Annotated in this window: 55 protein-coding genes (2 of these 55 only partly in view); 21 read left to right on the plus strand and 34 right to left on the minus strand. The window is 45.0% G+C overall.

The features are described from left to right. A protein-coding gene (locus LDX50_RS25500; protein ID WP_225699105.1) for a GAF domain-containing protein crosses the window boundary here: on the minus strand, positions 1–327 show its 5' portion. Its footprint begins 147 nt before the window's first position; 327 of the gene's 474 nt are visible here — the first part of the coding sequence; it begins with the start codon at positions 325–327; its stop codon lies off the left edge, out of view. A gap of 1 nt (position 328) precedes the next feature. Next, on the minus strand, positions 329–1,357 hold the full coding sequence (ribD, locus tag LDX50_RS25505) for a bifunctional diaminohydroxyphosphoribosylaminopyrimidine deaminase/5-amino-6-(5-phosphoribosylamino)uracil reductase RibD (protein WP_225699106.1): 1,029 nt from the start codon (positions 1,355–1,357) through the stop codon (positions 329–331). 52 nt (positions 1,358–1,409) lie between these two features. On the opposite strand from ribD, the gene prmC reads away from it, so the two are divergent. After that, positions 1,410–2,276 carry a peptide chain release factor N(5)-glutamine methyltransferase gene (prmC, locus tag LDX50_RS25510; protein WP_225699107.1) on the plus strand — a complete coding sequence of 289 codons (867 nt, stop codon included), beginning with the start codon at positions 1,410–1,412 and terminating at the stop codon, positions 2,274–2,276. Here the strand turns inward: prmC and LDX50_RS25515 are convergent. From LDX50_RS25515 to LDX50_RS25545, 7 genes are read right to left on the minus strand one after another with little or no spacing between them, the layout of a single operon-like run. Beyond that, on the minus strand, positions 2,268–2,843 hold the full coding sequence (locus LDX50_RS25515; protein WP_225699108.1) for a hypothetical protein: 576 nt from the start codon (positions 2,841–2,843) through the stop codon (positions 2,268–2,270). The genes prmC and LDX50_RS25515 overlap by 9 nt on opposite strands. Continuing rightward, positions 2,843–3,637, minus strand: coding sequence for a Rossmann-like and DUF2520 domain-containing protein (locus LDX50_RS25520; protein WP_225699109.1), 795 nt, complete (start codon positions 3,635–3,637; stop codon positions 2,843–2,845). Before LDX50_RS25520 ends, LDX50_RS25515 begins: the two co-directional genes overlap by 1 nt. A gap of 13 nt (positions 3,638–3,650) precedes the next feature. Then, positions 3,651–6,170, minus strand: a complete 2,520-nt coding sequence (gene ccsA, locus LDX50_RS25525) for a cytochrome c biogenesis protein CcsA (RefSeq protein WP_225699110.1) — start codon at positions 6,168–6,170, stop codon at positions 3,651–3,653. Between the two features lie 19 nt (positions 6,171–6,189). Further along, positions 6,190–6,603 carry a cytochrome c maturation protein CcmE domain-containing protein gene (locus LDX50_RS25530; protein ID WP_225699111.1) on the minus strand — a complete coding sequence of 138 codons (414 nt, stop codon included), beginning with the start codon at positions 6,601–6,603 and terminating at the stop codon, positions 6,190–6,192. A 51-nt stretch (positions 6,604–6,654) separates the two neighbouring features. Then, positions 6,655–6,909, minus strand: a complete 255-nt coding sequence (locus LDX50_RS25535) for a CcmD family protein (protein ID WP_225699112.1) — start codon at positions 6,907–6,909, stop codon at positions 6,655–6,657. Beyond that, complete coding sequence (gene ccsA / locus LDX50_RS25540; protein ID WP_225699113.1) at positions 6,906–7,562, minus strand: cytochrome c biogenesis protein CcsA; 657 nt, start codon at positions 7,560–7,562, stop codon at positions 6,906–6,908. Before ccsA (LDX50_RS25540) ends, LDX50_RS25535 begins: the two co-directional genes overlap by 4 nt. Positions 7,563–7,571: 9 nt before the next feature. After that, positions 7,572–8,255 carry a heme exporter protein CcmB gene (locus LDX50_RS25545; protein WP_225699114.1) on the minus strand — a complete coding sequence of 228 codons (684 nt, stop codon included), beginning with the start codon at positions 8,253–8,255 and terminating at the stop codon, positions 7,572–7,574. 85 nt (positions 8,256–8,340) lie between these two features. Here LDX50_RS25545 and LDX50_RS25550 point away from each other — a divergent pair, with 85 nt between their 5' ends. From LDX50_RS25550 to LDX50_RS25575, 6 genes are read left to right on the plus strand one after another with little or no spacing between them, the layout of a single operon-like run. Then, positions 8,341–9,351, plus strand: a complete 1,011-nt coding sequence (locus tag LDX50_RS25550) for an NAD-dependent epimerase (protein ID WP_225699115.1) — start codon at positions 8,341–8,343, stop codon at positions 9,349–9,351. Positions 9,352–9,369: 18 nt separating this feature from the next. Next, positions 9,370–10,623 carry a Vi polysaccharide biosynthesis UDP-N-acetylglucosamine C-6 dehydrogenase TviB gene (gene tviB / locus LDX50_RS25555; protein ID WP_225699116.1) on the plus strand — a complete coding sequence of 418 codons (1,254 nt, stop codon included), beginning with the start codon at positions 9,370–9,372 and terminating at the stop codon, positions 10,621–10,623. A 26-nt stretch (positions 10,624–10,649) separates the two neighbouring features. Continuing rightward, entirely contained in the window at positions 10,650–11,681 is a 1,032-nt protein-coding gene (gene galE, locus LDX50_RS25560; RefSeq protein ID WP_225699117.1) for a UDP-glucose 4-epimerase GalE, read from the plus strand. After that, a complete protein-coding gene (rfbA, locus tag LDX50_RS25565; protein WP_225699118.1) occupies positions 11,678–12,556 on the plus strand; it encodes a glucose-1-phosphate thymidylyltransferase RfbA in 879 nt (292 codons plus the stop codon). The genes galE and rfbA overlap by 4 nt, the downstream gene beginning before the upstream one ends. Continuing rightward, positions 12,553–13,563, plus strand: a complete 1,011-nt coding sequence (gene rfbB / locus LDX50_RS25570) for a dTDP-glucose 4,6-dehydratase (protein WP_225699119.1) — start codon at positions 12,553–12,555, stop codon at positions 13,561–13,563. Before rfbA ends, rfbB begins: the two co-directional genes overlap by 4 nt. 38 nt (positions 13,564–13,601) lie before the next feature. Next, the gene (locus LDX50_RS25575; RefSeq protein WP_225699120.1) at positions 13,602–14,663 is read left to right on the plus strand and encodes a glycosyltransferase family 4 protein; all 1,062 of its coding nucleotides are present in this window, start codon (positions 13,602–13,604) and stop codon (positions 14,661–14,663) included. Here LDX50_RS25575 and cysQ read toward each other — a convergent pair. Further along, positions 14,628–15,386, minus strand: a complete 759-nt coding sequence (gene cysQ, locus LDX50_RS25580) for a 3'(2'),5'-bisphosphate nucleotidase CysQ (protein WP_225699121.1) — start codon at positions 15,384–15,386, stop codon at positions 14,628–14,630. The genes LDX50_RS25575 and cysQ overlap by 36 nt on opposite strands. A 90-nt stretch (positions 15,387–15,476) precedes the next feature. Between cysQ and cysC the strand changes: the two genes are divergently transcribed. Genes cysC through LDX50_RS25610 form a run of 6 tightly spaced genes read left to right on the plus strand, consistent with a single transcriptional unit; the run spans position 15,477 to position 20,616 of the window. After that, on the plus strand, positions 15,477–16,076 hold the full coding sequence (cysC, locus tag LDX50_RS25585; protein WP_225699122.1) for an adenylyl-sulfate kinase: 600 nt from the start codon (positions 15,477–15,479) through the stop codon (positions 16,074–16,076). Between the two features lie 3 nt (positions 16,077–16,079). Next, a complete protein-coding gene (cysD, locus tag LDX50_RS25590) occupies positions 16,080–16,985 on the plus strand; it encodes a sulfate adenylyltransferase subunit CysD (protein ID WP_225699123.1) in 906 nt (301 codons plus the stop codon). 30 nt (positions 16,986–17,015) lie between these two features. After that, positions 17,016–18,296, plus strand: coding sequence for a sulfate adenylyltransferase subunit CysN (gene cysN, locus LDX50_RS25595; RefSeq protein ID WP_225699124.1), 1,281 nt, complete (start codon positions 17,016–17,018; stop codon positions 18,294–18,296). Positions 18,297–18,309: 13 nt separating this feature from the next. Next, positions 18,310–19,335, plus strand: coding sequence for a phenylalanine--tRNA ligase subunit alpha (gene pheS / locus LDX50_RS25600; RefSeq protein WP_225699125.1), 1,026 nt, complete (start codon positions 18,310–18,312; stop codon positions 19,333–19,335). Next, on the plus strand, positions 19,335–20,177 hold the full coding sequence (locus LDX50_RS25605; RefSeq protein WP_225699126.1) for a 3-hydroxyacyl-CoA dehydrogenase family protein: 843 nt from the start codon (positions 19,335–19,337) through the stop codon (positions 20,175–20,177). Before pheS ends, LDX50_RS25605 begins: the two co-directional genes overlap by 1 nt. Continuing rightward, on the plus strand, positions 20,164–20,616 hold the full coding sequence (locus tag LDX50_RS25610; protein WP_225699127.1) for a Rieske (2Fe-2S) protein: 453 nt from the start codon (positions 20,164–20,166) through the stop codon (positions 20,614–20,616). The genes LDX50_RS25605 and LDX50_RS25610 overlap by 14 nt, the downstream gene beginning before the upstream one ends. On the opposite strand, the gene LDX50_RS25615 is transcribed toward LDX50_RS25610, so the two are convergent. The 8 genes from LDX50_RS25615 to guaB all read right to left on the minus strand — a co-directional run bounded on the left by LDX50_RS25615 (position 20,609) and on the right by guaB (position 30,219). Continuing rightward, entirely contained in the window at positions 20,609–21,586 is a 978-nt protein-coding gene (locus tag LDX50_RS25615; RefSeq protein ID WP_225699128.1) for an AAA family ATPase, read from the minus strand. The two genes, LDX50_RS25610 and LDX50_RS25615, sit on opposite strands and share 8 nt — an antisense overlap. Positions 21,587–21,614: 28 nt before the next feature. Then, entirely contained in the window at positions 21,615–22,958 is a 1,344-nt protein-coding gene (locus tag LDX50_RS25620) for a peptidylprolyl isomerase (RefSeq protein ID WP_225699129.1), read from the minus strand. Beyond that, positions 22,933–23,805 carry a peptidyl-prolyl cis-trans isomerase gene (locus tag LDX50_RS25625; RefSeq protein WP_225699130.1) on the minus strand — a complete coding sequence of 291 codons (873 nt, stop codon included), beginning with the start codon at positions 23,803–23,805 and terminating at the stop codon, positions 22,933–22,935. The genes LDX50_RS25620 and LDX50_RS25625 overlap by 26 nt, the downstream gene beginning before the upstream one ends. After that, positions 23,786–25,741, minus strand: coding sequence for a peptidylprolyl isomerase (locus LDX50_RS25630; RefSeq protein ID WP_225699131.1), 1,956 nt, complete (start codon positions 25,739–25,741; stop codon positions 23,786–23,788). Before LDX50_RS25630 ends, LDX50_RS25625 begins: the two co-directional genes overlap by 20 nt. A 63-nt stretch (positions 25,742–25,804) precedes the next feature. Continuing rightward, the gene (locus tag LDX50_RS25635; protein ID WP_225699132.1) at positions 25,805–26,215 is read right to left on the minus strand and encodes an ATP-binding protein; all 411 of its coding nucleotides are present in this window, start codon (positions 26,213–26,215) and stop codon (positions 25,805–25,807) included. Then, positions 26,212–26,550 carry an STAS domain-containing protein gene (locus LDX50_RS25640; protein ID WP_225699133.1) on the minus strand — a complete coding sequence of 113 codons (339 nt, stop codon included), beginning with the start codon at positions 26,548–26,550 and terminating at the stop codon, positions 26,212–26,214. The genes LDX50_RS25635 and LDX50_RS25640 overlap by 4 nt, the downstream gene beginning before the upstream one ends. A 47-nt stretch (positions 26,551–26,597) precedes the next feature. After that, positions 26,598–28,658: a GAF domain-containing SpoIIE family protein phosphatase gene (locus tag LDX50_RS25645; RefSeq protein ID WP_225699134.1), complete on the minus strand. Its 2,061-nt coding sequence runs from the start codon at positions 28,656–28,658 to the stop codon at positions 26,598–26,600. An 88-nt stretch (positions 28,659–28,746) separates the two neighbouring features. Beyond that, positions 28,747–30,219 (minus strand): IMP dehydrogenase, encoded by a 1,473-nt coding sequence (gene guaB / locus LDX50_RS25650; RefSeq protein WP_225699135.1) that lies wholly within the window; start codon positions 30,217–30,219, stop codon positions 28,747–28,749. A 107-nt stretch (positions 30,220–30,326) separates the two neighbouring features. On the opposite strand from guaB, the gene LDX50_RS25655 reads away from it, so the two are divergent. Beyond that, complete coding sequence (locus LDX50_RS25655; protein WP_225699136.1) at positions 30,327–30,974, plus strand: septal ring lytic transglycosylase RlpA family protein; 648 nt, start codon at positions 30,327–30,329, stop codon at positions 30,972–30,974. Positions 30,975–30,981: 7 nt separating this feature from the next. Here LDX50_RS25655 and LDX50_RS25660 read toward each other — a convergent pair whose 3' ends face one another. Then, entirely contained in the window at positions 30,982–31,722 is a 741-nt protein-coding gene (locus LDX50_RS25660; protein ID WP_225699137.1) for a toxin-antitoxin system YwqK family antitoxin, read from the minus strand. A 41-nt stretch (positions 31,723–31,763) separates the two neighbouring features. On the opposite strand from LDX50_RS25660, the gene pnuC reads away from it, so the two are divergent. Continuing rightward, entirely contained in the window at positions 31,764–32,393 is a 630-nt protein-coding gene (gene pnuC / locus LDX50_RS25665) for a nicotinamide riboside transporter PnuC (protein WP_225699138.1), read from the plus strand. Further along, on the plus strand, positions 32,348–32,899 hold the full coding sequence (locus tag LDX50_RS25670) for an AAA family ATPase (protein ID WP_225699139.1): 552 nt from the start codon (positions 32,348–32,350) through the stop codon (positions 32,897–32,899). The genes pnuC and LDX50_RS25670 overlap by 46 nt, the downstream gene beginning before the upstream one ends. A gap of 19 nt (positions 32,900–32,918) precedes the next feature. Here the strand turns inward: LDX50_RS25670 and LDX50_RS25675 are convergent, their stop codons facing one another. From LDX50_RS25675 to mazG, 9 genes are all read right to left on the minus strand, one after another. Beyond that, a complete protein-coding gene (locus tag LDX50_RS25675; protein WP_225699140.1) occupies positions 32,919–33,494 on the minus strand; it encodes a collagen-like triple helix repeat-containing protein in 576 nt (191 codons plus the stop codon). Between the two features lie 115 nt (positions 33,495–33,609). Next, entirely contained in the window at positions 33,610–36,423 is a 2,814-nt protein-coding gene (locus LDX50_RS25680; RefSeq protein ID WP_225699141.1) for a M16 family metallopeptidase, read from the minus strand. A gap of 93 nt (positions 36,424–36,516) precedes the next feature. Next, a complete protein-coding gene (locus LDX50_RS25685; RefSeq protein WP_225699142.1) occupies positions 36,517–37,161 on the minus strand; it encodes a lipoprotein signal peptidase in 645 nt (214 codons plus the stop codon). Beyond that, positions 37,162–40,461: an isoleucine--tRNA ligase gene (ileS, locus tag LDX50_RS25690; RefSeq protein WP_225699143.1), complete on the minus strand. Its 3,300-nt coding sequence runs from the start codon at positions 40,459–40,461 to the stop codon at positions 37,162–37,164. It abuts the gene before it with no gap. A 7-nt stretch (positions 40,462–40,468) separates the two neighbouring features. Further along, the gene (locus LDX50_RS25695; protein ID WP_225699144.1) at positions 40,469–42,862 is read right to left on the minus strand and encodes an efflux RND transporter permease subunit; all 2,394 of its coding nucleotides are present in this window, start codon (positions 42,860–42,862) and stop codon (positions 40,469–40,471) included. A gap of 84 nt (positions 42,863–42,946) precedes the next feature. Further along, entirely contained in the window at positions 42,947–44,269 is a 1,323-nt protein-coding gene (locus LDX50_RS25700) for a deoxyguanosinetriphosphate triphosphohydrolase (protein ID WP_225699145.1), read from the minus strand. After that, entirely contained in the window at positions 44,269–45,813 is a 1,545-nt protein-coding gene (locus tag LDX50_RS25705) for a glycine--tRNA ligase (RefSeq protein ID WP_225699146.1), read from the minus strand. Before LDX50_RS25705 ends, LDX50_RS25700 begins: the two co-directional genes overlap by 1 nt. Before the next feature lie 23 nt (positions 45,814–45,836). Continuing rightward, entirely contained in the window at positions 45,837–47,588 is a 1,752-nt protein-coding gene (locus tag LDX50_RS25710; RefSeq protein ID WP_225699147.1) for a sensor histidine kinase, read from the minus strand. Then, positions 47,585–48,403, minus strand: a complete 819-nt coding sequence (gene mazG, locus LDX50_RS25715; protein ID WP_225699148.1) for a nucleoside triphosphate pyrophosphohydrolase — start codon at positions 48,401–48,403, stop codon at positions 47,585–47,587. Before mazG ends, LDX50_RS25710 begins: the two co-directional genes overlap by 4 nt. A gap of 91 nt (positions 48,404–48,494) precedes the next feature. On the opposite strand from mazG, the gene LDX50_RS25720 reads away from it, so the two are divergent. The 3 genes from LDX50_RS25720 (at position 48,495) to LDX50_RS25730 (ending at position 51,347) form a co-directional block, all read left to right on the plus strand. Then, the gene (locus tag LDX50_RS25720) at positions 48,495–48,719 is read left to right on the plus strand and encodes a hypothetical protein (protein WP_225699149.1); all 225 of its coding nucleotides are present in this window, start codon (positions 48,495–48,497) and stop codon (positions 48,717–48,719) included. Positions 48,720–48,813: 94 nt separating this feature from the next. Then, on the plus strand, positions 48,814–50,217 hold the full coding sequence (glmM, locus tag LDX50_RS25725; RefSeq protein ID WP_225699150.1) for a phosphoglucosamine mutase: 1,404 nt from the start codon (positions 48,814–48,816) through the stop codon (positions 50,215–50,217). Then, positions 50,214–51,347, plus strand: a complete 1,134-nt coding sequence (locus LDX50_RS25730; protein ID WP_225699151.1) for a cysteine desulfurase family protein — start codon at positions 50,214–50,216, stop codon at positions 51,345–51,347. The genes glmM and LDX50_RS25730 overlap by 4 nt, the downstream gene beginning before the upstream one ends. Here the strand turns inward: LDX50_RS25730 and hemH are convergent. Genes hemH through LDX50_RS25745 form a run of 3 tightly spaced genes read right to left on the minus strand, consistent with a single transcriptional unit; the run spans position 51,344 to position 54,111 of the window. Then, on the minus strand, positions 51,344–52,369 hold the full coding sequence (gene hemH, locus LDX50_RS25735) for a ferrochelatase (protein WP_225699152.1): 1,026 nt from the start codon (positions 52,367–52,369) through the stop codon (positions 51,344–51,346). The genes LDX50_RS25730 and hemH overlap by 4 nt on opposite strands. 10 nt (positions 52,370–52,379) lie before the next feature. Beyond that, entirely contained in the window at positions 52,380–52,943 is a 564-nt protein-coding gene (locus LDX50_RS25740; RefSeq protein ID WP_225699153.1) for a YqaA family protein, read from the minus strand. A 1-nt stretch (position 52,944) separates the two neighbouring features. Beyond that, entirely contained in the window at positions 52,945–54,111 is a 1,167-nt protein-coding gene (locus LDX50_RS25745) for a hypothetical protein (protein WP_225699154.1), read from the minus strand. Between the two features lie 101 nt (positions 54,112–54,212). On the opposite strand from LDX50_RS25745, the gene LDX50_RS25750 reads away from it, so the two are divergent. Next, positions 54,213–55,436: a bifunctional alpha/beta hydrolase/OsmC family protein gene (locus LDX50_RS25750; protein ID WP_225699155.1), complete on the plus strand. Its 1,224-nt coding sequence runs from the start codon at positions 54,213–54,215 to the stop codon at positions 55,434–55,436. Here the strand turns inward: LDX50_RS25750 and LDX50_RS25755 are convergent. Next, the gene (locus tag LDX50_RS25755) at positions 55,418–56,143 is read right to left on the minus strand and encodes a DJ-1/PfpI family protein (RefSeq protein WP_225699156.1); all 726 of its coding nucleotides are present in this window, start codon (positions 56,141–56,143) and stop codon (positions 55,418–55,420) included. The two genes, LDX50_RS25750 and LDX50_RS25755, sit on opposite strands and share 19 nt — an antisense overlap. A gap of 54 nt (positions 56,144–56,197) precedes the next feature. Between LDX50_RS25755 and LDX50_RS25760 the strand changes: the two genes are divergently transcribed. Continuing rightward, the gene (locus LDX50_RS25760) at positions 56,198–56,776 is read left to right on the plus strand and encodes a YdeI/OmpD-associated family protein (RefSeq protein ID WP_225699157.1); all 579 of its coding nucleotides are present in this window, start codon (positions 56,198–56,200) and stop codon (positions 56,774–56,776) included. Here the strand turns inward: LDX50_RS25760 and LDX50_RS25765 are convergent. Both LDX50_RS25765 and LDX50_RS25770 read right to left on the minus strand, forming a co-directional pair. Then, positions 56,771–57,388, minus strand: coding sequence for a class I SAM-dependent methyltransferase (locus LDX50_RS25765; protein ID WP_225699158.1), 618 nt, complete (start codon positions 57,386–57,388; stop codon positions 56,771–56,773). The two genes, LDX50_RS25760 and LDX50_RS25765, sit on opposite strands and share 6 nt — an antisense overlap. Beyond that, positions 57,385–57,671: the 3' end of a UbiA prenyltransferase family protein gene (locus LDX50_RS25770; protein ID WP_225699159.1), read on the minus strand. Its footprint extends 532 nt past the window's final position; only the last 287 of its 819 coding nucleotides appear in the window; the start codon falls outside the window, past its right edge; it ends in the stop codon at positions 57,385–57,387. Before LDX50_RS25770 ends, LDX50_RS25765 begins: the two co-directional genes overlap by 4 nt.

The following is a 57,671-nucleotide window of genomic DNA, read 5'->3' on the forward strand; positions in this document are numbered from 1 at the left end:
TGCAATATGCCCCGGGAATTCATCCACATCATCCACAATGATGGTTTCCTGTGTTTCCCAGGCTTTGCCACAGACACCTTTGCCGAAACCGATTCGGGTACAGGCAACCGGCCCCTGAAACGGACCCAGCACCAGTTGATTTTTTGATGTATCAACAATGTAAAAACCAACCCAAAAAAAACCCATAGCTTCTTTCAATGCCGCCGCGATGTTCGCAAGGTTGGCGATCATGTTATCTTCATCACCCACGAGTGCTTTAATCTGCGGCAGCAATTCTTCATATCGCTCCGACTTTTCAGTTTTTGTAAGGATCAGGTCTTCCGCCATCTCATTGAATATTTTCGTAGTATAAAAGTCTGTCTGTAAAGTTAATCTCTTCTTTCAGTGCATTTGCGGGCAAACGAGGTGCCTTGGTCCCGTCGCCAAAGGTCTGCCTTGAGACAAAGATACGTGCCTCATCCCAGACATCCTTACGAATAAACTGATTCAGGGTCTTTGATCCTCCTTCCACAAGAAGTGAACCTATTTTTCTCGAGAAAAGATCCTTCAAAATACCCTGAACTGAATATTCATTACCCAGGGCAATCCATTCACATGAAGCTTTCTGGCCCGAAAATTCACGGGTATAACATAAGGTTGGTCCACCATCCTGAAATAACTTCAAATTACCCGGTAGGGAATGGTCCGGATCGAGAACAACCCGTACAGGATCAGGTCCCTGCCAATCCCTGACATTCAATGAAGGGTCATCGGTTATGGCCGTATTGGCTCCAACCAATATACTGTCTTCCTCGGCGCGCCATTTATGTACAAGGACCCTGCTTTCCGGCGAACTTATCCACTTCGATGAGCCATCGGTCCGAGCCAAATAGCCATCTGATGTCTCAGCCCATTTCAATATCACATAGGGGCGCGACTTCAACTGGTTCACGAAAAAACGTCGGTTAATTCGCTTTCCCTCCTCCTCCAGAACATTCGTTACAACTTCAATTCCAGCATCACGAAGCCGTTTGATGCCTCGCCCGGAAACTTCCGGATTAGGATCCTCCACACAGACAACAACCCTTTTTATCTCGTGTTTAATCAGCAGATCTGCACAAGGGGGAGTTTTACCGTAATGAGAACACGGCTCCAGGGTTACGTATACTGTACTTTCCGAAAGAATTTCAGGATTTGATACCGATGCCAGTGCATTAACTTCGGCATGCGGTCCACCATATTCCCTGTGCCAGCCTTCTCCTACAATCTTATCCTTATAAACCACTACTGCACCAACCATCGGGTTCGGACTTACGCTTCCGAATCCATTTTTAGCAAGGTCAATGGCCCGCTGCATATAGAGTTCATCTTTATTCATTACATTTAAGACCTGATACAATGATACAAACAACTTTTTATTAGAAAGGTATATGGCACAAGGTATACCGGACTCATCGAAGAAACTTTTTGAATTTGTCCGAGATAATATAAATACGGATGGTAATCAACGTGAAGCAGAGGCTAAATCATATCTGATTCTGGAACATCTTCTTAAGGTCGACCGAAACGACATCATACTGGACAGATCTGTAACACTTCTGGCTGAAAAATCGAAGACCCTGCTGAAATACATAGACCGGATCAATCAGGGCGAACCGGTGCAATATATTTTGGGTGAGGGATATTTTTACGGACGCCCATTCATCGTAAATTCAAACGTGCTGATTCCACGCAGTGAAACAGAAGAGCTGATTGAACTCATATTGAACGAAAATCCGGACAAACGTCTGCGGGTATTTGATGTTGGAACCGGGACAGGATGCATTCCTATTACTCTTGCCAAGGAACGTCCGGGTCTTAAATGTTTTGCGCTCGATTTCAGTCCGCGTGCATTAAAAGTTGCCAGACAGAATGCCGAGCGCTATAATGTGTCCATTGAATTTTTTCTGATTGACATCTTGAAAGAGGGCATCCCGGTAGATCATCTGGACGTCGTGGTTAGTAACCCGCCCTATATTACGCGGAAAGAAATGGAGCATCTTGAGCGTACGGTTAAGGACTTTGAGCCTCATACCGCGTTATTCATTCCGGATGAAGACCCCATACTTTTTTACAGGCATATTGCTGCCAGGGCTGCTGCCAGATTAAAGCCAAAAGGAAGGATCTATTTCGAAATCAATGAGGAGTATGGTGCCGACGTGAGTAAGTGTCTGGTGGAGAACCGATTTCAAAATATCAAAATAATCAAGGACATACACGGTAAGGATCGTTTTGTTCGGGGTGAAAAATCAATATAGAGGTTCCCCAACCCAGAATTGATCCTTTGAAGATATTTCAATGATACCGTCAGCGGATACCTGATATTCAGCAATTCCCGTTTTACCCTCAATCCGGATATCACCATAAAATTCCAACTGCTTTCCTTTCGGATACCACGCCCTGAAGGTTCCTGGCGCAATGTGCCTCCACATATGGGAGGGTGTGAATACGGTAATACCAAGATCACTGGCAATGGTATTCCATCGTTCAAAATTATTATTCTCGTCTGTTATCAACTGAATATGCTTACAATCTGCATTTTTCAGGATCGCGTTTACCGTTCCCCCTATACTGCCGTCTGAATGAACCTGCAAATGTGGCAATTCTGAGCGGTATTCATCATCACTTTTACCCGCTGATTTATCCATCAGCAAATGATCAACGTTAACATTTGCATGGATCAATTCAGAGATTGCCTCTTCTGTTGCAATAATGATGGGATTCCACCCGGCCAGTTGTTCAAAAAAAGGATGCGCCAGGGGCTTTTTCGTCTCGATCAGCAAAGCAGGCTCCTGCCCTTCGATCACAAAATGATGGGATGACATTATTCCTCTTCTTCGGTATAGGTATCAACAATATGCTGGGAAATGAGCCTATAAATCTCTGAAAGCTCCTCATTTTCCTTAAGTAGTTCCAGGTGCTTATCAAGGATCGCATAATCTCTTCGCCTTGCCGGGCCTGTCTGGGCTGCTTCCGGGCCAATTTCCATCATTTTCTCAACAGTTTCGCGAATCAACGGAAACAGGACCTTAAAATCGACCTGGTGATAGTCTGTTATATCACGTGCAACTTTAAACATATGATTTGTGAAATTGCTGGCGAATACGGCAGAAAGATGTACCGCTCTTCTTGTTTTGCCATCCAGTTCAACAACATTCCTTGAAAGCGATGACGCGATTTTTCTTAGCAATTTTAAGGTATTCGCATCCATTGACTCAATCAGAATAGGAATATCCCTGAAGTCTACCCGCTTTGATTTACTAAAAGTCTGAAGGGGATAAAAAACACCGAATTTCTCAGTCATGGCATTCGCCAGGATGCCGGCGGATTGCGAGGCGGAGGTGTGAACGATACTCGCTGATTCTGCAAGCTCAATTTCCATGGCTACATCCTCAATTGCCTCATCTGAAACTGCGAGAATGATCAGGTCGGAGCTGCTTCTGGAAAAATCCAGGTCGGTCTTTACACGTGCCTGGTACAGCCTGTCTGCAAGGGACTTTGCATCCCCTTTCTTTCGGGCGTAAACCTCACGTATCACCACCCCGGCATTATCAAGGGCCGGTGCAAGATGCCAGGCCAGGTTTCCTGCGCCCACGATCGATGCAGACAAATTCATCATGTTGAACTAACTATTATTCAAGTCCCTTGGACCGCATTTTACGGAACTCATCATATCGGCGAACCGTAGCGATACTGAATCCCGCCATGAGCACAAGAGTGCCCAGCCATAAAATATTGATCAAAGGCTTTTCCATCGCTTTCAATATGATCCAGTCTTTCTGCCGGGTCTCAGCTGAGAGCAGGAAGTTATTCGTTTGCGGATAAATATTCAACAGTGTCAGACGAATTCCCAGGTCACTTATCTCATCTGGAATCCGTGCAGCCATATTATCTTTGATGATAAAGAGTGGTTCAGCGCGATATGTGCCATTTTCACCCTCTGCCGTGATAATGGCTTTTACAGCAACATCACGAGGCCCCAAATCAATCCCCTCGACTTTTTCAAGTCGTTCGAGTTGCTCAACCCGGGCTACATAGTCATTCAAAAAGAATTGTTCACCGGGTCCAACTTCAAACTCTTCGGGTTCATTCCATTCCACATCTTCGCGTGAAAGGCGGTTTACCACATGGGCATACAGGTCCTTGCTCACATCTCGTTTTATGGATGGAGAGGCTGCAAGACCCATAGAAGGGTTATCCTGAATGCGAGGGAACAATCGGTAAATATCCCCATCATCATCCTCGAGCTGGACCTCATAGTAGGTGTTTTCAGGATGGATCTCAATCGTATCAGACTCGTTGAATAATAATTTTTCACCATCCATTATATCCACCTTCGCCACCACACGATTAGCATCGAGTCTGATAATATCATTAATATTGATATAACCCGGGCCGGATTTAGGTTCCAGGCGCTCCCCTTTGTAGACAATTTTATAGCCAGCCATCTGGCGGGTTTCATTGATAAAGAGAAGGAGATTCTCACGGTTGAATTCCTCGCTTAGTTCACGTGAAATCAATAGTCCGGAATTATTCAATGAAACAACACGTGAATACCCCGAAGAGAATAGGATTCCGATCAACATCAGGCCCACTCCAATGTGGGTAACAGCTCCGCCGGACAGGCGTGGATTTGATTTCCAGATATCCACCAGTATTTTGCCATTGGCAACAATGGTGAGTAATCCGGCCAACAGCAAGAACAGATAATCGATCCTGTCGATGTTTCCTGCAATGGAAATAATAATAGTAAGAAACAGGGCTATGATTGCCGGAACTGAAAGTTCCTGGAACAGTTTCTTCCGGTCTATCTTTTTCCAGTAAAAGTACTGGCCGACAGCAGATAAGAATGCCACACCAATGGAAAACCACAGCTGGGCAGTCGAGTATTTTTCCGGTGCGAGCGGAGCAAGGTTTGATGCACCGCCAAAGGCCTCAACAATTCGGTTGATAACCGGAAAAGAGGTCGAAAAGATAACCTGAAACCCCATCAGACACAGCGTAAGTGCCCCAATAAAAAGCCAGAATTCTCTGGAATAAACAGATGCTTCACGGTCTGAAGTAGGTAATTCCTTCCATCGTGAGATCATAAGGTACAGTGAAACTGCCATGAAGAAGAGCAGGTACAGCAATAGCTGACCAGACATCCCAAGATCTGTGAAAGAGTGTACCGAAGCTGTACCCAGTATCCCACTCCTGGTCAGGAATGTCGAGTACAGTACCAGGACGTACATGATTACCGTGAGAATTACCGATGCTTTCAGCGCGGTATTGCTCTTCCGGAAAGAGATCATAGTATGTATTGCGGCTATCAAAAAGAGCCAGGGAACATAAACTGCGTTTTCAACCGGATCCCAGTTCCAGTAACCACCGAAATTTAGCGTCTCGTAAGCCCAGTAGCCACCCATAAGAATGCCCAATCCAAGCACAGCACCTGCAAAAAGCGACCAGGGAAGAGCAGGACGTACCCAGTCACGGTACTTCCGAAGCCACAAGCCTGCAAGACAATATGCAAAGGGGACAACGGTTAATGCAAAGCCAAGGAACAACGTCGGTGGATGGATTACCATCCAGTAATTCTGAAGCAGCGGATTTAATCCCGTGCCGTCCTGGGGAACAAAATCAGGATTTTGCTGAAAGATAGGTGCATCCAGTGCATCACGGAGAAGTATGAAGGGAGAACTGCCAATTTTGAATTCCAGCGCTGGGATTACAACCCCCAGGATCATGGACGCAAGGAACGCCTGAACCGCTGTAAAAATGGCCATTACAGGAGCTTCCCAGAATTTATTCGTAGCTATAATTACGATTCCAAGTACCGCATGCCAGAACATCCAGAGCAGGAAACTTCCTTCCTGTCCTTCCCAAAAGGCAGACACCATGTAGTACGCAGGAAGCTGGGTGGATGAATGCGACCAGGCATAATGATATTCGAAATAGTTGTTTGATATGATGGTGAAGAGACAGGCTACAATGCCAAAAACAGAAAAAGCATGGATGTAATAGAAAATCCGGCCATTCTTGAGCCATTCGAGTTTCTGTTCAGCATCGGCATTCGTTGCCTTGAAGAAGCTAAATGCCGACAGAATTGCCATTACAAATGAAATAATGACAAACAGGTGTCCCAGGTTACCAATAAAGGTATGTATCATATCCGCAGTCCGATCTCAGTTAAATGCTTGCTTCAACGGTTTCCTCCTGATATTTCGACGGGCATTTCAACAGGATCTTGTCGGCGACAAAGACATCGTTTTCTTTATATCCCCCTATGACAACCACCTGTTCAGATCGCATAAAATCCGGGGGCATGGGCTCATTATAATAAACCATTTGCTGATTCGACTTCTCATCAACCATGACAAATGTGAAAGACATATTATCGGCCGATGAACGGATCCCTGTAATATGTCCTGCGTCATCTTTTAAAAGCTGACCTACCACATGGATGTCATTCGATTTCCCGCTGGCAGCCATTTCTTTTGCCTGATCAAACGTTACGTACGTGCCCGCGTCACCCGTTGAAGAAATAATGATCGCTGCGGCAATGGCAATAACTACAATCGCAATAATGTGTGATCTTTTCATATCAGTATATAACTCCGTACTTCTTACAAAGTTACAGTATAAAAGGTTCTTCTACTGCTGGTTTCCTATTTGATTTTCAATTCTGGTCACCTTGCGGTCAATCAGAAAAAGGTAGATGAGCAGACCGATGAGGATCACAAGAATCACGGCGACAACCACATAGATCTTACCATCGGCACGAAATGCATCAGCCATTTCAACCTGCTGATTTGCGTAATCGGCTTCTCCGATATCAATTTTCTCCTGGGCAAATACCAGAAAGGATGTGAGGAGAAGCAATAAACTTGTGAAAGCCCTTTTAATCATATGAGTTTAGATTGAATTTTTCTTATTCTGAAACGGAGTGTCGCGATCCATACACCCAGCAAAGACCAGCCGATAACTGCGGGATAAAATACCATCCGAAGACGGTTATCAAGGTCGTACGCATTGAACCCGGGATTTCCCCCGTTACCCGGGTGAAGCGAATCTGTTAGCCGTGGGAGGATAAACAGCAGAGGCACAAGGGCAGCAAAGGCAAATATGTTATAGACGGCGCTGATCCTGCCGCGCTGTTCCTCATTTTCAAATGAACCACGCAAGACGAAATACGCCAGGTAGATCATGAGACCAATCGCTGCAGCATTCTGCTTGGGATCACCGCTCCACCAGTCTCCCCAGGTGAACTGGGCCCATACCATGCCTGTTAAAATTCCGAGTATGCCCAGAACTATGGCGACGTTGGCAAACTCTACAGCCATAAGATCATCATCGTTGCGGCCATTCCTCAGATATTTGATTGAATAGATCACTGAAACCAGGAAAAGAATGAGCATCCCAAACCACATGGGAACGTGGTAATGCAGTACCCGAACCGTTTCATTCAGAATGTTTAAACGTGGTGCCTCCATCAGCAATGATGTAAAGGCTACGTATATCAACAGCAGCACAGTCGCTATTTTCCACCAGATTGATCTCATCCGTTACAATTATGTGCGCCAAAGATACGGGAATAGAAGAAAAGAAACGGCCCCTACCAGTACATTAATGGCAATCAGCGTCAGCAGCTCATCGGTGCTGGCAGAGCGTTCTAGTCCGTCCAGGGCATTCTTACTCAGTTTTATGACCATCAGCAACATGGGTAGAACGATCGGGAACCCCAGAATTGCCATCAGGGTCTGATTATTTCCGGCCTTCGCCGCTATCGCGGATATCATTGTAAAGGTTACTGAAAAACCCATCGAGCCCAGCACAACAGAAAGGAAAAAATACGCCATGTCACCCACAGGATTCCCCAACACAAGGGCATACATCAAAAACCCGACGATGGAAAGACCCAGCATGAGTGCCGTATTATAGATCAGTCTTGCCAGGATCAGGACTTGCGGACTGAACAATGAATAATAATAAAGCAGCCGGCCCTGGTGTTCCTGCATAAAACTTTTTGCCACAGCATTAACGGCAGAAAAAAGAAGAATGATCCAAAAGAGAGCGTTCCAGGTGAGAGGATTCAATTGGTTCACCTTGACGTTAAAGCTCAGATAGCAAATAAATATTGTGCTTACCAGGTACAGGAGCAATCCATTCAGGGCATACCGCTGCCGCCACTCCACCTGCCACTCCTTGGCAATAAGCTTTAAAATTTGCTGACCTCTGTTCTTTTGAGCCGTCATCCCGACAATATTAAATATAAATCATGATTTATGTTCCTATGGAGATATTATTACCTTTGTCAGCAAGCACATACAGACCAGATTAATGAACAAAGTATTAATTACCGGTGCAGCCGGTTTTATTGGATTTCATCTCACTCAGCGTTTAATTGGTGCCGGATATCATGTTACCGGAATTGACAACATCAATGATTATTATGATGTAAACCTGAAGCATGACAGGCTCAACATCCTGGAATCACTGGAAAATTTTCAGTTTAGAAAGATGTCCCTGGAGGATAAGGAGAAGATCGATGAGCTCTTCGAAAAAGAAAAATTCGATTATGTAGTTAATCTTGCAGCGCAGGCTGGCGTTCGGTATTCCCTCGAAAATCCATATGCCTATATCTCAAGTAATATCTCAGGGTTCATGAATATTCTGGAAGCCTCCAGACATTTTAAAATCAAACACCTGGTTTACGCCTCCTCAAGTTCGGTTTACGGGGCGAATACAAAAATGCCCTTTTCTGTGCACGACAATGTGGATCATCCAATGTCCTTGTATGCGGCAACCAAAAAGGCCAATGAGCTAATGGCTCATACATATTCGAACCTGTATAATTTGCCGACTACCGGACTCCGGTTTTTTACGGTGTACGGACCTTATGGCCGTCCGGATATGGCTCTTTTCATTTTTACCAAGGCGATCCTGGAAGGAAAACCGATCGATGTTTATAATCATGGTAAAATGCGTCGTGATTTTACCTATATCGATGATATTGTTACAGGTATTGAGCGACTCATCCCCACAATTCCTGCACCCAATGTGAATTGGAGTGGGGATCATCCTGATCCGGCGAGCAGTTTCGCACCATACAAAGTGTATAACATTGGCAATAATCAGCCTGTGGAATTAATGGCGTTCATTGAAGCGATCGAGGACGCCATTGGGAAAAAAGCCATCAAGAACATGATGCCCATCCAGCCGGGTGATGTGCCTGCGACCTTCGCCAACGTAGATGATCTCATGAATGACGTCGGGTTCAAGCCCGCTACTGAGATCCGCGATGGCATTAAAAATTTCGTGAACTGGTACCGCGAATATTATAACGTTTAAGTTTAAAAGAGCGAATAAATGGAAAAACTTGCCATCATTGGCCTGGGTTATGTCGGACTGCCACTCGCGGTTGCTTTCGGCAAAAAACGCCCTGTAATCGGGTTTGATATCAATGAGTCTCGTATAAATGAATTAAGCAACGGTGTGGATCACACCCTCGAGGTGGAGTCTGATGAGTTAAAATCTGCGGATCAGCTCATCTTCACCAGCAAGGTATCCGATCTGGAAAGCGCCACAATCTATATTGTAACGGTTCCGACGCCGATCGACGAATTCAAAACCCCTGATCTGACGCCATTACGAAAGGCAAGTACAACCATCGGTAAGGTGCTTAAGAAGGGAGATATTGTGATTTATGAATCAACCGTATTTCCTGGCTGTACCGAAGAAGTGTGTGTCCCTGTGCTGGAAAAAGAAAGTGGACTAACCTTCAATACTGATTTTTATTGTGGATATTCTCCGGAACGGATCAATCCCGGGGATAAGGTTCACCGCCTGGAAACCATCAAGAAAGTTACCAGTGGCAGCACCGAAGAAATTGCTGAAAAGGTGGACAGGCTTTATCAGGAAGTAGTAACAGCCGGTACACACAAGGCCAGTTCCATCAGGGTGGCAGAAGCAGCCAAGGTAATTGAAAACTCACAGCGCGACTTGAACATTGCCTTTATCAATGAACTTGCCCTGATTTTTGGGAAGATGGGAATCGACACACACGAGGTGCTCGAGGCGGCAGGAACGAAGTGGAACTTCCTGCCATTTAAGCCCGGACTTGTTGGCGGTCATTGTATAGGTGTAGATCCTTACTATCTCACCTACAAGGCAGAAAGTATCGGGTACCATCCGCAGGTGATCCTGGCCGGCAGAAGGATCAATGATAACATGGGGATTTATATTGCCAATGAGGTTATCAAGCTGATGGCACGAAAAGACAATCCCATCAATAACAGCCGGATTCTGGTACTGGGAATTACGTTCAAGGAGAATTGCCCGGATATCCGAAACAGTAAGGTGATTGATGTAATCCGGGAATTAAAGGGTTTTGGCGCAGATGTTTCCGTCTATGACCCGATGGCTGATCCCGATGAAGTGCGCCACGAATACGGAATAGAAATGATCTCAGAAATTTCAAAAGAACCATATAACGCCGTGGTTCTGGCAGTTGGACATAAGAAGTTTGAATCGATTGACCTTCTGAAGATAAGTGATCTAAAAACAGTCGTTTACGACATAAAAGGTTTTTTTGATAAGCAACAAGTTACCAGCAGGTTGTAAACTGAATATACGTGTAAATTAAAAGGATGCCGAATAAAATAATTGTTACCGGAGGCGCAGGATACATTGGTTCACACACATGTGTTGAGCTTAGCAAAATTGGAGTGGAGCCTGTGATCATCGACAATTTTTCAAATTCAGAAACCTATATTGTAGACAGAATCCGGGAGCTGAGTCAAACGGAGATTCATCTTGTCCAGGGTGATTGTACTGATTCAGAATTTCTTAAATCCGTTTTTGGCAGCTACAGCGATGTGGCAGGCATTATTCATTTTGCAGCCTTCAAAGCTGTGGGCGAATCCTCAGCCTTCCCGCTTAAATACTACCAGAATAATATAGACAGTACCATTGCAGTTTTGAAAGCAATGGAATCATCGAATATTCCCAATCTTGTTTTTTCTTCATCATGTACCGTCTATGGCCAGCCGGAAGTGCTGCCCGTAACGGAATCTTCACCCATTCAGCCTGCGGAATCACCCTACGGCCGCACCAAGCAGATTTGCGAGGACATGCTTAAAGATTACCGCCGTGCAGGAAATGCGGTAAATATTGTATCCCTTCGATATTTTAATCCCATTGGCGCACACCCTTCCGGACTCATTGGAGAATTGCCGCTTGGGGTTCCGAATAACCTGGTGCCCTTCATCACACAAACGGCGATTGGCAAGCGTAAACAGCTAACCGTTTTTGGAAAGGATTATAATACTCCGGACGGAACATGCATCCGGGATTACATCCATGTCGTTGATCTTGCCCGTGCACACGTGGCCGCCATTGAATTTCTTTCCAATTTACAGGAGAAGGGCAGCTACCATTTGTTTAACCTTGGGACTGGTGAAGGAAGCTCAGTTCAGGAAGTGATTGATACCTTCGAAAAAGTAAGCGGTGTTAAATTACCGTACACTTATGGCGAACGCCGGCCGGGTGATGTGGAAAAAGTATACGCTGACGTATCTAAAGCGGAAACTGAACTGAACTGGAAATGTGAATATTCACTGGCCGATTCGTTGCGTGATGCCTGGAACTGGGAAAAACTTATAAACGAACAAAAAGCATGAAAGGAATAATCCTCGCAGGGGGCTCGGGAACCCGATTGTATCCCCTTACGAAATCAGTTTCAAAACAAATTCTCCCAATTTACGACAAGCCGATGATTTACTATCCGTTGTCGGTCCTGATGATGGCAGGGATCCGTGAGATCCTGATCATTTCAACGCCCCAGGATATTGGTAATTTTGAAAGCCTGTTGGGCGATGGAAGCCAGTTCGGCATAAAGCTGGAATATACTATTCAGCCTTCGCCGGACGGCCTGGCACAGGCATTTATTCTGGGAGAGTCCTTCATTGGTGACAGCGCTGTATCATTGATCCTTGGTGACAATATTTTTTATGGCTACAATTTCTCCAAAAAGCTGAAACAGACCGCCGAACTAACGAATGGAGCAACCGTGTTCGGGTACTATGTAAATGACCCTCAGCGCTATGGTGTTGTTGAGTTTGACCGGGAGGGGAATGTATTATCAATCGAGGAAAAACCATCTACGCCCAAGTCAAATTTTGCAGTTACCGGTCTCTATTTCTACGACAACACAGTTGTGGAAAAGGCCAAGACCATCAAACCATCCGCACGTGGAGAACTCGAAATAACTGATCTTAATAATCTTTATCTGAAGGAAGGTACCTTAAAGGTTGAGCTCCTCGGCCGTGGAATGGCTTGGCTGGATACCGGTACACACCATTCCCTGTTACAAGCCAGCAATTTCGTGCAGTCAATTGAAGACCGGCAGGGCCTTAAGATCGCCTGTCTGGAAGAAATCGCCTATCGTTACGGTTACATTTCCCGTGAAAAACTACTTGAGATGGCGGAGCCCCTTTTGAAAAATCAGTACGGGCAGTACCTGGTTAAAATCGCTAATGAGCAGAATTACCTATGAAAAATTTATTGGTCACCGGCGGAGCCGGTTTTATCGGTTCAAATTTTGTAACCCACTTCCTGGAAACACACCCCGATTATGCAATCGTAAATCTGGACCTTCTCACATATGCAGGAAACCTTGAAAATTTAAAGGAAGTTGAGGGTAATGACCGCTACACCTTCGTACAGGGAGATATCTGCGATCGTGCGATGGTGGAAAGCCTATTCGATAAATACGATTTTTCAGGAGTGATTCATTTCGCTGCAGAATCCCATGTAGATAATTCAATTCACGGACCGGAAGCTTTCATTCGAACGAATATCAACGGGACCTTTACCCTTATCGATGTTGCCAGAAACCGCTGGTTGATTAAACCACACCAGGTAAAACCAGGCTATGCAGAAAATCGCTTTCTTCATGTCTCAACTGATGAGGTGTATGGAACCCTGGGAAAAACAGGATTATTTACCGAGAAAACTCCGTATGCTCCCAACAGTCCGTATTCAGCCTCTAAGGCTTCAAGCGATATGCTGGTGAGAAGTTATTTTCATACGTACGGACTCAACGTGGTGACCACAAACTGTTCGAATAACTACGGCCCGAAACAGCACGGAGAAAAGCTGATACCAACCATCATCCGCAACGCTGTTCAGGGGAACCCGATTCCTATTTATGGTGACGGGGAGAATATCCGTGACTGGTTGTTCGTGAATGATCATTGTAAGGGAATCGCCCTTGCATTTGAAAAAGGTCGTTCAGGGGAAACCTATAATATTGGCGGAAGAAATGAGCGCACCAATAATCACATTGTTCAGACCATCTGTGAAATCCTGGATAAAAGCCATCCCCGAAAAGACGGTATTTCATACAAGGAACAGATCACGTACGTCGAAGACAGGGCCGGCCATGACAGGAGGTATGCCATCGACGCAACCAAAATTGAAACAGAGCTTGGATGGAAGGCCGATGAAAATTTTGAGACCGGCATTTTGAAAACCGTAGATTGGTATTTGTCTGATTATTAGATATATTCATGGCTCAAAATTAGTGTCCTATTACTGAGTTGGTTAAATATATTCTAAGTTCATTCTGCCTGGCGTTTTTCCTTTTTCCGGCGTTTATCAGTTTCCTTGAAAAGACAAGAATTCTGGACGTGCCCGATAAGCGGAAAATACATGCCATACACACCCCTTCAATGGGCGGAGTTCCCATGTTTATAAGTGTGGCTTTCGCGCTTTACCTGTGGTACCCCGAGCCATTGCTTGAATTTAAATTTCTGATCGCCGCATTGATTTTGATGTTTAGTGTGGGATTGCGTGACGACCTGGTTCCATTGCCTGCTTCTCTTAAACTAGCCAGTCAGCTTATCCCGTTTCTTTTGCTCATAAACTGGGGTGGTTTTCGTCTGAATTCCTTTTATGAACTGGCGCCGGCGATTGAGTTCCATCCCGTACTGATATGGTTAATTTCAATCTTTGTTTTCATTGTTATTACCAATTCAATAAACCTGATCGATGGGCTGGACGGGCTGGCAGGGTCCATCGGACTTATCATTTTTATATCCTATGGTACTTGGTTTATGATCGCAGGATTTGAAGAGGCCGGCTACTTTTGTTTTGCGGTAGTTGGAGCGATTACCGCCTTTCTATTCTTTAACTGGCAGCCTAGCAGGATATTTATGGGAGATACGGGTGCATTAACACTCGGACTCATGAGTGCGGCATTCACGATCCTGTTTATCAATTATAATTTTAACCTGGATCCTTCTAATCCAGCCTTTCTGTCGACAGGCGTTGCAACAGCGATCTGTATCATGATCATACCTTTGACCGATACCTTGCGTGTATTTATCATAAGGATCCTGGCTGGCAGATCCCCGTTTTCAGCCGATACAAATCACCTGCATCATATGCTTATACAATGCGGAATGACTCATTCTGGTGCGGTAAAGATTCTTGCCAGCGTGAACCTGATGTTTATCGGACTTGCATTCGTTGGGCGTAGCTGGTCACCGAGAATTCTTCTCCTGTGTGCTGTACTGATGGCTATCTCAGGCGTGATTTTACTTACACTTGCAGTTCGCCTGCGATTAAAAACCAAGCCCCAGAAAGCTCCCGTTCAATAAGTTTTCTTTGTTATATGTAAACCGCTCAGGGCCAGTTTCTTTGTAAACAACTCCTCCTGCCCCTTCAAGAACAGCCTGTCCGGCAGCCGTATCCCATTCCATAGTAGGCCCGAAGCGGTAATAAACATCTGCTTTTCCTTCGGCTACCATACAGAACTTTAACGAACTTCCTACCGAAATACTGTTTACCACATCATATTGATCAAGCACCACTTCTTCTTCCGGTGAAGGATGGGATTTACTGCGCACCGCAATCCTGTTGGATGTGCTGTTGTTAACTTTTAACGGCTGCTTGTTTCCACCTGTTATTTTCCATGCCTCCCCATTACTGGAATAGTAGAATGTATCGAGCACCGGCGCATAGATAAACCCGGCAACAGGCTTCCTGTCATGAATAAGGGCGATATTTACGGTAAACTCGCCATTACGGTTTATAAATTCCTTGGTGCCGTCAAGGGGATCAACACACCAGTAATAAGTCATATGTTTTCGCTCCTCATAGGGTATGTTACCACCTTCCTCAGAAAGAATGGGTACCTGTGGATAATGCTCCCGAAGACCTTTCATGATTACCTCATGCGATGCCTGGTCGGCCAGTGTTAGCGGCGAGTCATCACTTTTATAATCTACCTGGTCGGCCAGATTTAAATCATTGTAAATCTTCAGGATAGCTACGCCCGCGTCCCGGGAAATGTCGAGTAAAATATCTGTGTTGAGTTGCATAGTTGTGGTTAAGGTGTTAAAGCTAAGAAAATGAATTATTGTTTAAAAGTTTATCTTTTAATTGTAGTTTTGTTGCTTAATCAATGGCGTATGGCGGATAATATTCATCCGATTTTCGATTCCATCCTTTCCAGATCAGAAAAAGAAAAAATGCTCCACCAAAAGTCCTGTGTACTTTGGATGGTCGGCCTTTCGGGTTCAGGAAAGAGTACACTCGCAAAGGGACTGGAAAGTGTTCTTCATGAAAAGGGATATCTTACAGCACTGCTGGATGGGGACAACCTCCGCTCAGGTATCAACAACAACCTGGGATTTTCAGAAGATGACCGCTACGAAAACATACGCCGTGCAGCGGAAGCATCTAAGCTCCTGGCGAATAACGGATTGATCACCATATGTTCCCTTATCAGTCCGACAGAGAAGATCAGGCAAATGGCATCCGGAATTTTGGGTGACCTTTATACTGAAATATATATTAATTGTCCGGTAGAAGTATGTGAGCAACGTGATGTGAAAGGACTGTACGCAAAAGCCCGGAGGGGTGAGATTAAAAACTTTACCGGCATAGACGCGCCTTTCGAAGAGCCCGCCAATGCAGACCTTGTACTGAATACGGCCGAGAACGATCTTGAAACATCACTGAATGACCTGCTGTCATTCGTTTTGCCCAAAATAAATTATGATAATTAAGGCATGAGACAATACAATCTAACGCATCTTAAAGAACTTGAATCGGAAGCGATCTATGTGATTCGCGAAGTTGCGGCACAGTTTGAAAATCCCGCCATCTTATTTTCAGGAGGGAAAGACTCAATAACGGTGGCACACCTGGCAATGAAGGCATTTTTCCCGGCAAAAATTCCTTTCCCGCTGGTTCACATCGATACGGGACATAACTTTCCTGAAACCATTGAATTCAGGGATGCCTATATCGAAAGACTCGGCGCAGAACTGATTGTCGGATCCGTTCAGGAGTCGATTAATGAGGGCAAAGTGATTGAGGAAAAGGGACTTAATGCCAGCCGAAATGCATTACAAACCGTAACCCTGCTGGATACGATTGAAAAGTATAAATTCGATGCATGCATCGGTGGTGCCCGCAGAGATGAAGAAAAAGCCCGTGCCAAGGAACGTTTCTTTTCTCACAGGGATGAATTCGGCCAGTGGGATCCAAAAAACCAGCGTCCTGAACTTTGGAATATTTTCAATGGAAAAAAACATTACGGCGAGAACTTCCGGGTATTCCCGATCAGTAACTGGACCGAAATGGATGTTTGGCAATATATCCTGATGGAAGGGATTGACCTTCCAAGCCTGTATTTTGCTCATGAACGGGAAGTATTTGAACGGGATGGAGTAGTGATGGCAACCAGCGATTTTATTCCGCGCAAAGACACTGAGATACCCGGTAAAAAGACCGTGCGATTCAGAACGATCGGTGATATGACATGTACGGGTGCGGTTTATTCCGATGCTGCGACCCTGGAACAGATTATTGATGAGGTTGCCGCATCAAGAAAAACCGAACGAGGTACCCGATCAGATGATAAACGATCTGAGGCTGCTATGGAAGATCGAAAAAAGCAGGGTTATTTCTAGAAAAAAATTTAACAGTTCATCCGCAGATTTATGAATACAGAAGCAATTGATTCCAAGGGTTATCTGAACATGGAGCTGTTGCGGTTTACCACCGCAGGCAGTGTCGATGACGGAAAAAGCACGCTCATAGGCCGCTTATTATACGATTCAAAATCCATTTTTGAAGATCAGTATGAAGCCATCGAAGAATCCAGTCGAAGAAAAGGGGATGAGAACATCAACCTTGCCCTCCTTACAGATGGCCTTCGGGCAGAACGGGAGCAGGGTATTACGATCGATGTTGCCTATCGTTATTTTGCGACACCCAAAAGGAAATTCATCATCGCAGATACACCCGGTCATATTCAATATACCCGAAATATGGTTACCGGCGCATCAACGGCAAACCTTGCCCTGATACTCGTAGATGCCAGAAAAGGTGTTGTCGAACAAACATACCGGCACACGTTTATTGCTTCGCTGCTGGGAATACCCCATGTTGTGTTCTGTATCAATAAAATGGACCTGGTGGATTATTCTGAAGATGTATTCACCGACATCAAGGACCGGATTGAAAACTTCTCTTCAAAACTTGATGTAAAGGATATCCGTTTCATTCCAATCAGTGCGCTGAAAGGTGATAATGTTGTGAATGAATCTGAGCATATGCCCTGGTACAAAGGCGGCACATTGCTATACATGCTTGAAAACATTCACATAGGCAGCGACCACAACCATATCGACTGCCGTTTTCCTGTTCAGTATGTAATTCGACCGCAATCCGATAAATACCATGATTTTCGTGGTTATGCCGGTAGAATCGCTGGTGGCGTGTTCAAGCCGGGTGATGAAATAGTTGCCCTGCCTTCTGGATTCACGTCGAGAATTAAGGAAATTAATACAGCTGACGGTCCGCAGGATGAAGCCTTCGCTCCACAGTCGGTGACGCTCCTGCTTGAAGATGATATTGACATCAGTCGGGGTGATATGATCGTTCGTTCAAACAACCGTCCCACTGTAAGTCAGGACGTAGACCTCATGATATGCTGGATGACCGAAAGACCGCTTCTGACCAACGGAAAATACGCTGTTAAGCATACCACAAATGACGCCAGGTGCCTGATTAAAAATGTTCAGTACAAAGTAGACATCAACACACTCCACCGTATTGAAGATGATAAGAGTATAGGCATGAATGATATAGCGAGGATCACCATCCGTACAACAAAACCTTTATTATTCGATCGCTACCAACGAAACAGAATTACGGGAAGCATGGTCCTGATTGATGAAGGAACCAATGAGACCGTTGGCGCGGGCATGATCGTTTAACCGACATAAAGCAATGCAGGAACGAGTACAGGAGATACTTAATGACATTAAAAGCTTCCAGGCAACGAGCCAGGATGAGCTGGAAGCCTATCGCCTGAAATATATCAGCAAGAAAAGCGTGGTGGGAGAGTTATTCGGTCAGCTCAGAAATGTGGCTCCCGAAGACCGTAAGGCCGTTGGCCAGACACTGAACGAGCTGAAACAGGCAGCACAGGATAAATTTAAGGAGCTGATCGAAAAGTTGGAATCAAGCACCGACCAGCAGCCTTCGGACGTACCCGACCTTACCTTGCCCTCCTATTCATTCCCGTTAGGCGGAATGCATCCGCTTACCTATGTGAGGAACAGGATCATTGAGATTTTCGAACGTATCGGGTTTAATGTGGCAGACGGACCGGAAATTGAAGATGACTGGCACAATTTTACGGCGTTAAATTTTCCCGAAAATCATCCGGCGCGTGAAATGCAGGATACTTTTTTCATTGAGCGAAATCCGGATATCGTTTTGCGTACTCACACATCGGGGGTTCAGGTTCGCCTGATGGAAAATCAAAAGCCGCCTATCCGATCGATTATGCCTGGACGGGTATATCGAAACGAGGCAATCTCAGCACGGGCTCATTGTGTGTTTCACCAGGTGGAAGGACTTTATGTTGACCGCAATGTTAGCTTTGTAGACCTAAAACAAACCCTTTATCATTTTGCAAAGGAAATGTTTACCCCGGAAACCCGGGTACGGTACCGGCCTTCATATTTCCCCTTTACAGAACCAAGTGCAGAGATCGATATTTCCTGCCAGATTTGTGATGGTGATGGCTGTCAGCTATGCAAGTACACAGGATGGGTAGAGATTGCCGGATCCGGCATGGTCGATCCCAACGTACTTGAGAATTGTGGCATAAATTCGGAAGAATATACAGGTTTTGCTTTCGGGATGGGAATCGAACGGATCACACAACTGAAATTTCAGGTAAACGACCTGCGCCTTTATACCGAAAATGATATCCGCTTTCTAAGACAATTTCAATCGTTGCATTGATGAACCGAATTGCAGTTATCGGAGCTGGTACAATGGGACTTGGCATCGCACAAATCTGCGGCCTGGCAGGGTTTCCAACACTTTTATTTGACATCGCCGATGATGCACTGAAATCTGCTGCGGATCAGATTGAGAAAAACCTCGCGAAGGGAATTGAAAAAGGTAAATTAAGAGAGGAAGAAAAATCCGCCGCACTGGAAAAAATTGAGTTCACGAGTGATCTGAATGCTGTAAAGGCTGACTTTATCATTGAAGCCATTGTTGAGAATCTCGAAGTAAAACAGAAGCTTTTTCATCAGCTCGAAAGACAGAATGGCGCGGAAACAATCATGGCCAGCAATACAAGCAGTATACCGCTTACTCAGATTGCAAGAGGCATGAAATTTCCGAATCGTTTCATCGGTATGCATTTTTTCAATCCAGCCCACATCATGAAACTTGTCGAAGTCATCAGGGGGGCCTCCACAGATCAGGAAACAGTGAACAAAACTGTAAGTCTCTCAAAGGGACTTGGCAAAACCCCGGTAATGGCAAAAGATTCTCCCGGATTCATCGTTAACCGGGTAGCACGCCATTTTTATGTAGAATCCCTGAAAATTCTGGAAGAAGGGGTTGCCCCTGTTGAAGATATAGATGCGCTTATAAGATCGACAGGCTTTAAAATGGGGCCTTTTGAATTAATGGACCTGATAGGTGTGGATACAAATTTTTCGGTTACCGAAAGTATGTTCAATTCATTCTATCAGGATGGTAAATTCAGGCCAAGCAGGATACAGAAACAGAAAGTGGATGCAGGTCACCACGGCAGGAAATCAGGAAAAGGATTTTATGACTACTCGTAAAAAGCTCAGGTCTGTTCTTTCAGTAATTTTTTTGGCGGTCCTCGCCATGAGCTGTGAAAGAGAAACTTTTGTTGATGAAATACCTCCGATAACTTTCGATGATATTTTCATAAACTTAAGTCTTCTGGAATACAATGATCTTAAGATCCGTGGTTACCAGTCGATCCCGGCCGGCGGAAACAGCAGGGGCATCATACTCTACAGGATAAACAATGAATACCGGGCTTTTGAACGAACCTGTTCATATCAGCCGTACGAAGCGACGGCACTTGTTGATGTTACACCTGCAGGGAATGCGATGACAGATTTCAGTTGTGGTTCAATCTTTGGGTTTGACAACGGATACCCTGAAGCAGGCCCTGCCCGCTCACCATTGCTTCGTTATCGAACCATATTGGATAATGGATTTCTCACCATCACCGATGAGGTGATCAACTAACTTCCTCTACCAGTTTTTCAATCAGGGAATCAATGGTGATGCCTTCGGCTTCTGCCTTAAAGTTTCTTACAATACGATGTCTCAGCGCAGGCTTAGACACGGCGATGACATCTTCAATATCAGGCGAGTATTTGCCGTTCAGCAACGCATTGCATTTTGCGCCGACTACCAGGAACTGGGATGCGCGCGGACCGGCACCCCATTCGAGGTATTCATTGGCCAGCGGGGACGACTTCGGGTTATTAGGTCTTGTTTTATGCACAAGACTTACAGCAAATTCTACCACATTATCTGCAACAGGAACTTTGCGTACAAGTTCCTGAAAGGCCAGAATCTCGTCGCCGGTAAGGACCGTCTGCACATTGGTTGTAAGATTTGATGTGGTCGCTTTTACGATCTCAACTTCTTTGTCATATTGGGGATAATCGAGCCTGACACTGAACATGAATCTGTCGAGCTGTGCTTCAGGCAGCGGATATGTTCCTTCCTGTTCGATGGGGTTTTGTGTTGCCAGTACAAAGAAAGGCCTCGTAATGCCATATTTCTTGCCTGCTATGGTAACAGCATATTCCTGCATCGACTCGAGCAATGCTGCCTGAGTTTTAGGCGGTGTCCTGTTGATCTCGTCGGCAAGAATAATATTCGCGAATATAGGTCCTTTGATAAACTTGAAATTACGGTCCTTATCAAGTGTTTCAGATCCCAATATATCGGATGGCATCAGGTCGGGTGTGAACTGAATCCTGTTAAAATCAAGATGCAGAGCAGAGGCGATGGTTTGAATCAGAAGCGTTTTTGCAAGACCCGGAACCCCAACGAGCAAACAATGTCCCTGGCAAAAAATCGAAGTAAGCAATAACCGAACAACCTCATCCTGCCCAATGACAACTTTGGAGATCTCGTTCTTCAGTTTTGTATACGCCTCAAAAAGCGAATCAGCTGCCTCTACTTCCGATTTAAATTCTTTCATATATTTTGCTTTTCAGGGAATGCAGATCTTAATTCACAATCCCGCAATAGTCATATTCGTCATCAATATTAATGAACACGTCATTCCTTGCCTTATTAAACCATTCATTCAGGATTCTGTTCTTTTTTTCGTTTAGGGCAGCATTCTGAATCTTTTGCCAGTCATCCTTCAGGTTAGCCTGATGAGGAGGAAGTTTGGATTTATAAAACAGAATTCGAACGGCTTCTTTTTCTTCAAGTGTTCTGAAGCGCGTGGGCTTCGAAATGGAACCAACCTCCATACTGTCCAGCGCAAGATATATCACCGGGTCCATCTCTTCGGCAGCGACCCGTAAACTCCCCTGCGAATCGGTGAAAAAACCACCGGAACTGGAGGTTAGCTTATCATCCGAGTATTCACGTGCCATTGTCGTAAAGGTGAGAGTATCTTCATTTATTCGCGTTCGCAAACTATCAAGAAATTTCTCCGCACTTCTAACGTCTTCTTCTGAAGGCTCAGGTATGATGATGATATGCCTGGAGTTATACTCATTACCACGGCGTTCCAGCAACTGTACGATATGAATACCGAAGGAAGTCTCAAACGGTTCTGATATCTCCCCTGGTTTAAGTTTAAGTGAATTTGCTTCATATTCAGGTGCCATCATGCCACGTGAGGCCCAGCCCAGGTTTCCACCATTGGGACCACTGGGTCCCTGGGAATATTCCTTTGCCAGTGCTTCGAATGATTCTCCCTGCAACGCCCTGGAACGAAGCACCGCCAGTTGTTCCCTGATTTGCGACTTTATGGTTTCGTTTGGCTCCGGAATTTTAACAATTTGGGAAACTTCCATTTCCGTTGAAAAGAAGGGCAAACTGTCACGGGGAATCTGGTTGAAAAATTTCCGTACTTCAGCAGGTGTTACTGAAACATCAGCCGTGATAGTTTCCTGCATCCGTTGTACCACCATTTGTTCCTTCACCTGATCACGAATCTCCGCCTGCAGTTCCTCAATGGTCTTGCCATAATATTGTTCAAACTGCTCTTCAGTTCCGCCATATTGCGAAAGGATAACCTGCATCCTTCGCTGAAGCTGATTATCAACTTCCAGATCAGAAACGATTACGGAATCTATTTCTGCTTTCGCCACCATCAGTTTACCGGAAATAAGTTGTGCAAGTATCCGGCATTTTGTGTCCGGCGCTGCCTGATTCCCGCTAGAGAGGTAATTCAGATAAGCCTTCTCAAGTTCCGATTTCAGCACGATATAATTATCAACCTTAGCGATGATCTCATCAATGATTACGCCCTCACCTGTTTGGGCGCGGGCGTTGATGGCCAGCATCACCAGGCAAAAAAGGAATATCTTATTTAAATATTTCAAACTGTTCATTTTCACTTGCCTCATTATATACTTTCTCCTCCAATTGTTCTGCAAGGGTCACCTTACGTTTATTCAGAATGATATTCCGAATATCATCCTTTACGAATTCCAATGGCGAAACATTGTCGGAAATCTTATATTCTTCGATCTTCAGGAAGTACCTGAATTGATCGTCACCTGTTTCAAAATACCGGTTATTTCTGAGAAATTGTACTTTATTCGGTATTTCAGCCATGGGCGAATTCTTGATAACCTCATCAAACTCCATCCACACCGAGTCGTCCAGCTGGTACGCATTTGCAAAACTAAGACAATAGGAGTTAAGTTCTTCAAAATCTTCGGTTTTCGTCGATTTCAGCCATGAGGAAACACGTTCCGGACGGGGAGCCGTGACAGGAAGTTTGACATACTTGCATCGGATGATATTTTGCTTCAGTAAAAAATTGTCAACATTCTCGTCGTAATAAGCCTTTATTTCATCCTCGCTAACCTCGGTGTTGAGGTTTTCATTAATATAATATGTCTGGTATTCATATCCCATCAGGCTGTACCGGTAATCCAGGATCTTCCGTTCAATATCGGCTTCATTGAACTGGATATTTTCAGAAGCCTCATGGATCAGCAGTTGCTTCCGGATCCAGCTGTCGATAAAATTCTGCGCGCGGGTGGCACTATCTTCCGGGGTCATCTCCGAACTGGCAATTCCTTCCAGGTCTCCCGCATAAAGATATTGATCATAGACCCGTGCAATGGGTTCCTGTCCTTCTACATCTTCCGGTTTGTCTTTCATCCGGATGAGATCACAGGATGTGACAAGAACCAGCAATATCAACCCTTTACCGTACCAACGCTTCATATACATAATTTACACCTGATTCATTTCTAATAACGGGATACTTATCCCTCAGTTGCTGTACCCATCGCTCTTCCAGGAATTGCTGATAGTCTGAGATAACAAGACCCCTGATCTTTTCGAATGGTTTTACTTTGTTCTCCTGAACGTCAGTTACATGAATAACGTACCATTTATACATGATATTTTTCTGATATATTCCCACCTGCATAGGAACGGATTTCCACGGACTGTCATCTCCCATGCTCCATTCAACCTCTACCGGAAGCAACGGGCTGCTGTTCAACTGCTGAAATTCCGACAAAAAAGAATCAAGCGAAGCCCCTTCTTTCAGCAGGCTGATCAATCGTTCACATTGCACAGAATCCGGCAGGGCATAAACGGTGGCTACAGCTGTTGTCGTTCCCGGATATTGATCCTTATGCTCCTGGTAATATGCACGCTGACCAGCTGAATCTTCACTGGCACGCTTCCATATCTCTTCCTCCATCAGCTTAAAATACAAAATTCCCTCGCGATATTCACGCAACAACATTTTGTATTCGGGATACTTCTCCTCCAGGTGAGATTCTTCGCACCGAATGATCGCATCCTGCTTGAACTCAGTATACTTTTGCAAAATGTATGACTCCGGATTTTGCGCATTTGGCTTCTGATTATCAGCAAGATAGAGGGCAAAATCATACTGTGTATACGATTGATCCCCAATACTGAAAAGAAATACGTTGTCATTTACCGGAGGAAGCGCCCATTGTCCGGAATTTAATGTTGAATCAGCCATTTCGCGCACCATTGATTTTGCTTCAGGATTCTCTGAGAAACCCCATTCCTCCTTGAGACGGCTGATGAGGAATTCCTGTCCGATTACCGATCTTTCATCCTGGGCAATACGTTGTTGAATTGCAGGCTCAAGCGCTTCACGGGTAGGAAGCGGGCGACGCTCCACCAATCGCAAAATATGCCAGCCAAATTGCGTCTGTACAGGATCTGAAATATCTCCTTTTGATTGTAGCGAAAAGGCTGCCTCCTGAAAGGGTATCGGAGCCTGTCCCACACTGAATGGATTTAAAACCCCGCCGCGTTCTCTTGTGCTGAGATCTTCAGAATGCTCCTTCACAAGCTGCTCCCACGGAACCCCGCCTGCAGCTTGCTCGTGCAACTCAAATATTCGGTTCCTTACAGCAGCCGTATCGGGCTGATGCCGCAGCATCAGATGGGAAACGATGACGGGGCCGTGTGCCCCCCGCCGGTCATTTACTTTGATAATATGATATCCGAAACGTGTTCTGATTACAGGTGAAATACTACCCACCGGCGTATTGTATGCTGCATTTTCAAAAGGATATACCATCTGCATGGATGTAAAATACCCCAGGTCACCCCGATTTGTACGGGCTGACGGATCTTCAGAAAACTCTGCGGCAAGCGAATCAAAGGAAGCACCATTAACCGCCATTTCCCGGATATCTGTGATTCTTTCTTTGGCACGAACCGTATCTTCAGGTGTCGGTTTTTCAGGAAACCGGATGAGAATATGCGAAGCGCGTATTTCCTCCCGGCTACGGTCAAATGCCTCATTGATCAGTTCGTCGGTTACACGTGTCTCGGTAAGATATGGCTGCTTCAATTGTTCCTCATAGGATGAAAGCTCCGTGCGGTACTCATTGAGGGTATCATATCCGCGGGCATAGGCTTCCATGATCTTTACCTTGAAATTCTCATAGAGATCAAGGTACTCCGAAATATCATTCCTGGTAAATGCACTGTCCATCTGTGCATTATTCTTTTCATAAACATATATGAACTCATCAGCAAAGATGGTGGAATCTCCTGCCGTAAACAGAACAGGGGGCATTTTTGCAGAGGAATCGGCAGATTGCTGGGGAGCCGGCTGGCAAGCGATCCAGAAAAAAGGAATCAAAAAAATAAACTGTCTCATACCAAAGTATTGGAAATGTGCAAGTTTACGTTATTTAGTCGGAAAAGGCGAATAAGAGATAAATTAGGCGATTTTTTTGGTTAGCTGACAAACATAGAATTCACCTTTTGGAAAGATTTTGATCTCGTCCATGATCTTTTTAACCAGAATCAGGCCAAGCCCACCTTTACGTTGCATCTTAATGATATCTTCGAGCTGAGGTGCCTTGTATTTATTGATATTGAACATTTCACTTCTGTCTATGATGTCGAAGATCACCTTGTCGCTATGGATATCTATCTCAAGCTGCAGTTCGTCTGAATCATCACATTCATGACCGTGAATAATCAAATTAGCGCAGACCTCATCCACAGCGAGTACAATGGTACTTATTTCCAGTTCATCCATATCATGTTTGCGAAGCACGCCTTCGGTGAAAGCCCGAATTTCACGCAGGCGGCTCTTGCTGCAAGATGTACTGTATAAATATTTCATGACAATGAAGATTTAGCGTCCTCCACCGTATCGCTAATCGTAAGGAGCTGATCCAGCCCCAATATGTCAAACACATTGCGCACTTTCGGGTTTAAACCGGCAATTACCAGGCCCGCATCCTGCTTTCTGAATTCCTCAATATAGGACATGAATACCCCCAGTCCCGCAGAAGAAATATAGCTCAGTTCAGAACAATCAACAATCAGATTTCCGGCCCCTTCTGAGATGATATCACCGATGGCTTCATCCAATTGAATGGATGAGCTCGCATCAATCTCACCAATCACTTTCATCACATTAAAATTTTCTTCCGATCTCGTTCTTATATCGACCATAGTCTTATTACGTATTTTGTTATCATTAGTTCAAATCTTAGTCAACCCTATTTAAATTTCACACATATCATCGTATAATCATCATCAATCGTCTTGGATCCTGTAAAAGCATATAGCTCCTCGATAAGAGTGTCAAGGATTTCTTTTACATCCCTACCCGGATTTCTTTCCAGTATTTCCTTCAGGCGATCATACCCGAACTCTTCACCCTTTCTGTTTTTTGCTTCGGTAATACCATCTGTGTACAGCAGCATGACATCGCCCGACTGATAGTGAAAATAATTCGTATGAATGTAATTCCGGTATTCATTATTTCGGATGATACCCAGGCCAAGCCCTTTATTTTTGAAGTAATGGGCCTTACCCTCCTGGTGGTTATAATACAGGGTCGGACAGTGTCCGGCACGGGTAAATTCTACTTTCTTCTGAGTGCTGTCGATCACAAAAAATGATGTGGTTATAAAGGAATTCTTATCAAGACATCGCCCGAGGGCATCATTTGCCCTGATAAGAAAATCACTTGGTGAAAGATCCAGCTGCGCAAGGCTCTGAAAAATTCCTTTCATCTGAGACATATGAAAGGCCGCGGATGTACCCTTACCCGACACATCACTGATGATCAGCGCTATACGGCCTTCACTAATTTGATATGTATCGTAATAATCACCACCCACTTCATCAGCTGCTTCCGTAAACGACATTATATCATAGTCATCGTCATGCTCAAGCTCCTTGGGAAGAAGGCTTTGCTGTACACGCTGGGCGATTTTCAGCTCTTCCTTATAGCGTTCATTTTTAAGGGCCTCCGATAATAACCTGAAGTTTTCAATGGATATCCCCGCCTGGTTGGTAAAAGTGCCAACGATCTTTGCCATTTCCTTGTTGAAACCGTCACTTACATCTTTAAGCACAACCAATGTTCCAAGTTGTTCATTTTTCACCAGGATAGGCTGAGTAAGAATAGACCGGAACCGGGTGCCTTTTATCAGTCCGAGATTCCTGGATTTATCTGTACCGGAATCAAAAAGTCCCTTGATATTATTTTTAGAGACATAATTCTTGATGACATCTATCTCAGCCCGCGAGATCTGGTACATGTAATACGTATCTTCTTCACCATTCTTCGGATGAATCTCAATCCAGCTGGCGTCTGCGAAAACGGTGGATACAACGCTTTCCAGTAATATTTCATAGACACGATCTTCGCTCTGCTCTGTCTGTATCGATTGGCTCAGTCGCTGGAAATTGACCACCTCTTCAAGTTTTTGCTCAAACACAGATGACGTGGGCAGATTAAACAGAATCACCAGTAAGCTGAACAGCGCATAGATGAAGATGAACGCCAGGATTGCTGTTATAAAAACATTTTCGCGAACATCAAGAAACTCCCCTTCAGTGAGATTATTGAGTTCTACTGTTGAACTGTACAGCACAAATGTGAAATAGAACAGGTAAAACATGGCCAGCAGTATCAACAGGATACTTTTCCATTTTTGCCGGAAATTGAGATAGGCCACCCATTTCATATTGGCAGATAGAAATATTCCAAGCAGAACCAGGGCACCGCCATAGTATTGATCTACCTGATCCAGGTAATCAAATGGTAGTGCCATATAGACCAGACTTATCAGGAAGGCATACTCAAAGATCTGCCATGATCTCAGAAGGAATTTTGATTTCTGATATATGATCAGCCGTTTCCAGACAATGAATGTCGAAACGAGATAGGCACTCACCAGACCAAGGTTCGCCAGGTAAATAAAATTCAGGAAAAGGACATTCTGTGCCAGTGATGACTGCCCCAAAACCTTCAGAAGTAATTCAAAAGCAAGGGAAACGATCGTGATGATCAGTCCGGTTACAAAGACTTTCCAGAGCAGGTCTACAAAATTGATGCTTTCGGCCTTTTCAATTTTAAACTTGTAAAAGATGAAAAGGGATAGAATATAGACACTCAACAGGATGGCCGGTAAGTCAACCGATACTTCCGGCTGAATATTATTCATCCTGCTGAAGAGAATTGTCTCACTTGTAAATACAAGCGCAAGCCAGCTGATTATGGCTACAATCGTTGTAAATCTTGTGACGGTGCGGGAACTAATTCTCATGGTCTAACTAAACGCCATGAAGATACAAAAATGATGTGGATTCATGCCAGACAAGACGGGGTGTCAGGCATGAATCCATGATGATGTGTTATTTTCGGCTGTAATTGGGAGCTTCCCTGGTTATAAAGACATCGTGCGGATGGCTTTCCTGCACACCTGCCGCTGTAATTTTTACAAATTTTGCATTCTTGAGTTCATCCATCGTCGACGCACCGCAATAACCCATTCCAGCTCTCAAACCACCGACAAGCTGATACAATACTTCCGAGACCAACCCTTTGTAATCAACACGGCCCACAATTCCTTCCGGTACCAGTTTTTTAATATCATCTTCAGCGTCCTGGAAATAACGGTCTTTTGACCCGTCTTCCATCGCTTCGAGGGAGCCCATTCCACGATAGGATTTGAATTTTCTGCCTTCATAAATAATCACTTCGCCGGGAGCCTCTTCGGTTCCAGCAAGCAGGGAACCGATCATTACGCTGTCAGCTCCACCCGCGAGGGCCTTTACAACGTCACCTGAAAAACGAATTCCGCCATCTGCAATGACAGGAACCCCTGAACCCGAAATTGCCTTGGAAGATTCATATACGGCAGAAAGCTGTGGTACACCAACACCGGCGATGATCCGCGTAGTACAAATACTTCCAGGTCCAACACCTACCTTGATTGCGTCTGCACCTGCTTCCACAAGACGTTTCGCGCCTTCCCCCGTGGCAACGTTTCCGACGACCAGTTCCAGGTCAGGATATTCGCTTTTAACGCGCTTACAGGCATTGATCACTCCCAGTGAATGCCCGTGAGCCGTATCGATGCTTACAACATCCACTCCTGCCTTAATCAGGGCATCTATTCGTTCAATGATATCATCGGTCACACCAACGGCTGCACCAACTCTTAGCCTTCCGTATTCATCCTTGCAGGCATTGGGTTTGTTCCTTTTCTTCAGAATGTCCTTATAAGTAATAAGACCGGTAAGCACGCCATCTTTATTCACGATCGGCAGTTTTTCAATCTTATGTTCCTGGAGAATATCCTCTGCTTTTTCCAGTCCAATATTTTCTTCCGCGGTAATGAGACCTTCACTTGTCATAATGTTGCGGATGGGTGTTCCCATATCCTTGTGAAAACGCAAGTCCCTGTTGGTAATAATACCAATAAGCTTCCTGTTCTCATCAACCACGGGAATACCTCCAATCTTGTACTCCCGCATGATCAACTCAGCATCACGTACGTTTGAATTTACGTTGAGAGTGATGGGATCGAGGATCATACCACTCTGACTACGCTTCACCTTGCGCACCTGCTTGGCCTGTGATTCGATGTCCATATTTTTATGGATGAAACCGAGCCCGCCCTCGAGAGCCATGGCAATGGCCAGCTCAGACTCAGTCACCGTATCCATTGCTGCCGAAATCAATGGAATATTCAAACGAATATTTCGTGTCAGCTGCGTAGAGGTGTCTGCATCTCTGGGAAGAACCTGGGAAAAACCGGGGAGAAGAAGCACATCATCGTAGGTAAGTGCCTCAAAAAGGAATTTGGAAGTATCTAAGGACATGGCAAATAAGCGTTAATGTTATTTGCCGTGCAAAGCTAAAGAGACCGGAGCATATAAAAAATGAAATCCCGCTAATTAATTTCACTCTGGCTGTGTATATTTCAGAAATGAAGTTGATTAAAGCATGCCTTTTTGTCTCATGCTGGCTATTCATTGCTCCATTAATGGCCCAAACCTACGAGGGTAAGGCCTCTTTTTACGCCGATAAATTTGAGGGCCGGCCTACCGCAAGTGGTGAAAAATATCGTGCCCGTGAATTTACGGCCGCTCACAGGACACTCCCCTTCGGCACAGTCGTCCGGGTGACCAACCTCGAAAATAAGCGTGAAGTGATTGTCACAATTAATGATCGCGGACCGTTTGTAAAAAGCAGGATAATTGATCTTTCCAAAGCGGCTGCTCAGAGCCTGGATTTTATTTTACAGGGAGTAGCTGATGTTCGCGTTGAAATTCTTGAAACGGGTGAACTCGATTATTTCCTTGATGTTTCCGGAAATCCCCTGAGTCCGAAGGGGTGGTATATCCAGCTTGCCAGCTTCAGTGAGAAAGGAAACGCTCTTGTTTTTGCCCGTGACATTAGTAAGGCTCATGGCACAAGTGTTTTCCTGGAGCAAAAAACAGTTGAAAATATACCCCGTTACCGTGTTCATGCCGGTCCGTACGAAAGCAGAAATGCCGCTGAACAAACAATGAAACTACTACAGGCGTCCTTCAGCGGAATCATGTTGAAAGAGCAATTATCGGGTAGTCAATAAAGACCCGTCAGCGATTTCGGTTTTCAACAGAGATGTTATGCGTATGCTGGATAAAATAGGAATTACCCTGTAGCGTAGTAATCTCGGCGACAATCGGCACTTCTTTCATGATGAACATTCCTGGAGGAACAGGGAATTCCATATTTGCTTTTCCCTTTCCATTTCCTTCAAGTTTGGGAGCTCCGTCGGGTATCGCCCCATTCTCATCAAGTGCAGTAACATAATATTCGACCCGTCGATTACCGTTGGAAACATTCAATTCTACAATAAACTTCCCGTTCTGCATGAGTTGATCCCTTTCGGTTACAACCAGGTGCGGGTATTTCTTCTTAAGGCTTCCGTCAAGCAAATATTCCTTCAGGCCTGTCGTTGGTTTCCCTTCAAAATAAGGTACCTCAGACATCAGGTTCCCGTTTTTATGATACCGTTCACGTATCCCATGCAGCTTTCCATATTCATAACGGGAGATCTGATAAGGCTTGCCGTTCTCATAGAAGGTCTTCGCCTCCCCATGTTTGTACCCATTTACATATTCAATGGATTGACGGAGGGTACCATCCTGATAAAAGTTTTTTGCCAGACCGTTTTTCTTCTTATTTTCGATCGGAACTTCTGTCTTCAGTGTTCCGTCAGGATAATACGCTCTGAAAAAGTTTTCATCTTTCTTGGCCTTTTCCTCCTCTTTCATGAAATCCGGAACACAGGAAGTGACTAAAAATAAAACCAGGAGTAAAGTGAGATTTCGCATTATTAAAAAAATTAATAGTTTGCAAATAAATTAAATATCCAATGTCAGGCCAGGAAATTATTCAGGAAATTACATCATATCTCCTTTCGATGCCAGTTTCTGAGGGCCTGGGTCTGATTTTTGGTATTCTCGCTGTGGTCTTCCTGATCCGCGAAAGTATCTGGACATGGCCCTGGGGTATCGCATATACGATCATTTCGCTCATTGTCTTCTGGGAGCAGCGGCTTTATGGCGATTTACTCCTGCATATTCTTTACCTCGTCCTTAATATATATGGATGGTATCATTGGCTGCATGGAAATGCCGACAAAGAATCTGAGTTACCGATCAGTAATATTCCGGGCAGAAATTTCCTGCTAATCATGCTTTTATCAGCTGTAGGAATAGCCGGATTTGGATTCCTGCTTCAAAATTATACCAACGCTTCCGTTCCTTACTGGGACAGCACTACCAGTATTTTAAGTGTTGCAGCCATGTGGATGACCACACAGAAAAGAATTGAAAACTGGATTCTCTGGTTTATTATCGACATCATCGCAACGGGTATCTACATCTATAAGTCAATGTATTTTTACGCCCTGCTATACTTTCTTTACATTGGGATGGCAATTGCAGGATATTTGGAATGGAAAAAGCTTCAGAAAAAACAAGAACTTCTGTCCTTAAAATAGGGATAACCGGTCCCGAGAGCAGCGGCAAAACCTGGATGGCCAGGGCCCTTGCCGACATGTTCGATGATCTGTGGCTTCCTGAATACGCCCGGGAATATTTATCAGTTCTGAAGCGGCCCTACAATGAAGAAGATCTTAATAACATTGCCAGGGAGCAATTAAACCGGGAGCATGTATACCTGGAACAAGCCGGGCGAATTCTGTTTTGCGACACGGATGCGCTGGTTTTAAAGATCTGGTATGAACATAAATTCGGTATGGTCCCTGAATTCATTGAAAAGAGCCTTGGCACCTATTCGATGCATCTGGTGATGAAGCCCGACATTGCCTACGAGGAGGATCCGCTCCGGGAAAATCCTGAATTGGGAAATTATTTCTTTAACTGTTTTATTTCAATCCTGGATTCGAGGAAACTTAAATATGAAGTAATCTCCGGGTCTTATGGTGAGCGCATAAAAAAAGCCGGAAAGTATATCCAGCAATTGCTGGATAATACCCCGGCCTGAAAAAATTATCCTTAATGGATTAACGTCTTACTAAGGAATTATTGTATTCGTGGGCAACTGTTTTATTTTCTACCCCCATCGCTTCCATTACTGCATAATAATCATTGAAATCAATCGCTGCCATTTTTCCTCCTGCCGTTACGAACTGACCTGGAATCACAACTACACGAACAATCCAGTCATCAGTATCGATCGGCTGCAACAGGTCCGGATCAAAATCAGTATTCAGGAACAGACTTACATCATATCTTGTAAAATCATAGTTATACTGGATCAATCCGTTATCGGTAAATACTGTCTGGGGAAGTGCCCTCCAGATATCCACCAATTCTCCGTCAATTTCAGTTTGCCCCCAGAGAAAATAAACCATAGTTACATCTGATGGAAGAGCAACAAAATCATCCAGGTACGAAAGGAATACGGTGTAGTCATCTTCGGGACGGAAGTCAACCTCATATTCGAAGACAAAACTTTCAATATTCACGCCGTCCTCGCCGGGAGCACCCTGCGGGCCGCGCGGACCAATCGGACCTTCCGGGCCTTCACACGCCACAATGGTCACAATCACTAATAAGAATGGAATTAACTTTTTCATCTCAATCAATTATTTATTTTCATACTACACAAACACCGTTCCATTTCACGGATTCCCAAAAAAAACCCACATAAGAATGTGGGTTTCAATGCGTTGCAAATTTATAAATTTAAGGTTAATTATCCTCAGGCATTAGGACCACCTGAATGAAATGATCCTCTGTCAGGTACTTTTTCGCCGTTTCTTTGAGCTTATCGGAGGTTAAAGCGTCAATTTTTTCGTTGAAATTTTTCACCCTTTCAAGAGGCAGGTCATAGTAATATGAATAAAAGAGCGCACTAACCCAGTATGAGTTCCTTTCCAGCTCCTCCTTCCTTTCCCGGCGTTGTGATTCCTTGATTTTCTGAAGATCTTCGTCTGAAACTCCCTCTTTCTTGATTTTTTCTACCTCAGCCAGCGCAGCATTTATCAGGTCCTGAGTATTTTCCGGAGAACAGGGAAACCCGATTCTGAATGTATAATTCTCATATGGGATCTTTGTCATACTTCCGTTGGCACCAACCCCATAAACGCCGCCTTTCTCTTCACGAAGGATTTCAATAAGCTTGTTAGAAAGTACTTCTCCCAGCGATGAAAGGTAATAGCTTTCATCGAGATCATACGCCGCAGGACCTGTGTAGATCATGGTAACAGTACTTTTGGGATCGGTACCCTTTTTGATTTCTTCCTTCAGAGGTCCTGCAGGAGGCCGTATTCCAAGATCTTTGTACGATTCGGTGGAAGCGGACCCTGGCAAACTACCGAGGTAGAGTTCAAGCATTGGTTTGATTTGTTCAATGTCGAAGTTACCCACGAAAAAAAACGTAAAATCACCGGCATTTGCAAAGCGTTCCGTGTATATCTCAAAAGAACGGTCAAAGTCGATGCTTTCCATCTCTGCTACAGTAGGGAAATACCCTCCTCTTGGGTGGTTTTGAGAAAGAATACGTGACAGTTTATCAGAATAAAAGAATTGCGGACTTGCCATCAGGTTTTGCATCAGCATTTTATTCTTGTTCACAAACGAACTAAATGCATCGGCATCTTTACGAGGGGCGGTGAAGTACAGATGCATAAGCTGCAGTGCCGTTTCCAGGTCCTCAGGGGTGGTACTGCCGCTCATTCCTTCATTATACGTACCGATAAAAGCACCTACAAAAACAGATTTCCCGGAAAGCATCTTTTCAATATCGGATGGAGAAAATTCACGGACCCCGCTTTCAGCTACAATCTCACCTGCATTTGAAGCTTCGAGGTCATCTTCCTCTGAGTATAGAGATCGCCCGCCCATCGAGAAGCCTCGAATCACTATTTCATCATTTTTAAAATCCGTGGATTTTAAAATAACCTTCATCCCATTTGATAATGTAAGCTCTGTAGCCTCTACTTCTTCAAGCTCTTTTGAGGCAGTGATTTTACCAGGAGTTGGCATGGTATCGATAAAGGTGGTTGCCAGCTCCTTGTCCTCATAAGGAGTTATTTCTTCTGACTGTGCCTCATTCAAAATTTCAAGGATATCATTGGTACCGGGCATGGTTAATCCTTCCTTGTCAGGCCCCATAATTACTACGACCCTGTTTTCATCGGTAATCCAGTTGGCGGCCAGGCCATTTACTTCCTCAAGTGTAATGGAAGGAAGAACAGCTTCGTAAAATTCATATTCGTATCCGATTCCCGGGATGGGTTCATCTGAAAGAAAATTTCGAATGTATTCAGACGCATAGCGGCCCGATTCTGTTTTGTCTTTTTCTTTAAAAGCAACTTCATAGCGATTCAGGACTGTTTTCTTGTATCGGTCAAGCTCTCCCTGGGTAAACCCATATTTCTTAACGCGTTCATTTTCCCGAACAAGCGTTTTGAGACCCTTTTCAATTCCATTTTCCCCTACAACTGCAAAAGATGAATAGGAACTTTTGGTACGCACCATATTTCCATAGCTGGAACTGGCAAACAAAAATGGTGGATCGGCTGATTCCTGAAGTTCCGATAACCGTTGATTCAGCATGCCGTTATACAAGGAATACACCGCATCCCGCCGGAAATCGCCTACCGTTTCTGTTTTTTCAAGATCCTGCTTATAAACTAACTGGATCTGGGTGAACTGAGCTTCCTTGTCGGTAACAACCGAAACAAAGGTTTCCGGATGATCCGGCACGTCAAACAATTGCTTAGGACGTGGATTCTCGGGATTTTTTAATTTACCAAACCGTTCTTTGATCATCTTTTCCATCTCGTTGACATCAATGTCGCCCACAGCAACAATTGCCATAAGGTCCGGTCGGTACCAGTCCCTGTAGAATTTTCTCAACGTCTCATAATCAAAGTTTTCAAGGACTTCCTTTTTTCCGATTGGCAGCCTTTCCGCATATCGGGAATCTTTAAACATTACCGGGAACCATTCGTCACGCATTCGTTGATTTGCGCCCTGCCCAAGTCTCCATTCCTCGATTACAACACCCCGTTCCTTATCAATTTCCTCGTCTGTAAGAAGCACATTGGACGCCCAGTCTTCCAGAACCAGAAGCCCTTTATTCAATATCTCTTCATCGTCTGATGGAATCGGAAGAATATAAACCGTTTCATCAAAACTGGTGTAAGCATTGAGATCTGCACCGAACTTTACACCTACAGATTGCAGGTAACTGACCAGTTCGTTTTTCTCAAAATTACGGGTGCCATTAAATGCCATGTGCTCCATAAAATGCGCAAGACCCTGCTGATCTTCATCTTCCATCATGGACCCGACATTCACTACCAATCGAAGTTCAACCTTATCTTCAGGCTTCTCATTATGACGAATATAATACGTAAGGCCATTTTCAAGAACCCCCACTTTCACATCGGGATCAATGGGTATTTCCTGATTGATTTTACCTTGAATCTGATTTTCCTGGGCATAGAGGAATGCAGGAAACAGTAGCCAGACAGCTATCCAAATTACTTTTTTCATAGAATAGAAAATTTTGTCGTTTACAGAATAAACCGACCAGAGGTGTCAATAGTGAAGATACGCAATCCTGAATACTTACACCTAAAAAATTAGTCAGGATATTATATCTCCGGAAGTTTCCTGGTGCGCTTCATCCCCGGAATTGTCCTGGAGCAAATGATCTTCACGATCCTTGAAGAAACTTTTCTGAAAAATAAGTATGGAAACTACCCCGATGAAGATGGAGGAATCAGCAATATTGAATACCGGACTAAAAAACAGGAACCTGCCGCCACCTACATACGGCACCCAATCCGGATAGTAGCCATCGAATATGGGGAAAAACAGCATATCCACTACCTGGCCGTGAAACCAGGGTGTTGGAGAGCCCGCCGGAGCATTCCCAAGTAAAACACCGTAAAAAGTACTGTCAATGACGTTACCCACGGCCCCGCCAAGAATCAGGGCAAGACACCAGAGAAGGCCCGCCCTCGCACCTTTTTTATACAGAAAATAGATATAGTAGGAAATCCCGACCATAGCCAGTAACCTGAAGAGTGTCAGGACCAGTTTTCCGTAGGTATGATCCGAACGAAGGCCAAAGGCCATCCCCGGATTTAAGAGATAGTGAATCCTGAACCAATCGCCAAAAACATTAAATTCTGTATTGAGGTCCATGTTGTAATGAACCAGGAGTTTCACAACCTGGTCGATCACTATCACTAATAAGGCTAGTAAATAATATTTCTTCAGCTTCACTTATAACTCAATTTTAACCTGGAGTTTTTGATCATCAATATCCAATTCCACAGAATCAGAAATTCCCTCTTCAAATTCCAGCGACAATGCCTGCGTTTCCCTGCAAATATACTCCTTATTCGCCCTCAGTGCCGTCTCAATCAGTTCTGGTGCCGGTGCAATTCTGATTTTAATCTTGTCCTGAACGTCGAGACCCATATCCTTCCGGAGATTCTGCAACCGGTTTACGACATCACGGGCAATACCTTCCTGTCTCAGATCATCGGTAAGGGTTATATCAAGTGCTACGGTAAGATTTCCTTCAGAAGCTACCGACCAACCGGGAATATCGTCATAAAAAATCTCTACATCTTCGGGGGTGAGAGTGATATCCTGACCTCCTGCCTGTACTGTAAATGATCCGTTTGATTCCAGCTCCGAAACCGATTCCGGGCTCATTTTCTGGATCACTCCGGCAAGTTCCTTCATGGCCGCCCCATACATCTGTCCCAGTCTCCTGAAATTCGGCTTGATCCGTTTCACCAGAATTCCGTCATCATCAGAGACAAATTCTATCTCCTTGATATTAACCTCTGAAAGTATGATGTCTTCAACTGCCTCTACCTGTCGTTTAAATTTATCACTCACCTTCGGCAACAGGATCTTCTGAAGCGGCTGACGCACCTTGAGTTTGTGTTTTTTCCGAAGAGAATGTACAAGCGATGAAATACGCTGTGCCAGGCGCATACGCTCCTCCAGATCCGCATCAATGACATTTTCATCACTGGTCGGGAAATCCGCAAGGTGGACAGATTCACAGTCTTCGAGACCTGTAACACTGTTCAGGTCAAGATAAAGCTGATCCATATAAAAAGGCGCCACTGGTGCCGACAGCTTTGCAATGGTTACAAGGCAGGTGTAAAGCGTCTGATATGCCGCTTTTTTGTCGTCATTAAAATCACCGCGCCAGAAACGCTTCCGGTTCAGGCGGACATACCAGTTGCTCAGGTCATCAATTGTAAAGTCCTGAATAAGCCGGGTCGCGCGGGTTGGTTCATAATCACTATAGGCCGCAGCCGCCTGGCCGATCACCGTGTTTAGCCTTGAAAGAATCCAGCGGTCGCTCTCTGTGCGATTTTCCACGGGAATCACTTCCCCGGAAAAATCAAATCCATCCAGGTTTGCGTAAAGTGAAAAGAAGCTGTAGGTGTTGTGCAATGTGCCAAAGAAACGACGCTGAACTTCCTGAACCCCTTCCAGGTTAAACTTCAAATTATCCCAGGGATTCGCATTTGAGATCATATACCATCTCGTAGCGTCTGCGCCATAGGTATCAAGTGTTTCAAACGGATTTACGGCATTGCCAAGGCGCTTCGACATTTTATTTCCATTCTTGTCAAGAACAAGTCCGTTGGCGATTACATTTTTAAAAGCCACACTGTCAAAAAGCATGACGGCGATGGCATGAAGTGTGAAGAACCAGCCACGTGTCTGATCAACGCCTTCAGCAATAAAATCCGCTGGAAAATTTTCCTCGAATATATCCTGATTCTCAAAAGGAAAATGCCATTGGGCATAGGGCATAGCCCCGGAGTCGAACCAGACGTCGATCAGGTCTGGTTCACGTTTCATGGGTTTGCCGGACGGACTTACCAGGGTCACATTATCTACAAATGGTCTGTGAAGATCAAAATCTTCAGGTAATTCACTCTCCATAAAACCAGCTTCTACGGCCTTGTCCACCTCCCTGCGAAGTTCTTCCATGGAACCGATACAGATTTCCTCAGAGCGATCCTCGGTCACCCAGATGGGCAATGGTGTACCCCAGAATCTGCTTCGTGAAAGGTTCCAGTCGACCAGATTTTCGAGCCAGTTTCCAAACCTGCCTGTACCGGTTGACGCCGGCTTCCAGTTGATCGTTTCATTAAGAGCAACCAGCTTATCCTTCATGGCAGTGGTCCTGATGAACCAGGAATCCAGCGGGTAATATAAAACCGGTTTATCAGTTCGCCAGCAATGCGGGTAACTGTGCTCGTATTTCTCAACCTTAAAGGCCCGGTTATCTTCTTTAAGCTTTATCGCGATATCTACATCAAGGGATCTTTCAGGGGCTTCACCATCCGGATAGTATTCATTCTTCACAAACCTGCCACCAAATTCTCCGATTTCCTGAACATAACGGCCTTGTTTGTCAACGATCGGGCCACGGTTTCCTTCATTATCGGTCACCAGGATCGCACCGATCCCGTTCTGGGCAGCAACGCGCTGGTCATCTGCACCGAATGTAGGTGAAATATGTACAATACCTGTTCCATCCTCTGTGGTAACGAAGTCACCCACCACTACCCTGAAAGCCGGCCCGTCGGGCTGTACATAGGGCAGCAATTGCTCATATGTACGACCTGCCAGCTCTTTCCCCCGGAAGGTCTCTACAATCCTGTATGGAATTACCTTGTCACCTGGTGAATAATCTTCAAAGGGCTGATCCTTACCCTTCTCATCAAAATATGCGCTTACGCGATCCTTTGCGAGAATTACTTTAACCGGCTCATATGTGTAGGGATTGAAGGTTTCAGCCTTAACATATTCAATATTTTCACCCACTGCCAGCGCTGTATTCCCAGCCAGCGTCCACGGTGTGGTCGTCCATGCAAGGAAAAAGAGATTATCCTCATCCGTTGCTTTAAACTGGGCAGTGACGGTTGTATCCTTCACATCCTTGTAGGTACCTGGCTGATTCAATTCGTGTGAACTTAGCCCGGTGCCTGCAGCTGGGGAATAGGGCTGAATGGTATACCCTTTGTAGAGGAGCCCCTTATCGTAGAACTTCTTCAGTAAGTACCACAGTGTCTCCATGTAATCACGATCGAACGTGACATATGGATCATCAAGATCGACCCAGTAGCCCATCATACGGGTGAGGTCATCCCACTCATTCTTGAATTTCATTACCGTTTCACGGCAACGCAAATTATATTCTTCAACGGAAATTTTCTTTCCGATATCTTCCTTTGTAATTCCAAGTTCCTTCTCAACCTGAAGCTCAACGGGCAAGCCATGAGTATCCCATCCTCCCTTACGCTTAACCTGGAATCCCTCCATGGTTTTAAACCGGCAAAAGATATCCTTCACGGTTCTGGCCATCACATGGTGAATTCCCGGTGTTCCATTCGCAGATGGAGGACCTTCGTAAAAGGTAAATGTGGGCTTACCCTCCCTGGTCTCGACAGATTTTTCAAAAATCTTCTCCTCTTCCCAAAACTTCAGGACATTTGCCGCCACTTCGGCATAATTGATCTGTTTATATTCCTTATACTTCACTTCTTACTTAAATCGTTTGGTTTTTGTTTTCCGGCAGTTCAACTGATCCGTTCCCGTTTGAGTTTTCATTTTCCAGATCCTGGTAAAACCCGTCATCATATTCCTCAATCAGCGGATGTTCCTGCGGATCACGCCTGCCATCATCAAAGGTTAACAGCAAAGATGGTAACAAAATTAAATTCGTAAACATTGCAATCATCAGTGTGATTGATGTTAAAATTCCAAGTGCGATCGTCCCCCCGAAATCTGACCATGCAAATATGACGAATCCTGCAAAAAGAATAACTGAGGTATAAATCATACTTGCGCCCGTTTCGCGTAAGGTTTTACTCACGGTAATGGGTACAGAAAACCTGTTCAGGAACAGTTCCTGTCGGTATTTCGCAAGAAAATGAATAGAATCATCAACGGAAATTCCAAAAACAATACTGAAGATCAGGGCCGTACTCGGTTTTAACGGGATACCAAAAAATCCCATGATGCCTGCCGTTATCAGGAGGGGAATAATATTTGGAAGCATAGAGATGAGAATCATCTTTAAATTTCCGAAAAGTACCCCCATGATCACGGCGATGAGAATGAATGCCAATATGAGGCTGAAGCGTAGATTCTGGATCAAAAATTTATTTCCCCGAATGAATAAAGGGGTAGTTCCCGTAATACTGATCTTAAGATCGGTACCGGCAACAAGGGAGTCAACTTCCGGACGGATCACTTCTTCTATCAGGGAATCCATTTTTTCAGATCCGATATCAGCAACCTGCATGGAAACACGCATCACCTGCAGTGTCGAATCCACGAAAGAATTGAATAGTCCGGTGCTGTCCGACTGATTTCGCATATACCGAAGTATAAATGATCTTTCCCGGCTTGAAGGCAGGCTGTAACGATCAGGATTGTTATTGTAGAATGCCTGTTTTGAAGCTTTTACAAAACTCACAAGGGAAACCGGAAGTGATATATCTTTCTGGCTGTGTAAAAATTCCTCAAGATCCTCGATCTTATTCAGGTTTTTAAGCTCCAGGACACCCCGGCGCTCGCCAGTATCAACTACCATTTCCAGTGGCATAATGCCGTTGAAATTCGCTTCAAAGAATTCAAGATCCGTTCGGATCTCACTTTTCTCTGGTATGTCGTCTACCATGAATGCTACCGCCCTCAGGCGTGTCATTCCCAATGCAGCCAATGCCACAAGAAGCCCGGTGATGAGATAGACAGTTTTACGGTGCGAATAGATCCATTTGTCCAGCGCACTCAGCACAACGTCAAGCGGTTTGAACTTCAAATGTTTGAGCTGTTGGGTATTCGGGGCCGGCAACCATAGAAAAACAGCCGGGATCAGGATAATTGACACGATGAATGTCGCCATGATATTCAGTCCGGCTACGATACCGAACTCCCTCAGTATCACAATTTCAGTGGTAGCAAGTACCAGAAATCCAATTGCCGTGGTAAAGTTCGTGATCAGCGTGACCACCCCGATCTTGCGGACGACCCTGCTTACGGCCATGACCTTGTTACCGTGCAGTTCATATTCCTGGTGATATTTATTCAGCAGGTACACGCTGTTCGGGATCCCGATAACCACGATAACAGGAGGTATCAAACCTGTAAGCATTGTGATCTTATATCCAAAAAGAACGAGTGATCCCAGAACCCAGACTACCACCACTCCGATGATCACCATGGGAAATACAACGGCATCCCACGTTCGGAAAAACAGGAAAAGGATGATCGCAGTTACAAGTACCGAAAGGATGAGGAACATCTCCATCTCCCTTTTCACCTTACTGGCGATCACAGAACGTACAAAAGGGAGTCCCGCATAATGCACAGTAATTCCGCTGTTTGCTTCAAAGAAATCTCCGGCAGCAACAATTTTCTCGGTAAGACCGATCCTTCTTTCCGAATTAAGAACATCCTTATCGATAGAGATGAGCATGAGGGTGGCTCCGTTGGATTCGTTCAGCAACCGCCCACTGTAAAACTTTTGATCGAAGGCAAGCTGGATGAGGCTGTCCATCTCAGCCTGATTAGTAATCTCATTTCGGAAAATCGGCACAAGGTTAAACTTCCGCTCAGCCGTATCCTTTTCAAATCTCTGAATTTGAGGCAACGAATACACCTCATTAACACCTGTGAAGGTTTTGATACTGTCGCTCAGGCGGCGAAACAATTCAAAATTATGCACATCATACAGACTGCTGTCCTTAACCCCGATGGCAATAAGATTACCATCCTCACCGAAGAGTGATTTGAATTCCATGAAGTTGATCATATCCGGATCATCCATGGGTACCGTTTTGGCGAAATCATAGCTCATTTCAGCCTTTCTGGCGTGGTACCCCATGAACACTGTAATGACACCGATCAATATGACCAGCGTCAATCGGTACTTCATGATGATATGGGAAAGTTTAGTCCACATTATGGCAAGCCACAAAGGTAAGGATTTTCATGTTTTAACCTATCGCCAGACAGTGGATTAACCGGGCAGAGAAATCCCTTTGATTCCGCGGTACAGGTGAATAGCATGACTGTCTGTCAAACCGGAAACAAAGTCATTGCATAGCATCAGAAGTTCGTATGTATCTGCGCACTCCTGCATTTCCCTCGTAAGATCCTCCGGAAGCAGCCTGAGAAGAGTCTTCCTGCCACTCGAAGGCTGATTTTTCTGGTAGACGTTGGCCGCGCTTAGAGTGATCTGCCCGAGAAGACCCGGCAATACCTCGAAACCTGCAACTTCGGTCTCCATCACCTGTCTTGAGCGATAGATATGTTCGATGGATATCTTTATGATCTCCCGGAGAATCTGAGCTGATGGTATGTCATCGGTAAGGGAACGGTCATTCTTACCCTCCCTAAGATCTGCTTCACGTTCAAGGAAAAGCTCCGTGCATTCATCGATAAGTACACCTATGGCCATGGCCCGGAGCGTACCTATACGTTCTTCACGTGATTTTATTTTTTCAAATTTTGACGCATTAAACCGCTCGCGCAGGATAAGCCGGTATAAATCCACTGTGTCATTGTATGAAACAAGACCAAGGCGGCAACCATCTTCCAGGTCTATCAGATGATAGCAGATATCGTCGGCAGCCTCCACAAGAAATGCAAGCGGATGACGGCACCAGGTTTCATCAGTAAGTGCAATAAGCCCCGTGGTATCTGCAACACGACGAAAAGCCTCCTTTTCTGCACAGAAGAACCCATATTTTTTCTGGCTTCTTCGCGTTTTATCCGGATTCTCCACCAATGAAGGCCGGGGATATTTTGTAAATGCAGCCAGCGTAGCGGCGGTTAGCTTAAGCCCCTGATACCGGGATTTATTTAATAGTCTAAACCCCTGCGCATTACCTTCAAAGCGGATCAGGTCTTCCCATTGTGCCGGACTAACATCGCTTTCGAAAACCCTTCCCTGACCATGGCGATAGAACTCACTGATGGCTTCTTCCCCCGAATGACCAAATGGCGGATTACCTATATCATGACAAAGGGATGCAGCGGCGACAATCGACCCGATATCCTGAACTGAAAATTCATCCAGTGAATAGCGTTCCTTTAAAACCTTGCCTACATTTTTCCCGAGTGAACGGCCCACGCTGCTTACTTCCAGGCTGTGGGTCAATCTGGTATGAACAAAATCATCCTTCGGAAGCGGATGAACCTGTGTTTTATCCTGCAGCCTTCGAAACGGATGTGAAAATATGATCCTGTCAAAATCCTGCTCAAAAGCACTCCGCGCAGGATCATGTGGCACAGATTTACCCCCCGCCCGTTGATTGGATAATAGTTTTTTCCACTCCATCAAAGCGCCCTGAGAAGTGTGTTGACCGAAACGAGTTCATTAACCCTGGACGCCAAATCGCTGATCGAAATTCGCTCCTGGGCAGCTGAATCCCTTTCCCTCAATGTTACTGTATTATCTTCCAGCGTTTGATGATCTACCGTGATACAGTAAGGTGTGCCGATGGCATCCTGCCGGCGATACCTTCTCCCAATCGCATCTTTCTCGTCATACTGACAGTTCATATCAAACTTCAGCTCATCGAAAATCTCCATGGCTTTTTCCGGCAACCCATCCTTTTTGATCAATGGCAGCACCGCAACTTTCTGAGGAGCCAGGGCAGCGGGAATCTTTAAAACCACGCGTTCACTACCGTCCTCAAGGGTTTCTTCGGTATAGGCAGCAGTTAGAACCGCGAGAAACATACGGTCCAGCCCGATGGAAGTTTCAACCACATAGGGAATATAGCTTCTGTTTTCAGCCGGATCGAAAAACTGGAGTTTCTTCCCGGAATGTTTTTCGTGTGCGGAAAGGTCAAAATCAGTTCTGCTATGAATTCCTTCCAGCTCCTTGAAACCCATTGGGAAGTTGAATTCAATATCACAGGCAGCATTTGCATAATGCGCCAGGTTCAGGTGATCATGGAACCGATAATTCTCATCGCCCATACCCAGGGTCTTGTGCCATTTCATGCGACGCTCTTTCCATTGTTCGTACCATTCCAGCTCCTCTCCGGGCTTTACGAAAAACTGCATTTCCATTTGCTCAAACTCACGCATTCGGAAAATGAACTGTCGCGCAATAATTTCATTCCTGAATGCCTTCCCGATCTGGGCGATCCCGAACGGGATTTTCATTCTTCCTGTTTTCTGAACATTGAGATAGTTCACAAAAATGCCCTGTGCCGTTTCCGGACGGAGGTAGATCTTGCTGGCGCCTTCTGCAAGGGAGCCTAATTCTGTGGAGAACATCAGATTGAACTGGCGAACATCGGTCCAGTTCTTGGAACCCGAAACAGGATCCGCAATTCCAAGGTCCTCGATCAGTTCCTTCAGCCCTTCAAGACGACCTTCATCCATGGCATTTTTCATCCGCTGATTGATGGAACTGATCTCTTCGCTATAGCCGACCACGCGCTGATTGGTACTTACAAACTGTTCACGGTCGAATGCATCTCCAAAACGCTTTTCAGCCTTGGAAACCTCCTTTTCAATTTTCGCTTCCACTTTAGCGATGTACTCTTCAATGAGCACATCTGCACGATATCGTTTTTTGGAATCTTTATTGTCGATCATCGGATCGTTAAACGCATCCACATGGCCTGATGCCTTCCAGGTAGTGGGGTGCATAAATATCGCGGCATCGATGCCTACAATATCCTCATGCAGCTGCACCATCGACTTCCACCAATATGCCTTTATGTTATTTTTGAGCTCCACACCCTGCTGCCCGTAATCATAGGTTGCCCCAAGCCCGTCATAGATCTCACTTGATGGAAAAATAAACCCATACTCCTTGGCATGGGAAACAATTTTCTTGAATAGGTTTTCGTCATTCGCTGCCATGGGTGCAAAGATAGAAAAATGATCTATTTAGCAGCGGTAAGTGTCAAAGGTATCGTAATAGTAAATTCAGATCCCTTTCCTTTCTCACTTTCAAGGGAGAGAGACCCCTGCAGATTTTCAATCATTTCACGGGCAATGTATAATCCCAGCCCCGAGCCATCAGAAGTTTCAGAAGCACGATAGAACATTTCAAAAACCCGTTCCTGCAGTTCCTTTTCAATGCCTGTGCCGTTATCAGCCACTATTATCCTTAGCGATCCATCCCCCGTTTCCTGGGAGGTAATTCTTATCATCGGATATTCTTTGCCGTAGTCATGATATTTTATGGCATTCCCGATCAGGTTATTAAGAATGATCTTCAGGCGGCTCTCATCGGAGGAGACGACGTGGGAAGGATCAATATTATTCTGTATATCAATCCTGTCCCGGTTATCAAGGTAGGCCAGGTTTTCCAGAATACCGTTCACCAGATCCCGGATGACGACCCTGTCATTATGATGTATTTCTTTCCGTGTGTTTCTCGCATATTCAATGATCTCCTCAATGAATTTATTGAGCTGATCGATCCGGCTCCGCATCATCCCCACACATTTCTTGACTTCCTCCAGGTCATCCGACATTTCCGTAATAGTGATCAGTCCAAGGACTGAACTGAGCGGTGACTTCAGATCATGTGATACGCTATATACAAAACGATCCAGCTCCTTGTTCGCCTTTTCAAGTTCCTCCTTCTGTTTTAACACCATCGATTCGGCTTTTTTCCGTTCCGAAATGTCAACAATGGACCCTACCATTCTCACGGGTTGCCCTTTTTCATTCCACTCTGCCTGGCCGGTATCCAAAACCCACATGAACTCCCCATCCTTTTTCCTGATCCGGAATTCAACCTCAAATTTGACATTACTATTCAAATGCTGATCCAGCTTTTCACGAACTGTTATCAGGTCATCCGGATGAAGAACCTGATAAAAAGACTGCTGGCTTGCGCCCTGAATATCCTCCTTCGTATAACCGAGGATCCTTGTAAGAAGAGGGGATAAGTATAAAGAATCGGTGAGCGGATCCCAATCCCAAATCCCTGCGGATGAGCCCTTGATAGCAAGTTCAAAGCGGTTTCTGCTTTCTGAAAGTTCATTGGTGAGCTTGGTTAGATCTTCTTCCTTCCTCCGCAGATCTGTAATGATCTGGTAATTGATCAGGATCATATAATAGATCATCATCACTGAAAGCAGAACCGCGGTAACAAAGTTGAGCCCGAAAATCCTGGTAGCAAAAGAGTTGGAAACCTCAGGAGCTTCAGCAATCTTGAAATCATTTGAAAAAATGAACAGGAAAGTTACGATCACCAGCGCCGAAAAAAGTATCCCAAGTGTAATGCGTTCATAACCAAATATGGTCATCGCACCGATGGTAATCACAAAATAGAAGAAATATACACTGGCATCCGTACGATCCAGCATAACAAAAAGGGACACCAGCAACAACGTGGTAAGAATGAGTACAACCCTTCCTGTTACGTACGAACCATTTCGCAGGATTAAGATTGAAATAATGCATGAAATACCCAGTGCTGCGTAGTAGGGAATAAATTCCGTGATCCCTTCCAGGTAACCCAGAATCACATTCAGTAGTGTGTAGAAAATTCCAAAAAGGGCAATCTGACCTGTCAGCAGAACGCGCTTGTAAAGAGTCCAGGAAGGAATAAAAGTATCTTTGCCTACAATTATGTTACGGAAGAGGTTGAATTCGGTGAGTTTTGACAATTCCGCTTTCATATGAGTTTTGCTTTCTGCCAATAATATTCCATTTCCTCCAGTGTCATGTCTGCAAGGTCCTTTCCATCAGCGCGGGATTCACGTTCAAGATATTGGAATCGCTTCAGGAATTTCTTATTAGTTCGCTCAAGGGCTTCTTCCGGGTTGATTTCTATGAATCTCGCAAAATTGATCAATGAGAACAGCAAATCACCAAATTCTTCAGAGGCGCGCTTTTGATCAATCTTTTCCGGATCTTCATTAAATTCATCCCCGAATTCTTTCAGCTCCTCCTGCACCTTTTCCCAAACCTGATCCCTATGATCCCAATCGAATCCCACACCCCGCGCTTTTTCCTGCATACGCATGGCCTTGATCAGGGCAGGCAAAGACCTGGGGACTCCTTCCAGGACCGACCGTGGCTGATCCCCATTCTCTTTAAGCTTGATCTTCTCCCAATTAGCCTTAACCGTCTCCTCGTCGGTCGCCACAACATCTCCATAAATATGCGGATGACGTTTTACCAGCTTATCACAAACGGAATTTAAAACATCCGCCATGTCAAAGGCATTCTTTTCGCTGGCGATCCTGGCATAGAATACATTGTGAAGCATGAGGTCACCCAGTTCCTTGCGAATTTCATCCAGATCCCCGTCCAATATGGAATCACTTAGTTCGAATGTCTCTTCAATGGTGAGGTGACGCAGGCTCTCCATGGTCTGTTTCCGGTCCCACGGGCATTTTTCCCTCAGCTCGTCCATGATGGTGAGAAGGCGGTCAAATGCGGCTAACTTTTCGGCTCTGCGGGGATCTGTGGCTGAACTTCCTTCACTCATATTATTCTGAGGATTATGGATTTATGGAAACTTTAATGAATTTCCTCTCGTTTCATGTTTGATTTGATAAATTTGCGTAAAATTTTTCAGGATGACGACTATATTATTAGGAATTGGTTTCATAGCAGTGTTCTTTGTGTTTATGTCTGTACGCCTGCTGTTTCTTAAAGATGGGGAATTTAAGGGTACGTGTGCCAGTCAGAACCCTTATTTGAATAAAGACGGAGAGGCATGTGGATTTTGTGGCAGGATGCCAGGTGAAGCATGCGGAAATGAGACTTCCGAAGTAAATAAGGTCATGTCTAAATTTGACTGACATCCGACAGGGGAAATATCATTCATTTTTCTCTGATAAACCCAAATCCTGCTTCTAATTTTTTAAATTTAACGCACATTAACGTGCTAACAGAGTGGTTTTAATCAAATCAATTTCAGGAATTCGAGGTACAATTGGCGGACAGCCAGGATCTGGCTTAACACCGCTGGATACCGTTAAATTTGCCGCAGCTTTTGGGGCATGGACCATGCGCAACAGCGATTCAAACAAAGTTGTTATCGGCAGGGATGCCCGTATTTCAGGGGAGATGATCTCTCAATTGGTAAGTCAGACGTTGATCGGCATGGGCATTGACGTGGTAGATCTTGGATTGTCTACCACTCCAACTGTTGAGATGGCGGTTACGATGGAGAAAGCTTCGGGCGGGATCATCATTACGGCCAGCCATAATCCCGGACAGTGGAATGCACTTAAATTACTGAACCAGGCAGGGGAGTTCATTTCAGATGAGGAAGGAAAGACCGTGTTGAAGATTGCGGAGGACAATTCATATGAATTTGCCGAAGTCCTTCATCTTGGGACCTATAAAAAAGATGATAGCTATCTTGATAAACATATCAAGGCTATTCTGGATTTGCCTCTGGTGAATACAAAGGCCATTGCAGAGGCAAAATTCAAAGTTGCCGTTGATGCCGTAAATTCAACAGGCGGAATTGCCGTTCCCAGGCTTTTACGGGCATTGGGGGTTGAACACATCAAAGAAATTTATTGTGACCCTACCGGTCATTTCCCGCATAATCCTGAGCCTCTTCCTGAAAACCTCACTCATATTTCCAATGAAATGAATAAAGGAAATTATGATCTGGGGATTGTCGTTGATCCCGATGTGGACCGGTTGGCACTTCTTCAGGAGGACGGTACACCCTTTGGTGAAGAATATACGCTGGTAGCGGTGGCTGACTATGTACTTGGCCACAACAAAGGAAATACCGTCTCAAACCTGTCTTCCACAATGGCGCTGCGGGTAGTGACTGAGGAAAAAGGCGGCAATTATTTCGCTTCGGCTGTCGGAGAAGTAAATGTTGTCACCGAAATGAAAAAACAAAATGCTGTAATCGGAGGTGAAGGTAACGGAGGAGTAATCTATCCTGAACTGCATTACGGAAGAGACGCCTTGGTTGGAATCGCTTTGTTTTTGTCGCACCTGGCTACGAGTGGCATGAAGGCCTCCCGATTGAGGGCTTCATATCCGAACTTCCATATTTCTAAAAATAAGATTGAACTAACGCCCGAGATCGATGTAGACGGCATTCTCGATAGTATCAGGAAGAAATATTCAAAGCGGCCTATCAATGCGATCGACGGTGTAAAAATCGAATGGGACGAAGAATGGGTACACCTCAGAAAATCCAACACCGAACCCATTATCCGTATCTACTCCGAGTCATCTTCAGAATCAACAGCGGAACACCTGGCGAACAAACTAATTGCAGATATCAAGGATGTAATTGCCGATATGAATTCAGTTAAGGAATGAGTATCTATCTCGATAATGCGGCAACCACACCAATTGACCCGGCTGTATTCGCCGAGATGGAACCCTATTTGAAGAATTTCTATGGCAATCCGTCTTCCATACACGCCATAGGACGGGAAGCAAAAGCAGCCCTGGAAACATCGAGAAAAACCGTGGCTGGTTTGCTGAACGCATCACCCATGGAGATATATTTTACCTCAGGAGGCACTGAAGCTGATAATACATTTCTTTGGTCTGCTGCCCGTGCTTTTGGAATCCGGCATGCCATAACCTCTCCTGTTGAGCATCATGCAGTCCTTCATACCCTCGGGTACATGGAGGATCTGGGCTTATTGCAGGTGCATTATGTGAAAATCGATGAATCAGGAAGAATTGACTTTGAGGATCTTAAAAGGTTGCTTTCAGCATATCCATCGAGCCTGGTAAGCCTGATGCACGGCAATAATGAAATAGGGAATTTACTTGATCTGGAACAGGCAGGTACACTTTGCCGTGAAGCCGGTGCCATTTTTCACAGTGATACAGTTCAGACTGTTGGTCATTTTCCCCTGGATTTGCAGGTATTGCAGGTGGATGGGATTGCCGCATCAGCCCACAAGTTTCATGGTCCGAAAGGAGTGGGATTCATGTATGTCAATAAGAACAGGAAAATTGACGCCTACATTCACGGAGGATCACAGGAACGCAATATGCGTGGAGGGACAGAAAATGTGGCGGGAATTGTAGGTCTTACCAAGGCCCTGGAGCTGGCGGTTCATCATATGGAGCAGGACAGCAACTACATTTTGTCGCTGAAGGGCCGCATGATCTCTCAACTGAAAGATGCGGTGGAAGGGGTCGAATTCAACGGTCTTTCTGCAGAAGCCGGTCAAAGTTTGTACACCGTCCTGAATGTGTCACTTCCGCCCTCTGATAAAAATGACATGCTTCTTTTCCACCTGGACCTGAATGGCATTTGTGCTTCCGGCGGCTCTGCCTGTGCCAGCGGAGCCACTACAGGATCACACGTACTTTCTGCTATCGGTAAACAGGAAGAAAGAGGTGCTGTGAGATTCTCCTTCAGCAAATTCAACACGACAGAAGATGTCGACAGGGCAGCTGCTGTACTCAAAGAATTTTATCAAAATTAGGCCATAAGTACGAGATCTTTCAGGCAACGGATCCAGAGTGGATGGTCATTCAGACTCTCTACGAGCTGAACCTTATCGCCCCCGTGTTCTTCAAATAATTCCTGATATTCATCACCGATCTCGATGATAGTTTCAAGGCAGTCTGCCGTGAACGCCGGAGAGAATACCAGCAATTTTTTAGCGCCCTTTTTTGCCTGGTCAATCACCACCTTGTCTGAAAAAGGCTCCAGCCATTTCTTGTCCAGTCGTGACTGAAAGCAAACAGTATAATGATCTTCAGGGATACCGAGTTTTTGTGCGAGTAAACGGGTGGTGGCATAGCATGTCGCCTTATAGCAGTACTTATTTTCATCGGTAATTTCATGCTCGCAATCACGATCTGTGCATAATCCTTCGCCATACACCTTATCCACCTGCCTTTCCGGCAATCCGTGATAGGAGAAAAGCACATGATCATATTCCTGATGATTGTAGGCCGATCCTCTTTCTACAAAGGCGTCGATATAGTCGGGATGGTCGTAGTACTGACTTACAATACGCAATTCCGGAATAACCCACCAGGAACTGATTACCCTCATCACTTCTTCCAGCGCACTTCCTGTACTTGCCGAGGCGTACTGGGGGAACATCGGAACCACTATGATCCTGTCGTAATTTGCCTTCCGCATTTCTTCCAACACATCGGGAATAGACGGGTTTTTATAGCGCATGGCCAGATGCACCTTGTAAGAAGGGTCCAGCTCATCCTGCAGCAACTGAGCGGCACGTTCGCTATAAATGATTAATGGAGATCCCTGTTCTGTCCAAAGCTCCTTATAAACTTTTGCACTCTTCGGTGCCCGGAATGGTACGATGATCAGGTTGACGAGAATCTTCCTGAGAATCCAGGGAATATCAATGACCCGTGGATCATTGAGAAATTGCGACAAATAGGAACGAACATCCCCTACCGACGGACTGTCGGGTGTTCCCAGATTAACCAATAATACTCCGGTTCGTTTCTTTTTTATACTTTCAGTCATAATATTTTTGTCATACAGGCTTGTTTGTCTGCCAAATTACCCAGGCGTACGCGGCAAAACGGCCGAAACGAGCTAATGATATCAATAGAAACCTCGAAAAGGGGTATTGTGTTCCGCCCATCAGCATACAAATTGCGGAAAACGGAACAGGCGTTACGGCTCCCACGAAAATAAGGAAGCCGCCATATTTATTAAGAAGGTTCTTGTACCGGCGCACGTTCTTTTGCATGAACGTTTGTGTCCATTTGAATTCCAGCAGATATTTCCCAATATGATACCCGAGTATTCCGGCCAGGTACGAAATAGTTGCCAGTAACATTACATTCAGAACGTAGCTATCAAATAGCCCGTTATTCAGGGACCAGATCATGAATAGTTCAGGCGGAATTATACCAAAGATGATCTCAGAAAGTATGAATACCGAATAAATAAGGATGGGCCAGTTACCCAGGTAGTTGATGAATTCATCAACTTCAGTATATCGCTGCAATAACTCATAAATGATCACAATCACTGCAAGCCAGAAGAGGCCCTTGAGCAGATTTTTAAGGAGAAATTTGCTGCGCCGGTTCATGTTACTGCATGGGAGCTCTTTTGAACTCCTTTGTTTCATCAAATAACTTTCTGTATGTGTGGTGCGTCTTTACTATATCTCCGCCCACTTGTTCCACCACACGGATCATCTTCGGGTTGAAATCTCCAATCCAGTTCATTTCTAGGTCATCGTACTGGGTATAGGCTTCCTGGACCATGCCTGCTGTGGCAATAACCAGGGCACCTTCAAGTCCTTTCCCCTGGTGTTCGGGAACCACGCCAAAGACAAGCCCCAGCATTTTCTTACAGGTCTTGAATGTCTTATGATAGAGAAATTTCAATTTTCCGATCCAGTTCAGCTTGCCATTTACATGTTTAAATATCTGGTTTACCTCGGGGAGGTTGATGTAGAAAGCAACGGGCTCATTTTCATAGTATCCGAACCAGATGATTTTCTCATCGATGATCGGCTTCATCTGTTTCATAATGGCTTTTGCCTGAAGAGAAGACATCTCGGCTACTCCGGTATGCCTGGCCCAGGCCTTGTTATATACAACTCTGAAATCCTCGGTGTATTTATCCAGGTTTTTGAGACGGAGATGCTCAAACCTGTAGCCTGGGTTTTCCATCGCTTTCTTTGCCTTCTCGTATAAACGGGGATGGAAAGGTTCGCGAACCTTCCTGCCGAAGGTGAATTGTTTGAAATAAATCTGAAATCCGTAGTCCTCAAAAAACTGCTGGTAATACGGTGGATTGTAATTACAATTATAATTCGGCTCAAGGTCAAATCCATCCACCAGCAGCCCCCACCATTTATCGCGCTCACCAAAATTTATCGGACCGTCCATGGCCTCCATGCCTTTTTCCTCAAGCCATTTCCGGGCCGTATCAAAAAGCGCAAAAGCAACTTCCCGATCCTCTGTGCACTCAAAAAATCCCAGACCTCCGGTTGGTTGATCATTGCCTTTCAAGGCCGTTTTCTTATTTACAAACGCCGCAATGCGGCCGGTAACTTTGCCGTCGGAATCCATCGCTACCCAGCGACAGCATTCGCCCGACCGAAATGCTTTATTTTTTTTCGGGTCGAAGACAGCCTCAATATCTTTGTCAAGCGGACGGATCCAGGTTTTGGTATTCCGGTAAACAGAGAGTGGAAAAAGTAAAAATTCCCGGGCAAGGGAGGAATCGGTGACTTCTACAATCTTCATCCTGCAATTATACGCTTTCTGCGCGGTATTTCCGACCTGAATTCCGGGATGCGTCCCTGATTACCATGAGGTTTTTGTATCTTTAATTGAGACCATATCCTATGAATTCAACAAAAATTTCTTTCCTCAATCAGCAGGGTCAATCCTTAATCGCGCGCCTTGAATTACCAACTTCAAAGCCTGAAGCATGGGCGATCTTCGCACATTGCTTTACCTGTTCAAAGGATCTCAATGCTGTAATCAACATCAGCCGATCGCTCAACCTGTCCAATATTGCCGTTCTGCGGTTTGATTTTACCGGGCTGGGAGAAAGTGAGGGTGATTTCAGCGCAACCAATTTCACTTCCAACATTAACGACCTTATCGCTGCGGCTGATTACCTTAAAACGGAGCATGGAGCACCATCACTTCTGATCGGGCATTCACTGGGCGGAGCAGCCGTTCTTGCGGCAGCGTATGAAATAGAATCTGTAAGGGCCGTAGCGACGATCGGTGCACCTGCAGATCCGGTTCATGTGGAACACCTGCTAAAAGACAGCCTGGAAGAAATTGAAAGCAATGGGCAGGCAAAAGTTTCAATCGGGGGCAGGCCTTTCAATGTCACACGACAATTTCTGACTGACATCCGGGAGAAAGATCTTGAGAAGATCGTTCCTAAATTAAAAAAGGCACTCCTGATTATGCACTCACCCCAGGATACGATCGTAGGTATTGATAATGCCAGGATTATTTATGAACGGGCTCACCATCCCAAGAGTTTCGTATCGCTGGATGGTGCCAATCACTTGCTCAGCGATAAGGATGATTCCATTTATACCGGTAAGGTAATCGCTGCATGGGCAGAACGATACCTCAGCCTGTCAAGGGGAGCATCACTTCCTGAATCTGATCGGCAGGTAGTAGTACGTACGGGAGATGACGGGTTCACCACAGAGATCCGGGCCGGAAGGCATTCGTTCCTGGCTGATGAGCCAGAATCTGTTGGTGGCAGTGACCTGGGCCCAACCCCATATGATCTCCTCATTTCGGCACTGGGAGCATGCACATCCATGACCCTTCGAATGTATGCTGATCGTAAAAGCTGGCCGCTCGAAGAAGCCATCGTTCATATTGAACATGACAAGGTTCATGAAAGTGATTCTGAGGATAGTGATGACCCTAATGCACGAATCGATCAGATTACCCGGGAAATTCAGCTGATCGGCCCGCTGGATGAAAATCAGAAAGCAAGGCTTATGGAAATTGCGGACAGATGTCCGGTTCATAAAACCCTTTCAGGTAAGATCAGGATTGTGACCGATACCTATCACGGAACAACTACATGATCTATACCGGCAAGATCCCAGTCAATAACCAAACCCCCGGCCAGTCCGATTGCCACTTCCCTGCCGTAAAGTAATTCACACAGATAAAGGGCCGGGTCATACGATTTTGCTCCACCGGCAGATGTGATCAATTTTCCGTCATGAACAAAGCTCACTCCACTGAGAACATCCAGATCAGGATACATTTCTTTGTAGGCCTGGATATCAGACGGAAAGGTGGTTGATTTTCTGCCATCAGCAAATCCTGCTTTTGCCAGTACGAACGCTCCGTCACATAAAGAAATCACATAACGGGCAGTTGTACCTTTGTCACGGACAAAACCAATAAGTGCTTCATTTTCCAGGTCTTTATTCATGCTGTGTTCAGCACTGGGCACAACAAGAATATCGATAGAGGGAAGATCCGAAGATGAAAAGGAATAGTCGGGAAGAATCCGAAGACCCTCAAAAGTTGTAATGACAGATGTATCCGGCGCGACAGTAAATACTTTCATGGCCGGATCTGTATGAAATATAGTATGATGAAATATGTCCATCGGTGCGACCAGCTCAGAATTATAAACGCCATCAACCAGCACAAATGCCACATTGAGCTCTTTTCCAGGCAATTGAGGAACAACGTCATAAATCACCTCCTGGTCCGTCTCTGATGATCCGCATGAAGATACCAGAATGGACAGAAGCAGTACTTTTATTATCTTTAGCATGGAGCCAATTTAAAATAAAATCCAGGTATGTCTGAAAATTCTGTTTTAAAAAAAATGAGAAGACAGGACGGTCAAATCCTGCACCTGATCGATCAGCCTGAAAACTATCCGGCCTTTGCGGATGAATCCTCTTCCAGAGAATGGCCTGAATCAGGTCCCGGGCTGGCAATTGTTTTTATCGAAGACAAACAGAAACTTGTAAAATATCTTCCGCAGCTAATCACATTGCCTTTTGACACTGTAGCATGCTGGATTGCCTATCCAAAAAAATCCTCATCCATCAAATCAGATCTCTCCAGGGATATCATCTGGGGCATTTTGGGAGCAGACGGTCTTGCTCCTGTTTCACAGATCAGCATAGACGATGATTGGTCAGCACTCCGCATCCGACCCGATGCGGATGTAAAAAGATCTGAAAAGACATCGGTTAACATTCCGCAAAATTTAATGGAAGTATTAAAAACGGATGACAGCGCCTTATCGTTTTTTATGAATCTATCGGCCACGAACCGAAAGGAATATATCCGGTGGATCACCGACGCCAAACGTCCGGAAACGGTTGAAAAACGGCTCAATACGATAATTTCCCGCCTGCGTGCCGGACTCAGGAATCCATCAGAAAAGCCGTCATGATACCGGCTGATACAGCCTGCTTTCGATCATTCCGTGGTAAAATGTTTGAACGGCGGTAAGCCGAAGTGAATTAGCCCTGAAAACCGTATCATAATCCGGAAGCCGGTCATTAGTCAGCCCTGTGGTCAGGCGAAAAAATAAATACATAAACCGGATGAGTGCACGCTGCCATTTGCTCTTTGTCTCAACAAAATCAGTAAAACACCAGAGCCCGTCACTTTTGATCAATCTCGTCAGGCGTCTTATCACAAGCTCCAGATCGGCCTTACCAAAACAATCCAGAAAGAAGGGTGTAATGATTACATCATAATCAGAACCATCCCTCCAGGTCATAATATCACATTGATGGAAATTAACATGGATATGATTAAAGGGAGCCCGACGCTCGCTAAGTGAAACCATGACAGATGATAATTCCACATAGTCGATCATAAAACCCGCACCGGGTTTATCCAGATCCGTAAGGATTGTTCCCGTGCCCCCACCGACGATGAGAATTTTACTATTAGAAGGAATAAAGGAGTAAGTCCAGGCGGCAGCTTCGTAGAGTGAATTTCCAAATACAAGTCTTGACAGGGAATCATAGACCGGCGCTATGACATCGGCATTCATAGAGATGAAAATAATAATGCAGCTAAGGGAAGAAAGAACAGCGCGTCTCCCACAATCCGATAACGCGAACCTGCCTCCCAATAAACGGGGCTAAGAGCAGGAAAAATCAGGATCGCGGCCATCAGCATCCATATCATTTCAAAAACCGGGAAAAATCCCGATATCAACAGGCTACCTGCCAGGAAAATTTGAAAAGCAGGAAGTGCGAGCAGCAGTCGGCGGCTGTTGATTTGTCCGACCCGTTGAATAATTCCTGTAAAACCTTCTTTAACGTCCACATCGC

Source organism: Fulvivirga sedimenti, from assembly GCF_020328055.1.

Excerpts from the sequence above, each read along its gene's own strand:
- cysN (WP_225699124.1), top strand. The coding sequence starts at position 17,016 with ATGAATACAGAAGCAATTGATTCCAAGGGTTATCTGAACATGGAGCTG.
- pnuC (WP_225699138.1), top strand. The coding sequence starts at position 31,764 with ATGTCAGGCCAGGAAATTATTCAGGAAATTACATCATATCTCCTTTCG.
- LDX50_RS25760 (WP_225699157.1), top strand. The coding sequence starts at position 56,198 with ATGAGAAGACAGGACGGTCAAATCCTGCACCTGATCGATCAGCCTGAA.
- LDX50_RS25755 (WP_225699156.1), bottom strand. The coding sequence starts at position 56,143 with ATGCTAAAGATAATAAAAGTACTGCTTCTGTCCATTCTGGTATCTTCA.
- LDX50_RS25545 (WP_225699114.1), bottom strand. The coding sequence starts at position 8,255 with ATGACGGCTCAAAAGAACAGAGGTCAGCAAATTTTAAAGCTTATTGCC.
- cysD (WP_225699123.1), top strand. The coding sequence starts at position 16,080 with ATGAGACAATACAATCTAACGCATCTTAAAGAACTTGAATCGGAAGCG.
- LDX50_RS25610 (WP_225699127.1), top strand. The coding sequence starts at position 20,164 with ATGACTACTCGTAAAAAGCTCAGGTCTGTTCTTTCAGTAATTTTTTTG.
- LDX50_RS25640 (WP_225699133.1), bottom strand. The coding sequence starts at position 26,550 with ATGGTCGATATAAGAACGAGATCGGAAGAAAATTTTAATGTGATGAAA.
- LDX50_RS25740 (WP_225699153.1), bottom strand. The coding sequence starts at position 52,943 with ATGAACCGGCGCAGCAAATTTCTCCTTAAAAATCTGCTCAAGGGCCTC.
- LDX50_RS25695 (WP_225699144.1), bottom strand. The coding sequence starts at position 42,862 with ATGAAGTACCGATTGACGCTGGTCATATTGATCGGTGTCATTACAGTG.
- LDX50_RS25645 (WP_225699134.1), bottom strand. The coding sequence starts at position 28,658 with ATGAGAATTAGTTCCCGCACCGTCACAAGATTTACAACGATTGTAGCC.
- rfbA (WP_225699118.1), top strand. The coding sequence starts at position 11,678 with ATGAAAGGAATAATCCTCGCAGGGGGCTCGGGAACCCGATTGTATCCC.
- LDX50_RS25710 (WP_225699147.1), bottom strand. The coding sequence starts at position 47,588 with ATGAAAGCGGAATTGTCAAAACTCACCGAATTCAACCTCTTCCGTAAC.
- LDX50_RS25675 (WP_225699140.1), bottom strand. The coding sequence starts at position 33,494 with ATGAAAAAGTTAATTCCATTCTTATTAGTGATTGTGACCATTGTGGCG.
- LDX50_RS25635 (WP_225699132.1), bottom strand. The coding sequence starts at position 26,215 with ATGAAATATTTATACAGTACATCTTGCAGCAAGAGCCGCCTGCGTGAA.
- LDX50_RS25615 (WP_225699128.1), bottom strand. The coding sequence starts at position 21,586 with ATGAAAGAATTTAAATCGGAAGTAGAGGCAGCTGATTCGCTTTTTGAG.
- LDX50_RS25700 (WP_225699145.1), bottom strand. The coding sequence starts at position 44,269 with ATGGAGTGGAAAAAACTATTATCCAATCAACGGGCGGGGGGTAAATCT.
- LDX50_RS25625 (WP_225699130.1), bottom strand. The coding sequence starts at position 23,805 with ATGAAGCGTTGGTACGGTAAAGGGTTGATATTGCTGGTTCTTGTCACA.
- LDX50_RS25670 (WP_225699139.1), top strand. The coding sequence starts at position 32,348 with ATGGAAAAAGCTTCAGAAAAAACAAGAACTTCTGTCCTTAAAATAGGG.
- LDX50_RS25720 (WP_225699149.1), top strand. The coding sequence starts at position 48,495 with ATGACGACTATATTATTAGGAATTGGTTTCATAGCAGTGTTCTTTGTG.
- LDX50_RS25535 (WP_225699112.1), bottom strand. The coding sequence starts at position 6,909 with ATGATTAAAAGGGCTTTCACAAGTTTATTGCTTCTCCTCACATCCTTT.
- ribD (WP_225699106.1), bottom strand. The coding sequence starts at position 1,357 with ATGAATAAAGATGAACTCTATATGCAGCGGGCCATTGACCTTGCTAAA.
- LDX50_RS25705 (WP_225699146.1), bottom strand. The coding sequence starts at position 45,813 with ATGGCAGCGAATGACGAAAACCTATTCAAGAAAATTGTTTCCCATGCC.
- rfbB (WP_225699119.1), top strand. The coding sequence starts at position 12,553 with ATGAAAAATTTATTGGTCACCGGCGGAGCCGGTTTTATCGGTTCAAAT.
- LDX50_RS25745 (WP_225699154.1), bottom strand. The coding sequence starts at position 54,111 with ATGAAGATTGTAGAAGTCACCGATTCCTCCCTTGCCCGGGAATTTTTA.
- LDX50_RS25680 (WP_225699141.1), bottom strand. The coding sequence starts at position 36,423 with ATGAAAAAAGTAATTTGGATAGCTGTCTGGCTACTGTTTCCTGCATTC.
- galE (WP_225699117.1), top strand. The coding sequence starts at position 10,650 with ATGCCGAATAAAATAATTGTTACCGGAGGCGCAGGATACATTGGTTCA.
- LDX50_RS25550 (WP_225699115.1), top strand. The coding sequence starts at position 8,341 with ATGAACAAAGTATTAATTACCGGTGCAGCCGGTTTTATTGGATTTCAT.
- LDX50_RS25750 (WP_225699155.1), top strand. The coding sequence starts at position 54,213 with ATGAATTCAACAAAAATTTCTTTCCTCAATCAGCAGGGTCAATCCTTA.
- LDX50_RS25730 (WP_225699151.1), top strand. The coding sequence starts at position 50,214 with ATGAGTATCTATCTCGATAATGCGGCAACCACACCAATTGACCCGGCT.
- LDX50_RS25605 (WP_225699126.1), top strand. The coding sequence starts at position 19,335 with ATGAACCGAATTGCAGTTATCGGAGCTGGTACAATGGGACTTGGCATC.
- LDX50_RS25660 (WP_225699137.1), bottom strand. The coding sequence starts at position 31,722 with ATGCGAAATCTCACTTTACTCCTGGTTTTATTTTTAGTCACTTCCTGT.
- ccsA (WP_225699110.1), bottom strand. The coding sequence starts at position 6,170 with ATGATACATACCTTTATTGGTAACCTGGGACACCTGTTTGTCATTATT.
- ccsA (WP_225699113.1), bottom strand. The coding sequence starts at position 7,562 with ATGAGATCAATCTGGTGGAAAATAGCGACTGTGCTGCTGTTGATATAC.
- LDX50_RS25655 (WP_225699136.1), top strand. The coding sequence starts at position 30,327 with ATGAAGTTGATTAAAGCATGCCTTTTTGTCTCATGCTGGCTATTCATT.
- tviB (WP_225699116.1), top strand. The coding sequence starts at position 9,370 with ATGGAAAAACTTGCCATCATTGGCCTGGGTTATGTCGGACTGCCACTC.
- cysQ (WP_225699121.1), bottom strand. The coding sequence starts at position 15,386 with ATGCAACTCAACACAGATATTTTACTCGACATTTCCCGGGACGCGGGC.
- mazG (WP_225699148.1), bottom strand. The coding sequence starts at position 48,403 with ATGAGTGAAGGAAGTTCAGCCACAGATCCCCGCAGAGCCGAAAAGTTA.
- LDX50_RS25630 (WP_225699131.1), bottom strand. The coding sequence starts at position 25,741 with ATGAGACAGTTTATTTTTTTGATTCCTTTTTTCTGGATCGCTTGCCAG.
- LDX50_RS25515 (WP_225699108.1), bottom strand. The coding sequence starts at position 2,843 with ATGTCATCCCATCATTTTGTGATCGAAGGGCAGGAGCCTGCTTTGCTG.
- guaB (WP_225699135.1), bottom strand. The coding sequence starts at position 30,219 with ATGTCCTTAGATACTTCCAAATTCCTTTTTGAGGCACTTACCTACGAT.
- cysC (WP_225699122.1), top strand. The coding sequence starts at position 15,477 with ATGGCGGATAATATTCATCCGATTTTCGATTCCATCCTTTCCAGATCA.
- prmC (WP_225699107.1), top strand. The coding sequence starts at position 1,410 with ATGGCACAAGGTATACCGGACTCATCGAAGAAACTTTTTGAATTTGTC.
- LDX50_RS25520 (WP_225699109.1), bottom strand. The coding sequence starts at position 3,637 with ATGATGAATTTGTCTGCATCGATCGTGGGCGCAGGAAACCTGGCCTGG.
- pheS (WP_225699125.1), top strand. The coding sequence starts at position 18,310 with ATGCAGGAACGAGTACAGGAGATACTTAATGACATTAAAAGCTTCCAG.
- LDX50_RS25620 (WP_225699129.1), bottom strand. The coding sequence starts at position 22,958 with ATGAACAGTTTGAAATATTTAAATAAGATATTCCTTTTTTGCCTGGTG.
- LDX50_RS25530 (WP_225699111.1), bottom strand. The coding sequence starts at position 6,603 with ATGAAAAGATCACACATTATTGCGATTGTAGTTATTGCCATTGCCGCA.
- LDX50_RS25765 (WP_225699158.1), bottom strand. The coding sequence starts at position 57,388 with ATGAATGCCGATGTCATAGCGCCGGTCTATGATTCCCTGTCAAGACTT.
- hemH (WP_225699152.1), bottom strand. The coding sequence starts at position 52,369 with ATGACTGAAAGTATAAAAAAGAAACGAACCGGAGTATTATTGGTTAAT.